Consider the following 57,671-nt stretch of genomic DNA (forward strand, 5'->3'; position numbering starts at 1 on the left):
ATGATGACTTGACGTCGTCCCCACCTTCCTCCGGTTTGTCACCGGCAGTCTCGCCAGAGTGCCCAACTTAATGCTGGCAACTGACAACAAGGGTTGCGCTCGTTGCGGGACTTAACCCAACATCTCACGACACGAGCTGACGACAGCCATGCACCACCTGTCATTTTGTCCCCGAAGGGAAAATCTTATCTCTAAGATGGTCAAAAGATGTCAAGACCTGGTAAGGTTCTTCGCGTTGCTTCGAATTAAACCACATGCTCCACCGCTTGTGCGGGCCCCCGTCAATTCCTTTGAGTTTCAACCTTGCGGTCGTACTCCCCAGGCGGAATGCTTATTGCGTTAGCTGCAGCACTGAAGGGCGGAAACCCTCCAACACTTAGCATTCATCGTTTACGGTGTGGACTACCAGGGTATCTAATCCTGTTTGCTACCCACACTTTCGAACCTCAGCGTCAGTTACAGACCAGAGAGCCGCTTTCGCCACTGGTGTTCTTCCATATATCTACGCATTTCACCGCTACACATGGAGTTCCACTCTCCTCTTCTGCACTCAAGTCCTCCAGTTTCCAATGCAATTCTTCGGTTAAGCCGAAGGCTTTCACATCAGACTTAAAGGACCGCCTGCGTTCCCTTTACGCCCAATAAATCCGGACAACGCTTGCCACCTACGTATTACCGCGGCTGCTGGCACGTAGTTAGCCGTGGCTTTCTGGTTAGATACCGTCAATACAAGAACAGTTACTCTCCTGCATGTTCTTCTCTAACAACAGAGTTTTACGATCCGAAGACCTTCTTCACTCACGCGGCGTTGCTCCATCAGGCTTGCGCCCATTGTGGAAGATTCCCTACTGCTGCCTCCCGTAGGAGTTTGGGCCGTGTCTCAGTCCCAATGTGGCCGATCAACCTCTCAGTTCGGCTACGTATCATTACCTTGGTAGGCCGTTACCCCACCAACAAGTTAATACGCCGCGGGTCCATCCAAAAGTGATAGCCGAAACCATCTTTTACATAATGACCATGCGGTCATCATGGTTATGCGGTATTAGCACCTGTTTCCAAGTGTTATCCCCCTCTTTTGGGCAGGTTACCCACGTGTTACTCACCCGTTCGCCACTCAATTTTCAATCGGTGTAGCAAGCTACGATGATTGAAAAAAGCGTTCGACTTGCATGTATTAGGCACGCCGCCAGCGTTCGTCCTGAGCCAGGATCAAACTCTCATTTTAGAATTTGTGACTCATTTTTATACTAGCGAATTGACTTCGCAAATGTTTTGCAGTTGTTTCCAACTGACCCTACACATTTGGTTTGTCTAAAACTTTGTTCAGTTTTCAAAGATCTACTCATTAATAATTCGTTATCGCAATGACAACTATTATATAATAACAATCATCATTTTGAATGTCAAGGATTAATTTTGAATAAAAATTCAATTCCTTAATCCTTATGACAACTTTTATATCATATCAACAAGAAACAAAGTTGTCAAGAATTATTTTTAATTAACTTATCAATCACATTTCGTAACTGACAACGATATTTATAATACAGGCTTTCAGGCTCTAGGTCAAGCTTTTTTGCCAAAAAAATTAACTTTGTTTACTAAAAAAGATGTAAGAGTTTTAAAACTGAATATTCCTGCATTAATTGCAAAATTATTCGTTTTATGAAGAAAAAAAGCGGTCTAAACACCTCTTTGCTAACAGAAATGTTCGGACCGCTTTTTAACTTAAACGCAACTTGTTAGTTCTTTTTCTTAAATAAGGCACTCGTCCCTCGCTTTATTACCTGGAAGAAAGAAAGCGACCGGTACATCTTCTCCTTACCAATGTGGCTTCGAACTGCCCGCAAAACGGCTTTAACTTCCTTAGCTGCGAAGATAAAACTGCCATCAGACTTGGTTTTGATAGAAAAACGGGGAATCCACTTGCCACCAAATAAGACCGACACAGTCACACTCTCAATTTCTTCCCAGGGAATCTGCACAAAGTTGCTAACCTTCTTATCATCATAAAATTCAAACCCTGCATTCCCAATCATGATTTTGCCATACTGAGCAAAGCCGGCATACGAGGTCCCATCAACAACTATTTCAACTTTGGAATTAAGTGATTCTACCATAAAAAAATCCTCCTTACCCTCAACTATACTAAAAAAAGGGGCGGGAAAAAACACTTTTCCGCGTCCCTTTAAGAAAGTAATGATTAAAGTAAACCAATTACGTGACCAACAACCCCGACAACGAATAATGCCAAGATGATAACGATTGGAGAAACTTTCTTCTTTAATAACCACATGCAAAGCAAAGTAAGGAGTAAAGCAGCTAAACCAGGGATTAATTGGTCTAAGTTGTCTTGTAAAGTAGTTACTTTGTACTTGTCTAGTGATAAACCATTGCTGTATTGAGTGATTGCTTCCTTGATACCAGCAGCACCTTTTGGTAGGTGATCCCAGTCAATGTAAGCACCCTTTTGTTGTTGAATCCTTGAAACAACTGGTGTGAACTTGATTGATACCCACCGTTCAACTAAGGCACCGATAATGAACATCCCGAGCATGGAAGCCCCACGGGTAACCTTTTGCAATAAACCACCGGAAAGGTCATCTGTAATCTTAGTCCCTACACGGTAACCAAATTCTTGGGTGTACCAAATGAAGCCCATCCGAATTAAGTTCCATAATACGAAGAACAAGATTGGTCCTAAGATGCTACCACCTAAAGCTAAAGATGCACCCAAGGCACCTAAGATAGGACGAACAGTAAACCAGAAGACTGGGTCACCAACCCCGGCTAAAGGTCCCATCATACCAACCTTAACCCCAGAAATAGCAACGTCATCGATTTCAGCCCCGTTAGCACGTTCTTCTTCCAAGGCAAGGGTAACCCCAACAACTGGTGAAGCTACGTATGGGTGAGTGTTAAAGAATTCCAAGTGACGCTTTAAGGCTGCTACTCGGTCTTCTTTATTAGGGTACAACTTCTTGATGGCTGGAATCATTGAGTAGCACCAACCACCATTTTGCATACGTTCATAGTTCCATGAACCTTGAAGGAATTGGGAACGCCATGCAACTTGCATACGATCTTTTTTAGTTAATTGAACTTTCTTTTCCATTATCCTATTCCTCCTTAATTTTAGTAGTCATCTAAGATGTCGCCAAGTGGGTCACCGCTACCGCTGTTACCACCGTTGCCACCGTTACCTTTAGCTTTTTCTTCAAGTTCAAGGTACATTAAGGCAAGGGAAACACCTAAAGCCCCGATAGCAATCAATGTTAACTTTGATAAAGCAGCTAACACAAACCCGATGACGAAGAATGGCCAAACTTCACGAGAAGCCATCATGTTGATAACCATAGCGTAACCTACGGCAACAACCATCCCACCACCGATAGCCATACCATCTGTTAACCAAGCAGGCATGGACTCAAGGAAGGCACGCACAGCGCTTGAAGGGATAACTAAAAGTAAAGCAGAAGGAATTGCAATACGTAAACCTTGCATGCAGATAGCTAAAATTTGTAAAGCATCAATTCCGCGCATGTTACCTTTTTCAGCTTGTGCATCCATTAAGTGAATAATAGCAACAGAAAGTGTACGCACAATCATAGTTAAGAACAAACCAGCCACGGCTAGAGGAATCGCAATCGCAATCGCAGTCCCCACACCTTTAACTCCTTGGCCACCTTGAACTAAAATAATAGCAGAAGCAACGGAAGCCAAAGCAGCATCGGGCGCAACCGCAGCCCCAATGTTAGCCCAACCTAAGGCAATCATTTGTAAAGAACCACCTAAGATAACTCCGGCAGTTAGGTTACCTGTTACTAACCCAATTAGCGTACATGCAACTAATGGTTGGTGGAATTGGAATTCATCCAAGATACCTTCCATACCTGCAAGGAACGCTACAATAACAACTAATATCATTGAAATAGCAGACATGTTTATTTCCTCCTTAGAAATTATTTACTTTCGTTCACAAGGTCTTGAGCCTTCTTAAGTAAGCTGTCCATGTTTTCTGGAGAACTTGAAGGAACTTTGCGAACGTCAAATTTAACGCCTAATTCTTTAAGTTCTTTGAATGTATCGATATCTTTTTGATCCATCGCAAGCACTTGGTTAACGTTAACTTTACCGTTACTGTAAGCCATAGAACCAACGTTTAATTCTTTAATATCAACGCCACCCTTGATGGCTGCTAAAGCATCTTGAGGAGTTTCAAAGAGAAGCATTGCTTTAGTATTACCGAAGCGAGGGTCCTTAGCAACTTCAATCATCTTCTTGATTGGAACGGTGTTAGCTTTAACTCCTGATGGAGCGGCTTGAGCAATCATGTTCTTACGCAAGTTATCCTTAGCAACGTTATCAGAAACAACGATAATCCGGTTAGGGTTCATTGCCTTAGTCCAACCTGTTGCAACTTGACCGTGAAGTAAGCGCGTATCAATCCGGGCAAAGACATATTTAATCTTACCGTCACCGATAACTGTTCCTTCTGGGATTGCACCAGTTGGTTGGTTGCCTGCAGCAGCTTGCTTAGGAGCTTCATTTGGTTGAAGTGATTCAGGCATTACCTTAACCCCTTCTTTAGCCGTTTCAATGATATGCGCAGCAATTTCATGCGCTGTGTTCATTGAGAAGCGGGATGCGTAAGCTTCAATTACCATTGGTAAGTTCATACCGGCAACGATTGCCCACTTATCTTTGTGTTGTTCCACTAAGTTGTTGGCCTGGTTGAATGGTGTTCCACCCCAAAGGTCAACTAAGAACAATACTTCTTCATCGTCATCAAAGCTGGCGATTGCTTTTTCCATTTTGGCACGGACATCATCTGGACCTTCATCTGGCTTTAAGATTACGTGTGCGACATTTTCTTGTTTGCCGAAGATCATTTCCCCTGATTGGTAAATCCCATCAGCGAAACCACCGTGACTAGCTAGGATAATTCCTACCATGTTGTATACCTCCCATGTAACAAAATTTGTAGAGTTTGATTTGAGGCGAAGTCATTATTCAACGAGATTGCGTTCGCGTAAGTTTTTCCACAAATCCCGCTTTGAATCGGTCGAAACCTTCCTCGTTTCCAAGAGGATGCCTTGGTTATGAATCCAAGTAAAGGCATCAATATCGGCCTGATTCACGGCGATGGCATCTGTGACCATCTTGCGCCCTACTTCAAAACTAAGCGAACCAATATTTAAGGACTTAACCCTAATTCCACCTTGAATCAACCGTTTAGCATCTTGGGGATTTTCGACTAAAATCATCACCCGCAAGCCATAAAAACGAGGATCATGGTAAATCCTAATCATCTTAGCTAGCGGAATCACGTTAGCCTTAGTTCCCGGAGGCGCTGCTTGCATGATGATGACCTTTCGGAGCTCATCCTTGGCAACGTTATCAGAAACAACCAAAATACGGTCAATCTTAGCGGTCTTGGCCCAGTTAGTTGCCACCTGGCCATGAAGTAAGCGACTGTCAATTCGCATTAAGCGTACGTCCATTGTCACTGACTTCACCTTCCTCGCGCTCTAACAACTTCTAGCTTACTTTAAAACTGATTCACTTTGCGACGCTAACATTTGCAAAAATTAAAATGAGGACGAAATAATTTCTTTAAAGCTTAGCGTTAGCGTTCTCAAAACTTATCAGTTCTAATTAAGCACCTACGCCTTTTATATAGCAAGATACGTGCCAACTTTTGTGTATCAACGTTAAAGCCAATGATATCAACTTTAAACAAATTTAAAAGAAGTGTTGATACACTTATCTTTTGTGTATCAACACTTCTGTATCAGAGATTTGCAGCTTGTGTATCAATCAGTTTTATCAGGTAATAAACTTCTGCCAACGACAACTCAATATTCAAAGCTTCCGTAATAATTCCGTTAGCTTGAACTACCAACTCATACTTACTGTCAGCCTTAGCTGCAGCCTCTTCTTGCTTAGTGATTGTTAAACTACTATTTAAGAGGTTACGTTCAATTGCACCGCCTAGGTGCATAATTAAACTAATTCGCATGGCGTTATTAATTTCAAAGTCGAGCCGGCGGTCTAAGTAATCACAGTAGTCCCATAGGACTTTGACCACTTTCACTGGATTTAAGAAAGTATAGTACTGTTCTAGGTACTGACTTGCCATCTCTTCCGTTAGTGTATCTGATTCTTCTAGTGAGGCCGTTTTTTCAAAGAGTGGTTCGTCTATATTTTCAATCACCTTAATAAATTGCTCGCCTCCACCTTGAAGCAAGTTTTCCAGGGAAACAAAAGGCACATCCAACTTAGGTTGGATAATCCCGGTGGCCGCAATCACCCGATACTTTTGCTGGAGTTGGGCAATTTTTTCCTCCATGCCCACAACCGAGATTGGTTCAACCAAGATATCATCGACTAAGTTATCAATCAAAATGCGGTCTAACATTTCCTTAATGCGTTTGGCGGTCCCTTCCCCGGTCGAACAAATGGCCACAATTACTTTAGGTCGCTTATCTCCTAAAACTAGGTGATGGGCTTTTTCAGTCAGCTCTTTTTTCGGCGGTTCAATCTGACGCGAATAGCCGTTAAATTCCCGCAGCTCCTTGTAAATTGCATCCAAATCCCGGTCAATTAAGGTGGTCTTGCGAGCAGCCTCCAGGACCATCGCGGTTGTCACCATATCTAGCGACCTCACCTGGACCCCGGTTTCCTTAGTCAACCGTTCACTAAAGGTTGATAGTGACCCCATATCTACTAGCAACAAGACGCCATTACCCCGGTCTAATTCTCTAACTTCCTGGGCAATTCCCGCCAAAGCTGTTTGGGGACTCATCTCTAGTGACATGTCAAAGGCCCGTAAGTTATCGGCGGACAGGAGTTGTTCGACCACCTGTACCATCGACGAGGCCGTACTTTTACCGTGAGCCGCCACGATAATTCCCACTTGCCCACTGGCGGGACTAGATTTCAAGGAAACCAACAGAATCGCTAAGTAGTAAACCTCCGACTCTGGCACCGGAAAATGGTAGTGTTCCTCTAGTAATTCCTTAACCCGGCCAGCCATCTTTTGTTCCAGAGGATAAGCCTTGACCATCTCAACAATATCGGACGAAACTGCTCTTAGGGGCCGGCCTAGCTGCACCCGCTTAATAAATGAACTAATGTGCAGACTCATCGCATATAAAAAGTTACTACTCAAGGCGTAATCATAGTTAGTGGTTAGCTCCTTCATGATTGCCTTAGTAATATCAATAATTTCCTGGTCGACAATTTCGTTTAAGTTATCTTCCGCCTGGGCTATCTTCGCCCCCCGGTAGAAAGTTTTTAAGTGGACGTTAATGTCGGTGAGGATGAAATTATTAATCGCCTCTTGGTCAAGTCCCTCATTTTTTAAAACGGCTGCCTTATCCCCAATAATTTCATAGAGGTTGTAAGGTAACTCGTAACCTCCAGTTGAATCAATCACCTTCGTATCGTTATCAGGGTAGATTGTCATCGTTGGCTCTAATAATTGGGTCAACTCGCCCAATTCCTTCCTATTATTAGCCAACAAAGTTAAGCCGTCCTTGATATTAGGTGGGAGCTGATCAAAGGTAATCTGAATTTCCGTTTGATTCTGCATGTTATTCAAGAATCCTTGCGCACAGACTAACTGGATATTAGATTTTAATTGGCCCACGTTTCCATAGGTAACACTCCCCAGGAGGGCTTGCACTACATTTTCGTTGAGGGTGATATTTTTTTGAATCCGGTTGGCTTCGATAATTAAGAGGTGGCGCAAGAGTCCTAAGCGTTCCCGCATCGTCCGTTGCTTAAAGCTTGGCATCTGAATCGTAATCGGAATCCGGCGCACAAAGGTCGATAGTAAAGAACTCTCTGGGTCTTCGGTGGTTGCACACACAATTCTCACGTCCGCATGGTGGGTTTTTGCTGTTTCCCCCAAACGGTTGTAAGTCCCATGATCCATAAAGTAAAAAATCATTTCCTGCCCTTCAGGGGGTAAACGGTGAACTTCATCTAAGAAGAGCATCCCCCCGTCGGCCTCTTGAATCAAGCCATCCTTATCTTCATTGGCCCCTGTAAATGAACCTTTGACGTAACCAAACAGATGCGACATCAGCAGCTGCGGATTATGGGCATAATCGGCACAGTTAAAGGTGGTAAATGGCTGCTTGGCCTTAATAATTCCGTTACTGCAAGCAAAATGATACATTGCGTTAGCAAAGTAGGTCTTCCCCGACCCGGTCGGACCGGTAATTAAAACATTTAGTCCATGAGGAGGATACAGGAGTGCCGCCTTAGCCTGTTCAACCTGGGTTTTTAGACTCCCCTTGCGCCCGATGATTTTTTCAAACACATCATCACTTGGGGCTACATCTTGACCCCCAACCTGTTTTTCGGCCTGTTTAGGGGTTACCACTTGCTTCGGGCTTTTTCCCTGTCCTTGTAGCTGGTAGCGAACGGGCCGCCCTTTACTTTTGACTAACAACCCTTCGCGCACCAACACGTTTAGTTCCTTGCTAACATTTGACCTCACCAAGTCTAAGGCTACAACTAGCTCCGCAGTTGTAAAGCCTTGGCTTACCTGACTACTATGTTCCTTAATGTAGGTTAAAATCCGTTCCCGTCTCGTTTGCACACTAAATCACCCCATGAAATCCCTTACTTGATAGAGCTAGTGTATCACCTAGATTAGTGTATCGTCAACTTTTCGACTAACCAACTAAAAATGCGCCCCACACTGCTTGAGGCGCAACACTTTTATTACAAATGGACGTAAAACCTGCAACTTTAGTCGTGGCTCGTTTGTAATAACCTTCTGCTTGCTCCTGGCTTAGATTCATCTTATTCATCAAGATTTTGATGACAGCCTGGCGGTCGTTACTTAGGGCAAATAAGTCCGGGATTAACTTGATAATGGCTTCGTCGATTCCTTGTTTTTTACCACGACGTTCACCAATCTTAATACTTGCTTTTTTTCTTCCTTGCGTCCTTCATTTCGCCCTTCGTTTCTAGCGTCCTGCCAGAATGCTCCTGTTAATTCCATATACTTTTGCCCTCCTGTCTTACTGTGCTTAATTTCATCAATCTTGGGCTTTTATCTCAATATCATTTACTCTTGCTCCATGGCCTGCTTGTAGTAGCTTTCTGCTTGCTCCTGGCTTAGATTCATCTTATTCATCAAAATTTTGATGACAGCTTGACGGTCATTAGTCAAAGCAACTAAATCTGGAATTAACTTAATGATCGTTTCGTCGGTCCCTTCTTTTCTACCTTCATTTCGCCCTTCGTTTCTGGCGTCCTGCCAAAATGCTCCTGTTAGTTCCATATACTTGCGCCCTCCTGTCTTACTGTGCTTAATTTCATCAATCTTATCCATAATTTGCGCTCCTAACTGGCCAAATGACGCCGGCTGCCTCAATACTAACTGAAAAATTCCTTTGAGTTCATCACTGACGCCTTCCCAATCACCACTGGCGTTTAAAATCAAGGTGTGGGTCCCATCATTTAAGTAGTCTCCTTCTTCAGAAATCATCTGATAGTGCCCAACCGCTCGTTGTTGCTCAGTAATAAGGGGGTTAGAAGATAACGTAGGTCTCCTTTAAATTTTGGTAGTCCTCACCGGCTGTTAACATGTGGTTGGTCATCAAGGCGTGATAATACTTAGCCCGTTGAGCGACGTTGTGCTCGTTAGTCATCTGCAGCTCGATATCGAATTGGTTGCCATAAGCGTTGGTACAGTGGATGTCTAAGCGGCCCGCCTTAGACAGATAGTCGGTTTTGAGGTGGCTTTGATTGACGACCTTAATCTTAGTAAAGTCTAACTGCGGTAAGACCGCCTTTAAGAACTTGCGACAGATTTCTAACTGAGACATGACCAGCTCAAACATGACATCGTCAGTGAAGTCGGCCTGGGCCAGTTTGCGCTGGATTTTTTGCTTACTTACCATTTGCTTCTCCTTTAATTATATAAAATTTGAAAGGTAAAGAGAATAATTTACCCCCCATTATAGATATACGCAAAATGACCGCCGATTAATTCAAAAAAGTTGCAACTTTTTTAGCAGGCCGCAATCAGGCAAGTAAAATTAAGCAATAAAAAACTACAAGCTAGCATCAAAGTACACTAGCTTGTAGTTCAATCGTTATGTTAAAGAGTTGCTAACGCCCCTTACTTATTAGCAATGTAGGCGTCCTTAAATGACCAGGTTACCCCGGCAGTGTTTTGGATAACACCCTTAACTGATGGGTTAAGCATGTAAGCCACGTTTAATTGGTAAAGAGGTGCTACCCCTTGATCTTCACTCAAGATCTTAGAAGCTTTCACCATGTCATCCCAACGCTTGTCAACATTACCAGCATCAGTTGTCTTAGAAGCTGTAATTAACTTGTCGTATTCAGCGTTCTTCCACTTCCCGTTGTTGTAGGAGTTGTCAGAAGTGAAGAGGTCTAAGAAGGAGATTGGGTCAGCAAAGTCAGCTCCCCAAGCAGAAACAACTACGTCAAAGTCGCCGTCTTCTGACCGTTGTAAACGAGTCTTAAATGGAACGTTAGATACAGACACATCCACGTCTGGTAAGGTTTGTTGAATTTGACTTTGAAGTGATTCTGTTACTTGCTTAGAAACATCAGTATCATCACCTAATAAAGTGAAGCTTAACTTAGATTGACCTACTTCAGCTAAACCTTCCTTAAGTAACTTTTGGGCCTTAGCCTTGTTGTAAGTTACCCCGGCAGTTGTTTTAGCTGCCACTGCGAAGTCTTTACCCTTGTTAAAGGCTAAATCACGCGAAACAATTCCGAGTGATGGTAATGTCCCTGCCCCTAACACCTTGTCAGCTAAGACTTGGCGGTTAACTGCGTAAGAGAGCGCTTGACGAATCTTCTTGTTAGCGAAGACCTTGTTAGTTTCATTGAATTCTAAGTAGTTTGTCCGCGCTTCCTTCAAGACTTGATAACCATCTTTACCCTTCAATTGCTTAGCTTGTTCCGTACTCAAAGGAGTGTAGTCAAGTTTCTTAGATTGGTAGAGGTTGTATGAAGTTGTCGTTGACTTGTTAACGCTAAAGTTGATTTGAGATAACTTAACGTCTTTTTTATCCCAGTAGTTCTTGTTCTTAACTAACTTCCAGCTAAGGTTAGAGCCACTCCAGCCTTCCATCTTGAAAGGTCCGTTGTAAACAAGGTACTTAGCAGCTGTCCCGTACTTCTTACCATATTTTTCAACCACATTTTGGTTTTGTGGGAAGAAGACAGGGAAGCCCATCAACAACTTGAAGTATGGTAACTTCTTTTCTAAAGTTACAACTAACTTGTACTTACCTTCAGCCTTGATTCCTAAAGTATCAACGGCCTTCTTACCAGCGATGATGTCATTGGCATTGGCAATGCCATCAAAGAGGTAGGCGTATTGTGAACCCGTCTTAGGATCAACTGTCCGCCGCCAGGAATAAACGAAATCTTGTGCGGTTACAGGGTCACCGTTTGACCACTTGTCATTCTTACGCAAAGTAAATGTGTAAGTTAAACCATCCTTAGATACTTCTGTCTTAGTTGCCAGACCTGGTTCAACCTTACTATTCTTACCAATTCGATAAATCCCTTCCATTGTGGAATTTAATTGGTCAAAACTGATGGTATCAGTCGCAGTTGACAAGTCCATTGATGGTAGTTCTGAAGCATAACTCCAGTTAAGGACTTGTTTGTCAGCGAGGCCTGACTTGCTACTGTTAGAGCCACAAGCTGTTAGCGCGAGCCCTAAAGCAACAAGTGATGCCCCGGTTGCAATCACCTTTTTAAATTTCATAGCTATTTCCTCCCTAAATCTTAGAAAACATTAACTAACGATGAGTAAATTATAATTTATTTCCTGGATAAAAGCAAGAATTTAATGAGAATAAATTAATTTCAATCCAAGCGATTTATTATTTAGCAACAGTTCTAGCTAGACGTGGTAGAATAACAATAGCATTTAACGAAAGGTGGTTTTCTTATGACCAGGCCTGATTCTTCTAATAACTTAACCCGTGGCAGTCGCCGGACCCGGCTCTTAGAGATTGTCCGGGTAATGCGCAACCATAATGTAATTACTAACTTTATCAACCAACGCAACCCCCGGGAAGTACGCTTGGCCTTTCAAGAGTTAGGCCCAACATTCATCAAGGCCGGTCAGTTACTTTCGACTCGGCCCGACTTAATCTCGCCTGCCTTTATCGCCGAAATGCGTCAACTGCAAGATAACGTTGAAGTCGATGATTTTGCCAGCGTTAAAGCCACCTTTGAAGAACAAACTGGTAAAAAACTCAGTGAGGTCTTTAGCTTTTTTGATGAAACTCCCTTTGCCTCCGCCTCAATCGGCCAAACCCACCGAGCCATTTTAAAAGACGGTACCAAAGTCGTGGTTAAAATCCAACATCCCGAGGTTGCCCGCCTAATTGCCACCGACTTGGCCTTATTCCGCCTGGCATTACGAATGACTAAGTTCACCCCCGACATCGGTGCCGTCAATCCCCGGGAGATTTTTAATGAAATTAGGACCTCGCTTCTAAATGAAATTAATACCGAAATCGAAATAGCAAACGGTCAGGAATTTTATCACTATAACAATAATGACGGTATCATCCGGGTACCTAAGGTCTACAAGCAATACTCCGCCCAAAAGGTCTTGGTGAACAGCTCCATGCCAGGTAAAAGTATTAAAAATTACCTGGCCCAACCAATCAGCAAGGACCTTGCAGTGGCTGAGAGTCAAAAGGCCGAGCGCAAATACCTAGCCCAGGTATTGGTCAATAACTTTTTAAAACAAGTCTTTGAAGATAACTTCTTTCACGCTGACCCCCACCCAGGTAACATCTTATTCTACCGGCTCAAGGAAGGCGATCCTAATTACCAGGAAAATCAAGCCAAGGAGGCTTTTAGTTACGAGTTTCACGGGAATAAAGTGGTGTGGGCTAAAAGGCAGCCCCTTCCGCCTTACCGCCTAGTCTACCTTGACTTTGGAATGATGGGGCGATTAACTCCGAGCATGATTGATGGCATTGCCCAGATTGTCCTTGCCTTAAACACCAAGGACATCCGCCAAATCGGCCAGGCCATCCTGGCAGTCTGCAATCAAACCGGGCCGGTCGATAGCGAAGACTTCTACGAGGAACTCGGTTTATTCTTAACCCCCTTCATGAACATGGGCTTAGATCAAATCGACTTTCCGGCTATGCTCTATAGTGTGATTGGTCTCTGCCGGAAAAATAACTTACAAATGAAAGCCGAGGTAACCCTCCTAGTCAAGGCCTTCGGTTCACTAGAGGGCTTAGTCTCCCAGCTAGACCCCGACCTTTCGATGATGGACGTTGCTCGCCCCTTAGGCAAGGCCTACCTCAAGCGCAAGTTCAACCTCAAAACTAGCTTAGAAGACTTGAGCTTCGATACCCTCCAGTCACTTAAGGCTACTAGCCAACTGCCCACCAAGGCCAGCAAATTTTTTGACGTCGTTAGTTCCGGGCAAACCCGCTTTTCGGTTCGCTACAAGGGCCAAGATAAGCTCCTTGACCGCATCGACCACCTTGCCAACCGGATTATCATCGCCCTCGTCTTAGCGGCGATTATCTTAGCCTCCTCCCTCTTAGTAGAAGGCAGTGCCAACCACCCTGCCATCTATAATTTAGGGGTGACCGGCTACATTGTCGCCATTGTCTTAGTTGCCCTCCTTATTTTGGACGACCTTCACAAACGCTTTAAGAAGCGTAAACGCAAATAAAAGAGGCCAGGATTTTTAGTCCTGGCCTCTTTTTGCACCGTATAATAGAAACCTAAGCATAACATCATTTCCCACTTCTGTCAAGTCAGCTTACGTTTTAAGTCCCTTAATCTCCGTGTTGCCACCGGGCAAGCAATGGCTTGTTCTTCGTCAAAGTACACCATTTTTTCAACAGGATCAAGCGCAACTACCCTGGCTAAATTAATTAGGTAACCCCGATGACAGCGGTAGAAATTAGCGTCTAATTGCTCTTCGATTTGACTCAAACTGCGGCGGATATTTAGGCGCTTATTGTTCGCATAAAGACTGATTAGGTGGGGGCTACCTGGCATCGCCTCAAAGTAATAGATATCTGTGGTGGCAATCCGGTAATGGCGCCCCCGCTTAACGTAGGTAAAGTAACTTTTATTAACCTTACTTTCTTGCCCAATCAATTCTAAAGTCCGCTGCAAATCAATTTTGACGGCCTTCATTACCTTCGTAAAGTCAGACTGCTTTACAATATAGTCTAGTGGTAACACCCGGTGTTCCAAAACAATTAGGGACAACTCTTCGTGCGAAGTTAAAAAAACAATCGCTTCGTAGGGCAATAACTTCCGTAATTCACTAGCCAAGTCAATCCCCGTATAACTTTCAGTCGCTAAGTCAATATCCAAGAAAAACAGGTACTTATCGTTAGGATTTTCCCTGACGTAGGCTAACACCGCCTGCGGGTCACCAGTCGCTAGCGCCAAATTCACATCTAGATTTTCAAACTTTACGTAGGCTTCAATTCCCGATGCTACTTGTTCTAAAATTTCAGTCTGATCATCAACTACAATTACCTTTAACATCTTACACCCCGATTCCAAGAATAAAGCACACTACCCCGCGCTTATATTCCACTTCCAAGTCAATCAAATTTTTATCACATAACTGGTTTACAATCGTAAGCCCCCGGCCGCGGTTGCTCCCCTTGGTGGTGTAACCACGCTCAAACCAGGCCGTTAAGTTAGGGGCTTTGTCGCCTACAAACTTATTTTCAATTAAAATATCAACCCCATCTTCACCGTAAGAATCAAGTCCAATCCCCAACCATTTTTGGTCCTGCTTGCTACTAGCCTCGATGGCATTATCTAATAAAATTGCCACGATACGGGCCAGTTCTAACTCATTGACCCGTCCACCTTGCACCCAACTAGTGACGTTTAACTGGGTTTCAATTCCCAGTTGGTTAGCCTTAGTCAACTTAGCCAGGATAACACTCCGCAATGATTGGAGTTCGATTTGCTCTAACTGGGCCAAATTCCTAGGCTTAATCACCCCACGTATCTGTTGGTCAGAATAAGTCACCATCTGTTGGTAGTAAGACTGCAAATCAGCATCCCCGCTTTTAGCAATCCGGTTTCCCAATGTCAGTAGTAAGTTTTTATAGTCATGACGGAAATTAGCAATTTCTTGGTAGTAGTCATTAATTTCTTGTAAATAGAGCTGGAAGGCCTTCATTTGGCGCGCCTGTTCCGCCACTAAGGCCGTATTTTCTAACTTGGTCACCGTATCTTGATAAAAATAGAACACAATTACTAAGAGGGCAATTGTAAAGATTGCAATTATTGCAGACACAATCACTAGCATCCACTTATCTGTCAACGTTATCAAGACGACTTCTATACTGTGGACAAAAATATAAAAAATAAATAGTCTCAATGCCAGCTTGAAGGCCGTATCAGTGTGAACCGCTAATGTCTTTAATAACTGCTTCTTTTTTAATTGCCAAATTACCACTAAAAAAGCAAGTAATTGCGCAGGGACTCCAATTATTGCGACTTCTAGCTGGGAAAGGTTGGCAATTTTACCTATTAGAAAAAAAGTAAAGGTAGTGACATCCCCGATTGCGTCGAATAAAATAATTACCACAATTAAAGCTAGTCTTCTTAGCAAAGCTTGAGCCTTATTTACCCGTCGATAGTACCAGCGCTGACCTAAAACTAGCACTATAAAGCCTAAGTCAACAAAAGCTGACAGGAATAATAAAACTGAAACCAAAGAGCTAGCTACTATCTTCAGAACCTTATTTAGCCTAAGTTCACCTAAAAGATAGAAATATGCCCCAAAAACAGCGATATAACCAGCTAGCCCCGCCAACATTACTGTTCCTACTTCAATCCACACAGTCGCCATTAACTTTAACCACACTTCTCTTTAACTTTTTAGCATTAGCCTTATTTAAGTTTAAGCTAACTGCTTGAAAATTTCATCTAAACTTGGAGCTGATTGCTCAAAAACAGGAACATAATCTCTATTTTTAACTACATCTTGAAAAATTAGTCTACCTAAATCTTCGTTAGCCAGTTTCATCTTAAAGGTCTGCTGTCCAACCCTTCGTAGCTCCGTCACCCCGTGATACTTACTGAAAAATCCTTCTGCTTCAATTCCTTCAACCGTAAGATTTAACCGGGGATAAGTTTGTTTTATCTCGGCTAAAGTTCCCGCCAAAACTGTTTGCCCGTGCTTTAACATCAACAACTTATCTGAAATTTTAGCCACGTTATCCATGTTATGAGTTGAGAAGATAATCGCCGTCCCCTCATTCTTAGCCCGGATGATTTCATCCAAAAGCAACTGAGCGTTAACGGGATCTAATCCTGAAAAAGGCTCGTCCAAAATTAAAATTTCAGGGTGAAAAATCATCGTGGCAATTAGTTGCACCTTTTGGGCATTGCCTTTAGACAAACATTCTACTTTATCAGTTAGTTTTCCCACCACATTTAGGCGTTCCATCCACTTCACCAGCTCTAAGCGCATATCAAACCGATTGCGCCTATGTAAATCGGCAAAATAATTTAGCTGGTCGATGATACTTTCCTTTTGGTATAAACCTCGTTCTTCCGGCATAAAACCAATTTGGTGCTTAGTCCTGTCAAACTGCTTTCCCTGCCATAAGATTTGCCCCTTCGTTGGCTGAATAAAATCCATTATCATCCGAAAAGTAGTCGATTTACCCGCACCATTTTGCCCAATTAACCCTAAAATCTCCCCAGGCTTAACGGTAAAACTTAAATCACTAACTGCTTGTTTAGTACCAAAATTCTTGGTTACATTGTCTAATGTTAACATCCTATTTCCCCCTTACTTACCAAATATCGCTTTTATAATTGGATGTCGTTGTTTAGTAGCTAACAAGCCTCGTTGATACTTAGGCAGGACTTTTTTAAACATGATCACTAAAATAATCACTTGCACTACTAAACTGAAGTAGCCCCAAAAATAAGAAAGCCCTTGGGTTGAAACTGCTACTGGGAGTAAACAGGTTCCTAGCGCCGGAACCCATCCATTCACCACTAAAAATACTTTGAACCAAACCATACCCGCAAACATGTTTGGAGTACAGGCGTACACAGTCGCTAGGATTTCTCCCGTCATCACTAAAATAACTGGTGTGAGCATCGCCAAAGCCATCTGTTCTCTTTCTTGAATATATATTCCAAATTCCACCGTCCAAATTAGGGATGAGCCTAAAAGTAATAGCATTGAAAGTAATGAAAATACCAGGTATTTGACGTCAACCATCGCTAATCGTAGCTTAAATATGACTACTGTAGCTAGCAGAACTAAAAAATAACTTAGACAATGAAGGACTAACAATATAACCGTCCCTAAAATCTTGCCCACCAACTGTGTCTTAGCATCCACGATTGCTAACAGAAACTCCGTTAACTTTGCTTCCCGGTCTGCTACTACCTCCGTTGCTAAGACGCCTGTATAAACGGCGCACAAAAAGGCCGCCACCCCAGGCATGAGTTGATACAACCCTAGACTTAATTGTTTAGCCGTCAGTGCCTGCAAAAATTCTTGATTCCTATAAACAGCGGCTTCACCCACTATTACTGGTAAAAATACCATGCTTAGATAAGAAAAGGACTTAAGCTGCTTACTTACAATTCTTTTAGCAATCGCCATTAATTGAGATTTACTCACTTACTCCACCCACTTTCCGTGCATAATTTAAAATATTGTGATGGTAATAGTTAAAGCCAACCTGCAATCCACCTACTAATAAAGCAAGGTTAACTCCCCAAATAACCAGTTGCTCCCACCATACGGTTAAGGAAAGCTGCCCCAGTAAGTTAACAACCGGAATTAGTAACCAGGTGCTACTATGCCCCATTAACCCAACTACACTACCACCACAAACAGCCAGTACAAATAATAAGTAACCAAGTGCAATCACCTGTCCCTTGTCCTCATCATTAACATACACCGCCAAGATGCTGAGCAAGATATTTCCAAATATGGTTACCACTAGCATCACCACCCCAGCGTTTAGTAATTCAAACCTAGACCAAGTACTTAGTTGTAAGAAACCTTCCATTTGCCCTAAATAAATAAGAAAGCCACCAGTTGCCGCTAGATTTAGTAAATATATCCAGCTAGCCGCCAACAACTTGCCATAATACTGGACCTTGTAACCACTCATCCCTATTACTAGTTCCCCTACCCGGGTTGACTTACTGTTGATGAACATGTTAACAACGCTCAGCGCATTAATCGCAGTAAAACTTAGCAAAGTTATTACCACTAACGTTAGCAACTGCTCGGGACTAAGGTTGAGCTTTGCAGGTAGTAGTAATGACAATGCTCCTTCCATTGATAACGGCCAGACAAAAGTCGTCCAAAATAAGGCTCGTTTCATAAGGTGGTTAATTTCAAACCGTGCAACTTTAAAATACTTTTTCATCTTCATCCATCTCCCTTTATTAGGTTAGCACCACTCATCAAATAAAAGGTCACTTTGTCCTAAAAGGATACTTTATCGTCCTAAACGCAATTAGGACAAAAAAAATAACCCCCACTAGAATGGGAGTCATCTTCAGTAAGCGCAAATGTTTAGGAAAATAAACTGTTATTTCATTGCCCACTTAATACACTCAGACACTAAGCTTAAGTCTTTTGTTAAACCTAACCGTCAAACATTCAGATAATACACTATTAATCCGAGCACCATGTAAAATAAAGTCCACGTCACCAAATTAGCCCCGAGATAATGGCGATATTTCACCAAATACTCGGCGCCAACTGTCCGATAATAGTGCCAAAACGTCCTTACCCTACGAAATAATAACAAACTAAAGATTAGCCCTATTATTATTTCGCAAATCGCCAAAATACTGATAGCATTTAAATCTAAATATACTGTAGCAGTTAGCATTAATAGTCCCAGTGGTAATAGATTACAGAGACATACATAGTCTGTTAATCGCAAAATAAGTGGCTGTTGTTCTATCTTCTTTAGTCCTGGTGAATATTGAGGAAGTTTTTGTAAAGATATCGTAGCTGGTATTAAGTATAAAGGTTGCTGTAAAGAAAATAACACTAAAATCAAGTAACCCCAAAATGGTAGCGTAGAAAAATACCAAAATGCCCAGCTTATTATTACTAAAAATACCAAGTAAAAACCAGTAAGCAACCAACTATAACTTTTTCTAGTAACCAACCACTTTCTAACACTAGCTTGGACCTTAGCCTTATATAATAATTCTTCCTCTGTTTGTTTCCGAACTCTTTTTTGAACCAATCTTTTAACAAGTAAAGCTACTCTTGTCAAAAGTTCACTACCGATAAAAATAATCGCCATCAAACCAGCAATAAGCAAAATCTTTTCAGCTAAAAGAAATGTCATTAAACCACCTCAATTCTTCTTATAATGGTACGTAGGTAAGAAATATCAGTAACATTATATATAATAATCCCCAATTTATAACTCGTGCTACTAAATATCTACGCCAATAAATTACATATTTGGGGTTTTCTTTGTTCAAAGCGTTAACCAGCAATCGAAGTCTATGTAGAAAGGAAAGACTAAAATACAAGCCTAAGAACAACTCGGCCAAACCTATAGCAAGATAAACTATTAGTTCAAATAAATTAAATGGATGAACTTGCAAAGTAGCTTGAACGGTTGCATATATTAAGGTTGCACCAATAATCACACCATTGCATAAAAAACAATAATTATAATAACCAAAAACAAAGGGTTGTTTTCTTACATTCCAAATAATTTTTACGTAATTAGGCAATTTATGAAATGCCACTTTAGCCGGAGTCAAATGAAAATTAGTTTGAATTATAAAAAATAACAAAAATACATACACCCAAGCAGGAGGAGCCGCAGTCTGACATAAAATCAGTCCCAATAAAGTCATGGCTACTGTGGTTACAATTAACCAGCGCCAGCTGTACTTCTTTTTATTAGCATAACCTACTGCTAGTTGCTTGATACTTTCTTCCTCACTTCTCGGAAGAATTTTCATTGAAAAACGTTGAATACCAATAAGGATACGACCAACTAGTACATCCCCCAATAAAATTACTATTGATAGAACTAAGCTAGCCCAAAATAAATTGCTATTACTTATATACGCCAAAATTTCACCCTCTTTACATAAATAAAATTATCCCCAATATCACGTAAACTATCATATAGTCGCTAGCTTTAAGCAAAATCGATTTTTTAAAACTCATTTCTGCCTGTTTTCCTAGCAACGATAATCTTTTTAAGATAGCTTTTAGCCTTTTAACCTGCAATAATACTCCTATTAATCCTAAAAGAATAGCAGCTATTCCTAGAAACATGTCTGTTATACCAACATCAAAACCGGCCACCATCAGAGTTTCTGCTTGCAAATTGCTAATTAATAAACCAGCCCCTACCCACAATAAATTAATCATTAAAAGTAGCGGTAGCCCTGGAACTAAAAAAAAGCTTCCTTTGTCTATTAGATAGCTTCCAAGGTTTGCCCTAATTTTCATAACCTTATAATCAATTAAACTTCCTACCACTACATATACCAAGGGTAAAAATATCCCTGCTAATAACTGATTTTGTAGCTCTATTAAACCAGAGCTAAAACTGAAACCAACAATTAAATGACCCGTAATATCTAATAAATATAATTTTCTTAATCGATTTTGCGTCACCATCTCTTTTTTGGATACTAGCTGAGAATTATACAACTGTATATTTTTCACAAATTTAATCAGCCAAGCAGTTATTTTAGCCCTCAAAAAGCCCTTATCACCATTTAAAGTTTTTGCTAATTCTTCATTACTATCATCCAGTATAGAAAATTCTACCGGCGTTTTCTTAGCATTATTCATCAAAACTCTAACTATAACACAGAAAAAGAAATAACCAATTAGGGTAATTCCGATAAATTTTAAAAACATTTTACTAAGTAGATAAATCTCTACTGCTTGTTCAAGCCTCATAATATCCCCCCAGAAATTTATTTATCTAAGTAAGCATAACACCGCCATTAATCAATATCAAAAAACACCAACCCGGTCATACGACCACTGTTGGTGTCAGTTAACTACACTTCTTTATTGGCGAAAACCCACATGCCTAAGGCTAAGAAGACGGTAGTATAGGCCAGGCTGCCCCAAAGTAGTTGGTTAGTTGTCAGGTGAGTAATGTTGGCAAAAGTCGGAGCAACTAATTGGTTGCCGTAATTGGTGAAATTAAGCGGGTTCCACTTGAGAAACTCCCACTTTCTAAGCAAGATTTCCATGACATTTCCAATTAAGGTTACGGCCAAGTAGGTTAAAGTCCCCACCATAATAGCTGCACTACTCTTTTTCATCAAAGCGGCAATCAGAAACTCAGGTTACTGTGAACCTGTATACTATGGAGCTAATGGATATTCTTGTAGATATAGTAACGGCAAGTGGGATTATAAAGTTACTAAAACAGCTGCGCAGGCTGTAGGTGGTGTCATGGCTAAAGGGTGGATTGGTTCTCTCGGAGGTTCTTACTACCAACCTGGTTATAGGGGGTAATTAGATGACCAAGGTAACGAAAACAGAGATTATGAACGAAGTGTACGACTTGATTTTGAATGCCAATGTGACTCAAGACGAACGGGCCATTTTGGTGAACTTTTAAAATAGGGTTACTGACAAGAATTTTGCTAATGAATTGATGGGCTTGGCGGCTGGGCTAAGGCAGCTAGGCATCAAGAATTTAGCGTGCAAAAGAAAATGAGTCTGGAAACTAGTGCTTTTTATAAAAAGATTGCAGATTATGGGCAACGAGAGTTAAATTGGGCGCGCGGCTTGGCCATGACTGGCGTAATATTTTAAGTTAATCATGCTAGCCAAAAACTTTTAAGGCGGCTAAAAATAATAGGGCTTTTTGTTAGCATTTTGGTGTAAATGGGACTAAGATATAGTTGTAAGGATAAAGAAAGGAAGTCTTTGATATGGCAAATGAATTAAATAACCGTTTTAACGAGTTGATGAAGGGCGGCGATGACTTCTTCAGTAATCTCGGTCGTTCATTCTTTAATGGCTTTGATGATTCATTTAAGGAAATGAAGACTGATATTTCAGAGAGCGATACTGCTTATACGGTCGCAGTTGATCTTCCTGGGGTAGATAAAAAGGACATTGACATTGACTTCAAGGACAATGCTTTGACAATCTCTGCAAAGCGGGACTCCTTCAGTGATGAAAGTGATGCAAAGGGCAATCTCCTTTCAAGTGAACGGTCATACGGTCGCTTTACCCGCCAATATCAATTCCCTAACGTAGATAAGGACAAGATTTCTGCTAAGTATGAAGCCGGGGTCTTAACCGTTACCTTACCTAAGACGGCTGAAGAAATTTCTAATAGCCACAAGATTGAGATTGAGTAATTGATGAATCCCTCCTAAACGAGTTGGACTAGCTTGCTAGTCTTCCCTAAAATAACCGGTATGCTAATAGCAATGCCGGTTATTTTTTTGACCAAATCTAATGTGTTTCATGTGAAACAGTCTTTGATTGTTTTCTAATTTAAATAACGGTATAATGCAATTAAAATTTAATTTAAAATTAATCAAGGTGGAATTCATATGTACAAAGATAAGCGGATTATCCAGCGTCCTTACTTCACTTCCCGTTCTTGGGCGGCCCTTATTTTTGCCGCCCTCTTGCTTATTCGGATTACCAGTATCAGTTTAACCGCCCTTTATAACACCCAGGCCGACTTTGTTTACCAGCTTACCTTCCAAAGCTTGTGGTACCTTAGCTCGCTTGGCTTAACCTTGGGGCTTAGTTTCTTATTTGTTTACCTCTTTGATATTCAACTGCGCTTTGCTAGCCTCTTTCGCCTTTACTTTGTTTCACGTAGCCCCTACCTTGGCGCCTGCCTGCTAGAATTGCTGGCCCTTTTAATAAAGAAGCAAGCTTTGACAGCGGCGACTAACCTATCTATTGGGGCGGGCGGCATCGTGCTTAGTTGTTGCTACTTGGCTTGGTTAAACAGGCGGGAAGCCTACCTAACTACTAACCAAAATTTCAAATTAGTGATTGCCACGGGTACCTTTCAGCTCTTCAGTCTCCTGCCCGAGTTTTTACAAGTCTTCAGTTAAAAAATTCTAGCAGAAAATAGATTGCGTCAGATCCATTTCTGTGTTAAGCTTTGTTTATCGAATGATTATAGTTTAACTAACTAATAACGTTCGTGTTTTAAAAGAGAGAAGAAAGTTTTTTAGCAGAAGGGACGTAGTTTAACTTGAAAAAGACGAATCGTTATGTTGTTGCTACCGCTGGGGTTGTGTTACACCTAATGATTGGCTCGGTTTATGCTTGGAGTGTCTATAGCAACCCCATCGTAGCCGAAACTGGCTGGTCAGAATCAGCGGTCTCATTTGCCTTTAGTATTGCCATCCTCTTTTTAGGGATGTCAGCTGCCTTTATGGGACGCTTAGTTGAGAAATTAGGCCCCCGTGTAACTGGAACCATTTCCGCTATCTGTTACGGAACAGGTACTATCTTAACTGGACTTGCGATCCACTCCCACCAATTATGGTTACTCTACCTTGCTTACGGAGTAATCGGTGGGCTTGGCTTGGGATCTGGATACGTAACTCCCGTTTCAACCATTATTAAGTGGTTCCCAGACAAGCGCGGTTTGGCAACTGGTTTAGCCATCATGGGCTTTGGTTTTGCTGCCATGCTTACTAGTCCAATTGCCCAAAGATTAATCGCTGGCGTTGGTATTTCCAACACCTTCTATATCCTCGGGTTAGTCTACTTTACTGTCATGATTATTTCGGCACAATTTATCAAGAAGCCCCAAGCAGGGGAATTACCTGCCGCTGCAGTGGCTAAAACCAACGCTACTAGTTTGACTGGCGGCCAACAACTAACAGCTAACCAAGCACTTAAGACTAAGTCATTTTACTTCTTATGGTTCATGTTCTTCATCAACATCACTTGCGGTATCGGATTGGTATCAGCAGCTTCACCAATGGCCCAATCCATGACTGCCATGACCGCCGGGGCTGCCGCTGTCATGGTCGGAGTTATCGGGCTCTTCAACGGGTTTGGACGCCTAATTTGGGCTACCCTTTCCGATTTTATCGGCCGGCCGCTAACTTTTAGCTTAATTTTCTTGGTGGATATCATGATGTTAGCAGCTATGCTCTTCTTCCACGTTCCATTCGTCTTTGTCGTGGCACTCTGCCTCCTTCTTTCTTGCTACGGGGCTGGTTTCTCAGTTATTCCAGCTTACCTAAGCGATGTTTTTGGGACTAAGGAACTCGGAGCTATCCACGGTTACATCCTTACAGCTTGGGGCGTAGCCGGGATGGTGGGTCCAGTCTTACTTTCCTTTACCCATGAATTACTAGGGACATACACGGTAACCTTGATTACCTTCATCTTGATTGATTTAATTGCCTTTATCATCTCCTTTGTCATCCAAAAGGATTTCGTTAAAGTAAGTCAAGGTGCCACTGAAAAATAATTATCAATTCGGACTTAACTGTTAGCGCAGTTAAGTCTTTTTTATAATCAACGAGGACCTCTCCCCTGTTATGACAACTGATATTTTAGCCGGTCATTTTTACGATGCCAACTACAAAAGGAGTAAATAATTCCCCTTTTTCGGTGTATAATTAACCCTAAGAATTAATAAAGGAAGGGTACTTATGCCACAAAAAAGAATTCTCCCCTACGTTATCCTCGGCATTCTTGAAAAAGGCGATGCTACTGGTAAACAGATTACAGATGAGTTCAAATACGAAATTGGGGAATTTTGGAAATCATCCCACAGTCAGATTTATCCCGAACTAAAGCACATGCTAACGGACGGCTGGATTGACAGTTACCAAAAGGAAGATAATGATAAGGAAATTTACTATCGGCCCACTAATTTAGGTAAGGAAATCATAGCCGACTGGTTAGCTACCCCCGTTGCCAAACTACCAGTCTCAAAGGACCTCTTTTCTTTGAAGGTGTTCTTTATTAAGCGCGCGGACGATCCCCGGCTCAAAACCTTGATTGCTAACCAAAAAAAGCTTGTCAGCCAAAACCTAGCCCACTTGAAGAAGCGGGAGGCTGAGCTGTTTGATACCGCGGAGAAAATCAACCATAACTACGGCCACTATCTAATCTTACAACGAGCCATCTCGCGCCAAGAAAACCAGCTGGCCTGGTTAGACCAACTAACAGTTTGCTAAGCAAGCAGGTTGGGAGTTTTGAAAGAAAACGCTTGCAATTTAATTAAAATTATGTTATAAAATAAGTGTAAGGAGTCCAAGGATTCCCGCAATTAGGTGTCGTAACTGTAGTCACTCGGTTAATGTATAGTCGATTAGAGGTTGTCCGTAACAACTAGCTACAGTGTAACAAGACGTAGCATCTGGTGAACTAACGTTAAGTGTAGTGGCATAGAAGCTTCGCTAATTGTAGAACCTAGGATAATAAGCATAAAGGATGTGGGACCAATTACAACTCCTTATTATAAGTTGAATACCCTTTGCCCTTAGGTGAACGCTGTGGAGTCGACACTGGAACCTCCAAGTAGATATGTATGAATGAGATGGGCAAAGGGTTTTTTTGTGCCCAAAAAAGGCCTCCCAACAGTGCTTGGAAGACCTAGCTAATTTACTTAGCGCGCTTATATTCGACCACTAAGGCCTGATCGTTACCGGCGTTGCCAAATTGTTGTAATTCGTTATCCTTAAGGTTAGTCCAGTCCACAAAATCAGCCTCTGCTTCCCAGACATTAATCATCAAGAATTCAAAGTTCTTCTTTTCGGACTGCAAGATAACCGTTTCGTTTAACCCAAATGGGCGGCCATCCTTGCGGACCCATTTATCCATGATTGCCCGAAAGACCTTTTGTTCATCTTCATCTAAGGTTAGGTAGCGAAATTCAAAGAAGCCATCCCAATCTTTGTCAAACTCCACTTGCCGTACGACTTGGTAGGATAAGCCCCCACTAAAGATGGTTTCTTTTCCAGAATAGTCAAACAACATGTAGCGTTCCTTATCCGTTACCGCTTGAAATAATAGCAACTTACGGTCTGGATGCGCTTGAATAAGCTTTTTTAAAGCTTCTTTAGGGCCAAAGGTAAAATGAATTTCTCTTGGTGCCATAATATCACCTTCTAATTATAGTATCCGTTTCCAACTTCATTATAACACAATTTTTAAATATAACCTAAAAACCCCTGCTCGGTCCAACTTTGAACCAAGCAAGGGGTAAAATTTTATTCAGAAGCGCCCGTGACGCTATCAATACCTTCATCTAAGCGGGGACCGAGGTCTTCACTAGAACTCTCATCTACTGATGCACTGGTAGTGCTATCAACCGCTGGGGCTTGGTTTTCGTTTCCGGAGGCACCAGACACTACGTCTGGAGCAGCTTCGTCTTTGACAAGCTTTTGCCCCGTTTGTTTTAGGTAGGACTCAACGATTGGCCACAGATCTAGGACCCACTCGTTAACTCCCCGGTAATTACCTTCACTATCACGCATAGCCTTATAGTAGTGCATAATGTGGCGTTCGTTTAGTTTGTTTCCTGGAACAGGCATTTCAACTAAATCATTTCCATTACGTAAGGAGGAGATAACGTGTTTAACCCCCTTGATTGCCCGGGGTGGGTGGACAGCATCCATAGGGTCCCCTACTTGCTTAGGATCCCTTGGCGCTAACATCTCCTTACCAGGAAGAGTATGGTTGTAGTAGATGAATTGGTTATTATCATCTGCGTAGGTTAATTCCATCGGCATGGTATTTAAGAACCAGTTAAGCTGGTCGACCGTTAACACCCCGCGGTCTAACTTAACGTAGTCCTTACCGCTAGCAGCCTTGGTTTTGGCAGCCGCCTGTTCCACCCAATCGTCTGCACGCATATCAACGCCTTTAATCGTGGTATCCGTTCCCTTGGAAGCAGACAAGTCCTCATCTTGCCAACTGGTTTGCTTATTCTTTTCGCTTAAGACCTCTAAGACTTGAACCCATTCACAGAATTTGGCTAGTACTGACCCTAAGAAGTCAACAGTCCCTTGGTCCTTCAAATCACCTTGGGCGTCAAAGGCCTCCTTAACGTTGCCTAATAAGAATTCATTTCCTGGCATCACTAAGGCGTTAACCCCTGGTGAGTCAAGGATTTGGCGTAAACTTAGCTGCGCCCTTGAAGAACCTTGGCTGAAATAGGATGCTCCCACGATTAACACCGGCTTATCTTGGAAAGGGTGCACCTTAAATGACAACCATTCCAAGACGTTTTTCATCGCAGCTGTGGTGGTGTGGTTATGTTCTGGCGTCGCCAAAATTACCCCATCAGCTGCCTTAATCTTCTTAACCAAGTTTTGAATCACTGGGGTTTCAGTTTGATCATCGCTTTCGTTGAAAATTGGCACATCTTTAATGTCTAAAATTTCGATTTCAGCTAGTTCTTGATAGTGTTTAGCAATATAGGCTAACAACATTTTGTTATATGATTGTTCTGCGATCGAACCTACAATTCCGACAAATTTCATTTACTTAGCCCCCTCTTCGTCTTCCCAAGTGTAGTTAGCTGCTAATTGCTTATTGGCAGCTAAACTAGCATTTAGGTGTTTAGAAATTTCTACAAAGGTTTCAAAATCCGTAAATAATTGTTCCAACCGCTCTACCTTTTCAGAATCAGTCAGATTGCCTGCTTCATCAAAGGCTTGGAGGGAGTGATCCACTAAAAATTCTGAGCTTGGCATAATTCGAGCCTGCATTTCTGGTGAATCTAAAATTTGTCTAAGGTGGGCTTGGGCTCTAGAAGCACCTAAAGTGCCATAAGAAGCCCCTACAATCATTACCGGTTTACCAACAAAAGGATGGGTACCTCCATAAGACATCCATTCTAAGGCGTTCATCAACACCGCGGGAACAGAGTGGTCATACTCAGGGGTGGCGATAATCACTCCGTCAGCCTCATCCACTAGCTTATCCATTTCTTCCACCCGGGGTGGTAATACCCGCCCAGGGACCTTGTAGAAAACGGGTAAGTCTGCGATTGACATCAGTTCAATCTCTGCTTGACCGGCAAAGTGACTTTGGATATATTCCATTAACTTTTTATTCGTTGACCGTGGCGAATTAGTGCCGGCAATTCCAATATACTTGTTCATTTAGTCACAATCCTTTCTGTTTCTCAGTTACTTGCTCGTTTTTATCTTATCATTAATGACTTGCTAAATAAATAAAGAAATCGCTTTAATAGGCACAAAAAGTCGCACAATGCCTCAGTTGGCATCATGCGACTCCGTGTATAATTATTTTATATACCTAACATCCTATTATTTTCACTAATCACCAGTGCTTAAGTCCGAACTATTATTAATTTTTAAAATCACTACCTAATCCTAGCCAGTGACTTAACCAAATTGGCATAATGAAATTACGCACAAGGGGCTTATTTTTCCCTAAATTCCCCTTCGATTACCGTTTCGTCATCATGATTTGCGGCTGGTCGTTCTGGCATGATAATGGCTGCGATAAAGTACATAAAAATCCCTGGAATCACCGAGCCGGGGAAGATAATCAGGAAAATTCCTGCTAACCTTACCCAGGTTTTATCCCAATCGAAATATTCTGCAATGCCACCAAAAACCCCTGAAACAACCTTGTCTTGTGATTTATATAACTTCTTTTTCATTTTGCTAATCCTTTCTAGCGAATATTAAGATCGCCGTCCGTTGTTGTTACCTTTAAAATGTTACCACTGTTTGCCCCTTGCGTTAAGTGGCTACCGCTTTGGTTAAAGAGGTGGTTATCCCCATCGGTTGTGGTTGTCTCATAACCATCTGCTTTAGCCCCGGTAATTGAAATGTCACCGTCGGCTAAGTTGAATTGATAGCCGGCCGTTACCTCTAAGCTTGCACCGTTGACGTCACTATCCTGCCCCTTATAGCTACCCCCAGCTACCTTGAGGCGGTTAAAACTTACGTCCCCATCATGATTTTCGATCTGCACGTTATTTAGGCTAGTGTCAACCAAACTTAAATCACCGTCAAAGATTTCCATCTTCGTCCCGTTGTTAAATGCCACCCGGTTAAGGTATAGGTCACCATCTAACAACTTAACCTTACTACTATTTGCCACTTGGGTGTTAGTCAAATGAAGATCTCCATCTAAGACATCTAGTGCTAAGCTATTTAGCTTTAAATCGCTAAGTGTAACGTCGCTATTACCACTGGTAGTTAGGCTGATTTGGTCTAAGTCCTTAGGCACCGTGACCGTAACCGTATTGGTAAAGGAAGTGTGCCGGTCAGACTTAATCGTCACCCCATCAAAGATAAAGCCCGTCCGTAAATGAGCTTTTTGCTTAATAACTAAGGTCTTGCCCTCGACACTAATCTTAGGCGCTAAACTTTTGCGGCCCTTGTAATCAACGTGATAACCGTTCCCCTGAATAATTTTAACCCCTACGTTATCAGTGTTGACCTTGACGTTTTCAAATTCACTAACCGTTTGCTTTTTTAAAGTCATTTCTTTTTTGACAATTCGCGGTGTCCAACCAACGTATTCGACTGATTGTACGCCGCCCCCCATAATTGACAAAATTAAGAGGACAATGCCAACAACAGTTATTAAAACCCCTGCCTTTAACATTTTCTTCATTTGACTTGAACCCCTTTCTTCTTAGCGAACTTTCCGTATAAGAAACGGGCTAGGTTCGCAATCCCCTGGATAATTTGACTGAAGAACCAAAAAACGATTGGGAAGATGATACCAAGTAACCCCAAACTAAGTAAGGCTACGGCAATATAGAATAATCCCACCATCAAACTAGTGAATAAAAGCCTAATCCCCGTGTACAGTGCTACTGCAAAGGTGAGGATAAAGGCGGCTAAAAAACCAAAGGCTAAAGCCCCGACCGTGATAACCACCGCCAAAAAGATTGCCAAGATTACCCCTAAAATAGCAATCGTAATTGGTGAGGTGATTAAAACTAAGAGGATCAACCAAATCATTCTTAAGTTGGAGTGGGTCTTAGCCACTTGTCCCTCTGCTTGCCCACCAGTTTCATCATCAAAGTCTTTAATCGAATAGTCGGCTAAAATTTTCCGGGCCAGTTGTCTTGGCGTCCCCAATTTGCCTTCAATTTCCGCCCGACTCTTTAAGCCTGCTTCATCCACGTATTCGGAATAAAACTCAATTACATCTGTCCGTTCTTCCGCCGTCAAAGCAGTTAAAAAGCCTTCTAGCTCAACAAAGTAATGTGCCTTATCCACTGATTTCCTCCTCCTTTTTTCCAAAGAAAATTTCGTCTAAACTCCCTTTATAATCAACCCACATTTTGCGCACACGGTTTAAGTGTTCCCGACCAGCATCGGTAATTTGATAATAACGACGGTTCCTACCTTGATAAGGTTTATCATAGGTTGTTAAAAATTCATTTTTCTTCAACCGCCGTAATACTGGATACATGGTCGATTCTGAAATTGAAATAGCCTGCTGCATATCCTGGGTTAGCGAGTAACCATAATAATCTTTGCAATCCAGTAAGGCTAATACCAAACCATCCAACAGGTCAGCTGTGATTTGAATCTTCACCGGCTTTTTCCTCCTTTTTTCTTTCTTCAACAATATTATATGACGTATAATATTAATAATCAAGTAATATTGTGTAAATTCATAAAAATTATTTCTGACCATAAAAAAAGAGCCCCTTTAAGAGCCCTACTTAACTTATTCGTGAATTTCTAGCGGCTGCCCATCCGGGTCAAAGAAAAAAGCCATCTTCTTACCATTGTAGTCATCATAGCGCAAGGGCTCGTGCTTAATCTTTAAGCGGTCAAACTCGGCCAAACAAGCCGCGACGTCGCTCACCTTAAAGGCCAGGTGTCTTAGCCCCTGGTTTTCTGGTTGGGGCAGTTGTGGGCGTTTAGGTGCTGTTGGTTTAACAAATAGCTCGAGCACTAAGTCACCTTGACCCACATTTAAAATAATATCGCCCCGCTCTGGTCGGTCGTGTTGACTTAAAAGCTCAAAGCCTAATTTATCTATATAAAATTCCTTAGCCGCGTAATAATCACTGACGATTAAAGCGATATGGTCAGTCTTAGTTAGTTTCATCTGCGTTCACTTCCCTTGTTTCCATCCGGTAACCATTCTCATCAATCACTCCGTAAACCTTCTTGGTGGGTTCATTGGCTAAATAACCGTAATCAATTTCGCCATAGCCTTTGTCTTCATCCGTTACCTTAATATCCTTTAACATCCCGTTTTCAAAGTGGCGGACAATCGCAACTTGATTTTTAACCTGCTCCGTTTTGGCCACCGCCTTAGCTAAGGTGTAGCCTTCATCTAAGAAAGCCCGGATGGTGGCGGCCCGATAGCAAGTTCCAATGCTAAACTTGCGGGTGCTGCCCTCTTCTCCAGCTAGGGATTTGATATAACCCTTTGATTCCCAGTAACGTAACTGCCGGGTCGAAACGCCAATCATCTGACTCAAGTCACCAATCCCTACCCGAAAATCCTTATTAACATGTAATTTAAACATCGTCATTCGTCATGCTTCCCCCTTTTTCAAGCATCAAAAAATTACTTAACACACAATTTATTGTAACTTTTTTGACTATCTTGTCAACTTACTTGACAAATTGTAAGCATAGGAGTATAGTTTTCAAAGTTGACAAAATATAAGCAAAAAATGAAAAAATTAAAGAAAGAAGGGATCTGCTTGCAAAGCGAAAAACAAGCACTAGATATTAATGGCAAGCCTTATAACCGGGGTTTGCTGGTCTTAGTTTTAATGATTGGTTCTTTTTGTACCGTCTTAAACGGGACGATTTTAGCTACCGCCTTACCAGCCATCATGAAAACATTCGATATTAATACCTCGACTGTCCAATGGTTAACCACTGGTTTCATGTTAATCAATGGGGTTATGATCCCTGTTAGTGCCTGGATGATTAATAAATTTAGCACCCGGGTCATGTATATTGGGGCCATGACTACCTTCCTTTTAGGAACTGTCTTAGCCTATATTTCCACTAACTTCGGCATGCTCCTTGCTGGTCGGATTATCCAAGGGCTAGGTGTCGGGGTCACAATGCCCCTCTTACAAACCATCATGCTCTCCATCTTCCCACCAGAAAAGCGGGGAGCTGCCATGGGGACGGTTGGTTTAGTTATCGGCCTAGCGCCTGCAATTGGGCCAACCCTCTCTGGTTGGGTGGTTGATAATTACACTTGGCGGGACTTATTTGGAATGATTATTCCAATTGTCTGCTTCGTCTTGATTCTGTCATTCTTCTTGATGAGAAATGTTATTCCTAACCAAGATCAAAAGTTGGACTTTATTTCCGCAGTTACTTCTACCATTGGGTTTGGTAGTTTACTTTATGGTTTCTCAAACGCCGGTAACGACGGTTGGACGGACAAGTTTGTCCTCTTAGAATTAGTCATCGGCTTGATCTTCGTTGCCCTCTTTATTAGACGGCAGCTCCACATGGAAGAACCCTTCCTGGATGTCCGCGTCTTTAAGTACGGTGAATTTACCCTCGCCGCCCTTTTAAGTGGGGTAGCTAACCTAGCCATGTTTGGGATTGAAATGCTTTTGCCCCTCTACATTCAAAATGTCCGGGGGGAATCGGCCTTCCACTCTGGTTTAATGCTCTTGCCAGGGGCGATTGCAATGGGGGTTATGTCTCCAATCACCGGACGTATCTTCGACCGTTTTGGGGCACGTTACATGGCGATTACCGGGATGACGCTTTTAACCTTGGGCACAATTCCCTTCCTCTTCATCACCGAGAATACTTCCGTTGCCTATATCGTCATTTTCTACGCAGTCCGGATGTTTGGGATTGCCATGACCATGATGCCGGTAACTACTTCCGGGATGAATGCTTTGCCATTTAACTCCATTTCTCACGGAACTGCGGTTAACAACACCTTCCGCCAAGTTATGAGTTCAATTGGGACCGCCATTTTAACCTCAGTTTTGACTAACGTTACTACTAACTCCTTACCCGCAAAGTCAATGCTCAAGCAAACCCCACTTAAGTACCGGTCGGAAGCGATTGATGCCGTCTTAGCCGGTTATCACTCCGCTTTCTTTGTGGCTGCTTGCTTTGCCTTGGTAGCCTTAATCCTCACTTTCTTCTTAAAGAAAGGTAACAATGCACGCCAAGTTAACTTAAATAAGAAGGGGGCAACTAAATAATGATTATCTTAATTTTAATTGCTTTTGCAGTCTTATTTTTCATGTTTAATGTCCTGCCTATAACGAAAGGTAACCACCTGTGGTCGCTTCTGTTTTTGGCCGGCTTTATCCTGAGCGGCGCTGCGATTATTGCTAATGACGTCAATCATTTTGGGATGCAGGTTCAAAGTCAAACTAAAACCTATCATTTGGCATCCGATTCCGACAAAATGGGCGTCCTACTATATAAGGCCCTTGGCAATGGTCAAGAAAAGATTTACGTCTATAAAACTAGTGCTAAACAGGCCAAACCTAAGCCAACTAAAACTAGTGATTTTTCCGCTAAGGTTACTCGCACTAAGGAGGATTCCTACCTTAAAGTAACTACGAAGCGCTACGTTTACACTAACAAGTGGTCTAAGTTACTCTTTGGTGTCTTTGGCAACAACCGCGAAGTTAAACACCGCTACTACCACTTCTACGTCAATAAAGATTGGTACGTTTTAAGCACTGACCAAGCCGCCCGTTTAAGCAAGTTACTCAAAACTAAGCAAACTGAAATGAAGACTAAGATTGCAAGCCTAGTTAAAGCCAAGGTTACCCAAGAGATTATGGCTAACCCGAGCTTGGCAGCTGATTCAAGTAAGCAACAAACTCTAACCGAGGCTGCTACGAAGGCCGCTACTAAACAGGTCTTGGATCAATATGTTGCCCAGGTAAAATAAAAAAAGCGCAGCCTTTTTAAATCGGTTTCAAAATAGTAACAGATTCTTCACATTTAGCTGTTATATTAAGACTTGTAAGCTAGTCAAACAGGAAATGAGTGTGATATTATGACAAATACTAGCGCAACCGATATTGTCCCCGCCCAAATCATCGGGCTAGGAACAAATTCAATAACTCTTAGAACAGAAAATAACGAGATTGTTAAGGTTAAACAACCAGCCACCGCTAAAAAAGATAAGGTCTTTATGCAAACCATGAAAGACATTCTTAAGAGTGGTTTATGGATTCCAGTTAATAAAAAGCTCAACCAATTGCTTCATTACGATTGGTTCGACGCTCCAATTGAAAGTTACAGTTTCTAAAGCATAGTTAAAGAGGCGTACACGAACAACTATTAGTTGCTTGTGTACGCCTCTTTTAGGCACTTAGAAGTTTTCCTTTTCCAAACGGTTATTGTTTTTTTCCAAAGTTTGCGCGATTTCCTTTAGGCGCGTAACATCTTCGACATACTCTTCCTTGGTCATATCCATATTATAGAAGCAAGATTGGACCGTTTGCTTAACTGGCTGTTCATTTTCTAACGCCTTAGCTGTCAAGGAAATGTAGACCCGGCGACCGTCTTCGTTGGTCTTTTCCCTTTTAACCCAGTCATCTTTTTCCATCCGCTTCAACAAGGGAGTCAAAGTCCCTGTATCTAGACCTAAGCGCTTGCCTAGTTCTTTAATCATTAGCGGCTTTTTTTCTTCCCATAAAACCAAGAGGGTAATATATTGTGAATAGGTCAGCTTAAATTTACGCAAAGCCTCTGAATAAAACTTATTATAGTTCTTTTGGGCTGAATAAATCGCAAAACATAATTCATCTTCTAATCTTTCAGGGGTATGTTCAATCATTAATTTACCTACTTTCTTCATTAAACTGGTTCAATTACAACGTACCGTTTAGGTTCACTACCTTTTGAATAAGTTTGCACCCGTTGATCTTGGGCCAGGGCCGCGTGGATAATCTTGCGCTCATAGGCAGGCATGGGGTCAAGGGTCATGACACTCCTTGCCAACACTGCTTCTCGGGCCACATTTTGTGCCAAATGCGTTAGGGTTTCTTGCCGTTGCTTCCGGTAGTCACTTACATCTAACATGACCCGCACATGTTGATGAACTTGCTTATCCAAATAATCCTGGGCCAACAGTTGTAACGCATTTAGCGTTCGCCCCCGCTTACCAATCAATAGTCCTTCTTGATTGGTTTCAAACTTATAATAGGCTGTATGCCGGCTAGGAGTTAGGTCGATAGTGGCCTTAATCCCCATTTTCTGAGTGACAGCAGCTAAGTAGTCACCTACCGCCAGTAACGCCTTTTCAAGTTCTGCCTGCCGTTTTTCACGCTTGGCTTCGTCGCTTTCAGTAACTGGGGCTGTCTTTACAGGTTCACTTACAGGCGCTTTCTTTGCAACTGGAACTTTTTTAGCGCTAACTTCCACCAAGGCTAATTTCTTACCTAAACCTAAAAAGCCTTTCTTTGCTTGTCTCAACACAGTTATGTCAGCCTGCTCCTCCGTTAAAGCCAAGGTAGTTAAGCCTAAGGTAATTGCTTGCTGCACTGTTTTTCCTTCAAATTTCGTCATCTTCGCCTCCCTACCGGTTATCGTTTTCAATCCCCTTAATTATAGCACAGGAAATTAATCGCCGACAATATTGTTAGCTTTTTCACCCTCGGCTTTCAAGCTTATCTTTTTGGTTTCCAAGCCTTTACTGATATAATGTAAGTGAATAAATTTTGATAAAGTGAGGTTTTGCAAATGAGTCTCGTTGATACTTACGAATTAAGCAATGGGGTTAAGATTCCTGTGGTTGGCTTTGGAACTTGGCAAACTCCTAGTGGGGCCGTCGCTAATTTTGCCACCAAAGCAGCCCTAACCTCGGGTTACCGCCACATTGATACGGCCGAAATGTATGGTAACGAAGCTAGCATCGGCCAAGCAATTAAGGAAGCTGGTATTAGCCGTAAATCATTGTTCATCACTAGCAAGTTAAACAACCATGCCCATAGTTATGACAAGGCTAGTGCAGCCATTGAACAGTCGCTTAAGGATCTACAAACTGACTACCTTGATTTATTCTTAATCCACTGGCCTAACCCTAAGCCAAGTCGGGATGAAAACTGGCAAGCCCACCTCCAAGATACTTGGCGGGCCTTAGAAGATGCCTATAAGGCCGGCAAGTTACGGGCGATTGGGGTTTCTAATTTCAAACCCCACCACTTTGAAATTCTCGCCCAAACTCAAACGGTCGCACCGATGGTCAACCAAATCCGGATTTGTCCTGGCGATCACGACGAAGAAACCATCAAGTATTGCCGTGACCACAATATTTTACTAGAAGCTTATAGTCCCCTAGGAACCGGTAAGATTTTCAGCGAACCCACCATGCAAAAGATTGCCCAAGAGCTAAACCGCTCCGTAGCTCAAGTTTGCATCCGCTGGTCACTTCAACACGGCTTCTTGCCCCTACCTAAGTCAGTTCATGAAGACCGGATTGAAGATAATACCCACGTCTTCGACTTTGAACTAAGTCAAGCTCAAATGGACGAAATTGACGCTTTAGATGGGGTTGTTGGTTACGCCACTGACCCTGACACCGCTTCGTTCTAAGTTTACTCATTATTAATTGCGCTGAAGTTGACGGTCGTTATCCCCGTCAGACCTCAGCGCTTTTTATTAAGAAATATTCCCCGTAAACACTTGAATGCGTTACAATAGTCTTAAATTAAGGAAGGTGATTTTTGTGACACAATATCCTGTTAATACTGCCCAAATCAAAGATGATCTTTACCTAGCCGTTAACGGTGCTTGGCTAAAGACAGCCAAGATTCCGGCTGATAAGCCCGCAACCGGTGGGTTCTTTGACTTGGCTGATAACATCGAAAAAACGCTGATGGCCGACTTCGAGGATTTTCTCAATGGTAAAACCCATACTGATGACCCCTACCTCAGAGAGTTCCTCAAGTATTACCGCCTCGCCTCTGACTTCGACCAACGTGAAAAGCTTGGATTTAAGCCGGCTAAACCATTTTTAAAACGAATTGAAGACTTAAAGAACCTAGCAGATTGGGAAGAAAAGCTCCCTAGCTTGACCTTAGCCGGTTACCCCAGTCCGTTTCCACTAAGTGTCGAAGCCGATATGAAAAATACCAAGGCCTACGCGCTTTATGCCGACGTCGCTAGTTTAATCTTGCCGGATAAGACTTATTACACCAAAGATAATCCGCAGGCCCCTGCACTCTTGGCTATTTTCCAAAAGATGATGACCAAACTCTTCCAACTAGCCGGTTACAACGATGACTTTGCTAGCCAAACGATTGCGCAGGCCTTAGAGTTTGATAGAAGCCTCGCCCCTCACCAAAAGGATAGCACCGAGCGGGCAGATTACACCAAGCAGTACAACCCTTACTCTTTGGCTGACTTTGCTTCTTTCTCTAGCCACCTTGACCTGGCCGCCTATGCTAAAACCTTGGTTAAGACTGATGACTTAGATAAGGTAATTGTCACCGAACCAAACTACTACCAAGCCCTCGATGAAATCTTAAATGAGGACACCTTCCCGCAATTTAAGAGCTGGCTATTAGTCAGAAGCTTACGGGCCGTAGCTCATTATTTGACCAACGAAGCGCGAATTGTAGCAGGCCAATACCAACGGGCACTTTCTGGTTCAAAGGAAGCCATGAAGGCCCAAAAAGCCGCTTACTACCTGGCCGCTGACCAGTTTGATCAAGTCGTTGGACTCTACTATGCCCACAAGTACTTCGGACCTGAAGCTAAGGCAGACGTTCACCGCATGGTTGAACAAATGATTAGCGTCTATCAAAAACGCCTCAAGGCAAATACTTGGCTTAGTCAAGCCACTAAAGATAAGGCTGTCCTCAAATTGAGTACCCTGGGTATCAATGTTGGTTATCCAGATGAACTCCACTACCTCTACAAAAAGTTTGTGGTCGATGAAAACCAAGACTTACTTACAAATGACTTAAACTTCACCAAGATTACATTAAGTGACCACTACGGCCGCTTAAAAAAGGAAGTTGACCGGACCAGGTGGGCAATGCCAGCTCATATGGTTAACGCCTACTACAATCCGTCCTTTAACGTGATTGTCTTTCCGGCCGCCATTTTGCAAGCCCCATTTTATTCACTTAAGCAAAAGGCCAGTGAAAACTTTGGGGGGATTGGAGCGGTCATTGCTCACGAAATTTCACATGCCTTCGATAACAACGGAGCAAAATTCGATGAATTTGGTAACCTTAAAAACTGGTGGACTGACTCTGACCTAAAGGCCTTTGAAGACTTAGCCCAGGCCATGATTAGCCAGTTTGACGGCCTAGAAACAGAGGCGGGTAAAGTCAACGGTAGGTTAGTCGTATCCGAAAACATCGCTGACGCCGGTGGTCTTAGCTGTGCCTTAGAAGCAGCTAAGGAAGACCCTCAGGCCGATATCAGCGCCTTCTTCATTAACTGGGCCCGGATTTGGGGAGTCAAGGCTTCGCTAGAACGTCAAAAACTACTACTAGCAATTGACGTACACGCTCCCCACGTTTTGCGGGCCAACATGCAACCTAAAAACTTAGCTGACTTCTACACCACCTTCAACATCCAACCAGGAGATAAGATGTGGCTCGCCCCCGCCGACCGCGTTAACATTTGGTAATTAAAAAAGCATTGCTCACTACTTTCGTTGTAGTAAGCAATGCTTTTTTTAACCTAGGTTTTGGACCACCTGTGCTAAGGGCCCGATATCCTTAACAGTGGTTGTACAACAGCCACCTATCAAGCGTGCACCAGCTTGATACCAGCCTGAAGCAGCCTTAGCCAAGGTCAAGTCCCCAGTAGGATTGGTCCAAGTTTTGGTGTGGGGATCATACTTAGCCCCCGAATTAGGATAGATTACTAGCGGTAGGTCAGTGGCTGGCTGCATCACCTCTAAGGCCGCTTGGGCTTGTTCAAGCGGAATACAGTTAGCCCCCACCGCCACCACGTTTGGATAGGCACTCACTTTTTTCACAGCTTCTACTAAGCTTGTTCCCTCGCTAATGGTTGCCGGGTCTTTAAGACTGAAGGTAACGTAAGCTATTTGTTCAGGTGCCCGTACCTTGAGCCACTCCAACAGCGCACACACTTCGCTTAACTTAGGTTGGGTTTCGATTCCAATTACATCAACTCCAGCTTTAATCACTGCCTCTAAGCGGGGCTGGTGAAAGTCTTGGTAGGCTTCTAGGCTAAGTTCATAGTCGCCCCGATACTCACTACCATCTGCTAGATAAGCACCATAAGGGCCAATGCCGGCAATAACATAGTTATGCCGGCCCGTCTGTGCTTCAAAATCATCCCGGGCTTTGCGAGCTAACTTAACCGCCTTGGCAATAATTTCCCGGGAAATAGTTTCATCGTAGCCCTTCTTCATAAAGGCTTGAACATTAGCTTGGTATGTATCCGTAATAGTTGCCCGCGCTCCCGCCTTAAAGTAGTCATAATGAACCCGGTAAACCTTTTGGGGATCCGTAATCAGCGCTTTAGCCGTCCACAAATCAGTGTTAGTATCAAAGCCCTGTAGCTCTAAGGCCGTCCCCATCGCCCCATCTAAGGTTAGCGGTCCCTTTGTAATTTCTGTTTTAAAATCCATGACCAATCCCCCCAAACATGTTATTATTAATTTATTATTTTTCTCATAATATACTAATTTAAATTCCAATGCAAGAAAGGATGATTGCATGTCACAGCAAAATGAACACCTAGCTAGAAAGATGGAAGCCCGCCACATTCGGATGATTTCTTTAGGAGGGGTAATTGGCACCGGCCTCTTTCTCAGCTCGGGCTACACCATTCATGAAGCCGGTCCCCTAGGGACAATTCTTGCCTACCTAGTCGGGGCAATCCTAGTTTATGCAGTCATGCTTTGCTTAGGCGAATTATCTGTTGCCATGCCTTATACCGGTGCCTTCCACGTCTACGCTAAACAATTTATTGGGCCGGCCACCGGCTTTACCGTTGCCGTCTTATATTGGTTAACCTGGACGATTGCGCTTGGTTCGGAATTTACAGCCGCTGGCCTAATTATGCAGACCTGGTTTCCCCACTCCCCAGTTTGGCTGTGGAGCTTGCTTTTTATTATCCTCATTTTCCTAGTTAACGCTTTTTCCGTCCGCCTCTTTGCCGAAAGTGAATTTTGGTTTGCGGCCATTAAGGTATTTGCCATCGTTGGTTTTATTCTTCTAGGCGGGTTGGCCGTTTTGGGCATTCTCCCCATTAAGGGCTATTCTCACGCACCACTTTTTACCAACATCTTCAAAGACGGGCTCTTTCCCAATGGCATTGGTGGCGTCTTTACTACCATGTTAACCGTTAACTTTGCCTTTTCCGGTACCGAATTAATCGGTATTACTGCCGGTGAAGCTAAAAATCCTGATAAAACTATCCCTAAGGCCATCCATACCACCCTATGGCGCCTGGTTATCTTCTTTATCGGAAGTATTGTCATCATGTCTTGCTTGATTCCCTACCAACAGGCTGGTGTCACCCAAAGCCCCTTTGTGCACATTTTTAAGTTAATGGGGATTCCATTTGCGGCCGACCTGATGAACTTCGTTGTCCTTACCGCCATCGTGTCTGCAGCCAACTCCGGCCTGTACGCTTCTACTAGAATGTTATGGTCACTTGGAAACGAAGGAACTTTGCCTAAGTACTTTGCTAAAACGACTCGCGCTGGCTCCCCCTTAGTCGCCCTGTGTTTTAGCATGCTCGGAGGTATTTTGGCCCTCTTATCCAGCGTATTTGCCGCCGACTCCGTCTACCTCATCTTAGTTTCGATTTCAGGTTTAGCGGTCGTCTTAGTCTGGATGGCGATTGCCCTAGCCGAAATTAATTTCCGTAAGCAGTTCTTAGCTAAGGGGCACTCACTAGCTGAACTGAAATTTAAGACCCCTTACTTTCCTATTTTGCCTTACTTTGCCTTTGGGGCTAGCTTATTATCCTGCCTCTTGATTTACTTCGACAAAAATCAACGCCTAGCCCTCTACTGTACCGTCCCCTTCGTTTTGCTTTGTTATTTAGGCTATTACCTCTGCAAGCCTAAGTCACGTTGAGTTGCTAAGCGGTTTCTTTTAAGAGATAATAGGTTTATAAGGAAGTGATGCTCATGAGAAAACTTGGCCAATTAATCCTATTGCTTTTCTCCTGCTGCCTATTTTTAGGTTGGAATAATGTTAAGGCCGCCGACTTTAGTATCGATAGTTACCATGTTAACATTGATATTTTAGCGGATGGATCTGCCAACGTTAACCGCACCCTGACATACGATTTCGATGGTGAAGCCCACGGCTTACTCTACCAACAAGCGGTTAGAGACCAAGCTCAAAGCCTCACTGATTCCAAGGTTTTTATTAATAATCAACCCGTAACTCTAAATGCCAGCCAGGCTAATAATACCTACACCCTAACTAGGGAAGGAAACCTCTATAAGTTCAAAGTCTACCATCCAGTAGATGGCGACCAACTAAAAATCACTTATAAATACCATTTAAACCAGGTGGTCAAAAACTACGCGGATACGGCTGAACTCAACTGGAAAATCATTGGCAGTAATTGGGACCAGGATTTAGCGAACGTAAAAATTACTATTAACTTACCAAAAAGAAATGTTAAGTCTCTGCAAGCCTGGAGTCACGGCGACCTATCCGGCTACACTAAGGTCGATAAGCAACGGGGACAAGTAACACTTTCCCTAGCCTCTAACCCTGCCAATAGCTTTGTCGAAGCCCACCTGCTCTTTGATCCTAAGGTGACTTTCGCTAACACTTACCGCAGTTCAGAGCGGGTTAAGGCCAAAATTCAAGCTCAAGAGGCAGCCTTAGCCAAAAAAGCTAACGCAGCCCGCAAAAAACAGCGGCTCATGCACCAAATCGGCGCCCTCTTCTTACTGATAGTGGGCTTTGGTCTCAATGTCTTTGCCGTCTTAAGACTTAGCCGCCGGCCTAAAAATACCCTGTTTCCTGCCAGCTTGAAGTCAGCCCCCCATAACTTTGAAATTCCAGACCTACCCGTAGCAACTGCGCAGGCCCTCTGCTTTTTTACCCAGCCAAATAGTCACGCCTTTAGTGCCCACCTGTTGGAATTAGAAGCTCAGGGCCAAATCGCGATTGAACCTTTGGACGTTAAAAAAGGGCTACTTAAAGACCAACCTAACTACTTAATTACGTTGGTCAATGCTCGGCTAATGCACGCGCCAGAAGAAAAGCTCCTCCAATACCTCTTTAAACTTAATTCTAAACCGGCCTTTAGCCTCAAAGACTTACAGAACCTAAGCTCAAAGAAAAAAAAGCGCCTCGCAAAACTCTTTGAGGCCTGGAGTAAGCAAGCTTTTGAACAAGCCGACATTAAAAAATATCAAGGTTTTGCCCACCCTGCTGTTAGTCTAAGTTCGGCCTGGGTCGCAACTAACCTCTGCTTTTTTATCGCCATGATGTTTGCTAACCACTGGGAATTACTGAGTTTACTTGGGCTAGTCAGCCTTGGTTTAGCTGGGCTTGATTTTTATTGCTATAAGAATCATTCACCTTATCTCAAAGAAGATGTTGCTAAAATCAACCAAGTGCGCGGCTTTTATACCATGCTTGACGATATTGGTCGCTTTGACCTCCGCGAATTGGGGGAACGAATCCTTTGGAGTGAGATTATGCCTTACGCCGTTGCTTTTAAACTGGCTCCCAAGGTGGCTAAGGCCCTCTACGCTAACTTTAGCGAAGCAGAATTAGCCACCGTCCTTGGTAGCTATTATCCCCTGTTTTACCACCAATCATTTGCCTTTGCTACCTCCTTTAACAATAGCTTTGCCGCTGCCATCGTTACTTACTCCTCCAGTAGCACTGGTTCTTCCGGGGGTTTTTCTGGCGGTTCTTCCGGCGGTTTCGGTGGCTCTTCTGGTGGTGGCGCCTTCTAACTAAAAAATGTGGCTAACAAGCTGTTTGCTTGCTAGCCACATTTTTATTCTGAAGAAATAACCGCTCGCGGTAGGTAGACTAAAGCCTGGTAGGCAGACCGCTGGGTCCGTTTGTTAGTTGAAATGTATTGCACATAAATCTGATACAAAACATTATTTCTATGAAAGGCCAAATACTCAATCTTGCCACTAAGGTAAGCCCGTTCAAACAGGTCCGTAAAGGCCTGCTTATCGGCTGGCTCAATCGAAAGATTTTTATCATCCCCATCGTAACCAATTAACTTCAAAAAGTACCTAAAGCCCGTATTTTCAGTTAGAAAATACATCCGTGACTTATCTTCTACCTCGATAATTGCTGTCGGGGTCGCTTTGAAAAAGTTCCGCAAGCGCATATTGGCCATTAAATTAGGACTAATATTGGCTACATTCCGCCTACAAATTTCATCGTAATAATCTAAGTCGGCAGGCGTTTCTAAGTTATCTAACTGACCAATATAGTCAGTCAGCGCTTGAGGCTTGCCGGTATAGTAACCCTGAATAAAATCACAGCCACTTTCTGCTAAGAACTTATACTGTTCCTTGCTGGAGACCCCTTCGGCTACAACCTGCATGTTCATGCTCTTAGCCAGTTCTAGCGTAGACGCTAAGATGAGCTGGGCCTTATGATTTTCTTCAAATGATTTCAAGAAACCCATATCAATCTTAATGCCATCAAAGGAGTAATCCTTTAAGACACTTAAAGAAGAATATCCACTGCCATAATCATCCATCCAGACCCGGTAACCCGCTTTTTGGAAGTTATCGAGCGTTTGGTGTAACTTAAGTGAATCATAAATCAAAGAGGATTCCGTAATTTCAATCCGGGCCATTTCTTTTGGAACTTGGTACAGCCTAAAGAGACGGTCAACCTCGGCAAAAATATCGCATAATTGAAAATCTAAACGCGACAGGTTAATTGAAAATGGTAAGCCAAATAAGCCCTTTTCCCTAGTCAAGTATTGATAATCCTGTAAGGTTCCTTCCAACATATAGAGGTCAAACTTATGAATTAACCTGACATTCTCTAGGGTCGGGATAAATTCATCTGGACTGATGGTTCCAACCTTATCGTCATGCCACCGGGCCAAAACCTCTAGGCCATAGACCTTTTTGGTCATTGTCCGAATGATTGGCTGGTAGTAACGCTTGATTTCGCCGTCCTCTAGCGCCTTGGCCAAATTATCGACGATATACTTACGCCGCAACAACTCCCGTTCAATACTTTGGTCATACAGACGGTAGATAGCATTAAACTTATACTTAATGCTGTTGCAAGCCAGTTTAGCCTTATCAAAATAGGTGCTGACCTGGCCAACTTCTTCATCGGGAGCTAGGTAGTAAATCCCCGCCTTAATTTCGATGATTTCCTTTTGGCTGTAAGTCCCAATCTCTTCGTGGAGCTTTTTAATCTTATCCTTAACCTCGGTCAGGGGCAAAGTCGAGATAACCACAAAGTGATCCGCGCTGGCCCGGCCAATAAAGTCCTGCATGAAGGCATCCTTAATAACGTCGGCCGCAAACCGCAGTAATTTATCCCCAGCCTTAAACCCGTGCTTTTCATTAATCAACTTGAAATTGTCTAAATCTAAGAAGACAAAGCTCAGACCCTTTTGGCGGTAATTTTGATCAATCAAAATTTTTTCGCCAACCTGCCGGAGGTTGTAGATATCCATTAAGTTTGTTAACTCGTCGTAATGCAGTTTAGTTTTATTCGAGCGAATCTCCTTTAGGTAGGCATTACCATTAATCATGTTCTTACCTTGTCGTTTAGCTTCATACAAGCATTTATCTGCTTCCTTAATGAAATCGCGCAAGTCGCCAGGGGTTTTGGCGGTACCGTAAACATAACCACCACTGCAAGTTATCGGTACCTTTAAGTTATCGAATTGCAGACGGCCAACCGCCGCTTGGAAGGATTGGGTTAGGCGTTCGAATTCCTCTTCTTGATAGTTAGGGTAAAGCACGACGAACTCATCGCCCCCATAACGGTAGACGTGTTCGGCTCCAAAGTAATCAACCAAACACTTAGCAAAGTTAATTAAAATTTTATCGCCAACACTATGGCCTTCCATATCATTATAAAATTTAAAGTCATCAATATCGGTAATCATGACCGCAATTTTGCCCTGCTGACAATAACTAGGAAAATCCATCCGCATTGCGTAGCGATTCTTAACGTTAGTCAGTTCATCGTTGGTCGACAACACCTGCAGGTGGGCCATTTTTTCTTGATCATTGCGGTTCATCTCCGTAATGTTTAGCATCTCTAAGTAACGAATCCAGTTGACAAATAGGATGGCAAAAGCTAATAGTCCCACGTCGATAAACCTAATACTTGCGAGAAAATCTTGGTTAAAGCCGATAAATAACAAGAAGGAAGCTACTACGTAGGTAAAAGATAATACCGGGGGAATGTAGAAGGCACAGGCACAAACAATCGTCAAGATAATATACATCTCAGCAAAAAAGCCCTGCCCATGGTAGGTAGCAGCCCCATAACAACCATACAAGAAGCTAGCTAAGGCGTAAAGAAACCACACCCAGTTAAATTTCAGCCAACACCTAACGTTCTTGCTTAGGCGGTAGTTGCTGTAAGCAAGTAAAATCACACTAGTTAAGATTAAAAAGCAGTCGACTAGGACGTTTACTACAAAGGAGTGAACACTTGCGTGATTATTAATGTTATAGATAATCCCAACAAAGCCCACCCCAATGGTCAGTGGCCCTAAAATTTGGCCAACGCGGGCATTAATTTCCTATAAATTGCCCTTAATACTGGCTTCGGTTGGCTTTAGCAATTTCATAAATTCTCTAAACATAAAACATCCCCCCTGACTGGATGACCTTACCTTTATTTTAGTCTATTTTTTCCAAATTTACGATAACAATACAAACAATTTCCTTAAATTTTTAATGGGTATTAGCAAAAAAAACAACTATTTTCTGAGCAATATTTCCCAGGAAATAGTTGTTTTTGTTTAAGCTTGCGTTTTAGCAATCCGACCTTGTTCAATGTAAACGGCTAAAATTGAGATGTCGGCTGGGTTAACCCCACTAATCCGACTTGCTTGGGCCAAAGTTTCTGGCTGAATCTTCGTTAACTTCTGCCGGGCTTCAGTTGCTAAGCCTTCAATCGCGTTATAGTTAATCCGGGCTGGAATCTTCTTAGCTTCCATCCGCTTCAACTTTTCAACTTTGGCATCTTCTTTTTTGATGTAGCCCTCGTACTTATATTGAATTTCAACTTGTTCAATTACCCGGCGATCCAATGGCTTAGCAGGAGCTGGAATAAATTGGAGTAAGTCTTCATAGCTAACATATGGTCGCCGCAAGAATTCACTCGCTAAGACCCCATCCTTTAGTGGCCGGTCACCGTGGGCCTCAATATAAGCATCAATTGCTTCATTAGGCTTGATTCTGATTTGAGCTAAACGTTCCTTTTCCGCCGCAATCTCAGCTTTTTTAGCCAAGAACTTAGCATAGCGTTCATCAGAAATTAGGCCAATTTCATGACCTAATTCTGTTAAACGTAAGTCAGCGTTGTCGTGCCGTAAAAGCAAGCGGTATTCTGCCCGTGATGTCAATAAACGGTAAGGTTCGTTCGTACCCTTAGTAACTAGGTCATCAACCATTACCCCAATGTAAGCATCTGACCGCTTCAAAGTAATTTCGGACTTGCCTAACGCCCGGCGGCCGGCGTTAATCCCAGCCAAGATTCCTTGGCCTGCCGCTTCTTCATAACCAGACGTCCCGTTCGTTTGGCCAGCGGTATACAAGTTCTTGATTAGCTTAGTTTCTAAAGTTGGGCGTAGTTGGTATGGTGATACCACATCATATTCAATCGCATAACCAGGCCGCATAATCCGTGCATTTTCCAAACCAGGAACGGAGTGGACCATTTCTTGTTGCACTTCTTCTGGCATTGAGGTAGAAAAGCCTTGGATATAGTATTCATCGGTATTTCTCCCTTCTGGTTCGATGAAGAGTTGGTGGCGGTCCTTATCGGCAAAGCGCACAATCTTATCTTCGATTGACGGACAATAACGGGGACCAACCCCCTTAATTACCCCAGAAAACATTGGCGCCCGTTCTAAGTTTTCCCGAATAATTTCGTGGGTCTTTTCCTTGGTATACGTTAACCAGCAAGAAAGTTGGTCCTTAACTGGTAAATAATCCTCGTCCTTGGATTCAAAGCTAAAGTGGTTAGGGTCTTTATCACCAGGTTGTTCTTCCGTTACCGAGTAATCGATGGTATTGCCATCCACCCGGGGTGGGGTCCCAGTCTTAAAGCGTTCGAGCACGAAGCCCAACTTTTCCAAGTTACCAGATAACTTCATTGATGGTTGCGAATTGTTAGGACCGGATGAATACATCAATTCACCGATGATAATTTTACCACGCGCAGCCGTACCCGTGGTTAAGACTACCGTTTTGGCTCCATAACGTGCCCCGGTATTGGTAACTACCCCCACAACCGTTTGATTTTCAATGATTAAATCATCTACAATCCCTTGACGTAAAGTTAAGTTAGGCTCCCGTTCGATTGTATGCTTCATCTCGGCAGAATAAGCATGCTTGTCTGCTTGAGCCCGCAAAGCCCGCACTGCTGGCCCTTTCCCGGTATTAAGCATCCGCATTTGCACGTAAGTCTTGTCAATGTTGCGTCCCATTTCGCCACCCAGGGCATCAAGTTCACGCACAACGATTCCCTTAGCCGGGCCACCAACCGAAGGGTTACATGGCATGAAGGCCACCATATCTAAATTAATAGTCATCAATAAAGTTTTGTTTCCCATCCGTGCGGCGGCCAAAGCAGCTTCACAGCCCGCATGGCCGGCTCCGACTACAATTACATCGTAGTCTTCAGCTTGGTAATGCTTTACTTTCATCTCAATTTTCTTCCTTCCTATTTTCCTAAACAGAATTGACTAAAGAGTTGGTTTAATAATTCATCTTGGTAACTGTCACCGGTAATTTCTCCCAGTAAGTCCCAGGCGTTGGTCATGTCAATCTGAACTAAGTCAACCGGCATCCCTTGTTCAATACCTGCCAGCACCGCTGCAAGCGCATCTTCCGCTTGACTTAACAACCCGATATGGCGCGCATTAGTAACCATCACCGTTGTCTGTGAGTTCTCAATTCCCCCAAAGAATAATTCTGCGATTCGTTCCTCAAGCTTATCTACCCCCTCGTTAGTCAAAACAGAGGTGGTCAAAATTTCTGCGGCATCAACGTGTTGCTTGAGTACTTCCACATCTAACTTAGGTTCCAGGTCCATTTTGTTAAGAATCACAATTCGCTTCTTGCCATTAGTAGCCGCTACTAACTCTAAGTCTTCTGCAGTTAATTCTTCACTAGAGTTGAGGACCAACATGACTAAATCGGCTTGTTCAATCGCCTTCCGCGAGCGTTCTACCCCAATCGCTTCAACCTTATCAGTGGTTTCCCTAATCCCGGCGGTATCAATCAATTTTAAAGGCACGCCCCGAACGTTGACGTATTCTTCAATTACATCCCGGGTTGTCCCCGCAATATCCGTTACAATCGCCTTATCTTCATGCAGTAAGTAATTTAACAAACTGGATTTACCCACGTTAGGCCGGCCAACAATTGCAGTTGCTAACCCTTCACGTAGGACCTTGCCTTGTTGGGCAGTTTCCAATAACTGGTGAATCCGGGCTTTAACTTCTAAAGCCTTTTCCTTCAAAAGTTTAGTCGTCATGGTCTCAACATCATCATACTCAGGGTAGTCGATATTAACTTCTACCTGGGCTAACACATCCAAAATATCTTGACGTAAGTTCCTAATTAAATGGGAGAGGTTGCCGTCTAATTGGTTTAACGCTACTTTCATTGACCGGTCAGTTTTGGCCCGAATTAAATCCATGACTGATTCGGCTTGGGTCAAATCAATGCGCCCGTGTAAGAAGGCCCGCTTGGTAAATTCACCGGGTTCCGCCAACCGGGCCCCGTTAGCCAGGAGTAGTTGCAAAATTTTATTAGTCGCAACAATCCCTCCGTGGCAGTTAATCTCAATTACATCTTCACGCGTAAACGTCTTAGGGGCCCGCATCACAGACACCATTACTTCATCAATTTCTGCTTGAGTCTTAGGATCAATAATATGCCCGTAATTAATAGTGTGTGAAGGCACTTGACTTAAATCTTTACCCTTAAAGATTTTTTGCGCAAGGGCCACCGCCTCTTCACCACTCAACCGCACAATCGAAATCGCACCCTCGCCAGGGGGAGTCGAGATTGCAGCAATCGTATCGTATTCCGTCACCGTCATCGTAGCCATCAAAAAACCTCCTTTAACACTAAAAAAAGCGCCACTCCACGCCTTTCCTCTTAAAACTAAGAGTACTTACAGTCGTGGATAAAGCACTTTGACTACTTTATCTTTCCAGATAAGAATGATTAACCTTAATATACTTTCAAATCAAAAAAATGTCAAACAAAAAACTTAATTAACATTTCCACTATTAATACCTGCACTAGCTTGTTCAAGCGGCAACCAATCTAATGCCCGCTTTAGATGCCGGTCCCAAAAATCCCACTCATGGCTTCCGGGAGCCACCTTAAAGACATGGGCCACTTGTTTTTGATCTAAAAATTCATGGAAGTCGACGTTAGCAGCGAGTAACTTATCGTCATCACCAATCGCGAGGTAAATTGCCGGCAATGCTACTTGCTGAGCTAGTAAGTTGTTAATTAATACTTTGAGATTGCATTCGCTTTGACCAGCTGCCTTTAGGTCGGGACCAAACACTCCTTGCCAAAAGGCTTTGGTAGCACCAAACCACTCTGCTTGCTCTGGCAGGTCTGCCAAGCTTTCATCAACCATTAGCGCCGCCGACAAGGCAACAATCGCACCAAAGGTGTCATGATACTTAAGTCCGTTGTACAAGGCACCGTAGCCCCCCATAGATAAGCCCCCAATAAAGGTATCTTCCTTTTTAGGCGAAAGTGGGAAACTCTTGCGGGTAAACTCAACCAACTCTTGGGCAATAAAGCGACTATAGGCCCGGCCGGTAAAGGCGTTATCAACGTAAAATGAGTTTTCCCCAGCTGGCATCACCACTGCTAAGTCATTAGCCTCCGCCCAGCGTTGAATCCTTGTCCCGGTTAGCCAATCCTCTTCGTTGCCTAAAACTCCGTGTAAGAGGTATAAAGTCTTGTAGGGCTTATCGACCGGCCGCTTTGGTTGATTGGCCTTATAAATTTTATCGGTTGGTAAAATTACCACCAACGGCACCGCGCGGTGTAAGGTTTCTGAAACAAAACTAACTTTTAGTAAAGCCATAAAATTTCCTCCCTATTAGCTATCTTTTTCCTTAATTATACCAAAAACCTCTCACCGCAGCTGATAGTGAGAGGTCTTTTTACTATTGGTGTAGATATCATAATTGTGGAGAAAACCTTAGAATTCGGAGTTCTCAAGGCTTAAAAATGAGTTTCGATACTAATGGTCTAGTACCTAACCTAAGTATAAAGCGTTAAATCATTAAAAACAAGTTTTGTAAGTGCTTAATTCAAGGATTTTTTATAATGCTGCCTGCTAGCGACTGTAAAGTTCCCGCACCTTCGTCACATCAGCCGGTTGAATCGAGTAATTAGAACCAGTTGGTTGCATCACTGAAATCTCATTGGTGTGTCTTAGTCCAATTGCATGTCCCAATTCATGCTCAGCCGTATTGATGATACGCTGCCAAGAATAACTGTAACTAGGATTGAAGAGATAATATTTGTTTAGGTAAACCGTCGCATGGGTTAGCTGCTTTTGGGGTAAAGCCAAGTCCGTTTCCGTTTCCCCAGCCGCCCCGTTAGTCGAATCGGAAATAGCCCGACAGATAATCTGTGCTTTATCCTTGTCTGTAGTCTGCACAAACTTAAAGGCACCCGTGTCGTTCCAAGCACTCATCGCCACTAGGCAGGCCCGCTTTAACTTCGGATCTGTTAGCTCAAGGTAAACTCGGGCTTGGTTTTGGGGCCAGCGAGCTCCTTGAGCCTGGTTATCGTCCGTATCAGCCTGGCTAGCCTTTCTTTCTGTCATAGCTAGCTTAGGTAAAACTCCTGCTTTGCTTAGCCAAGCTTCCACTTGCACTAACCCTTGGTTGAGCGCTAATGCTAGCTTATTGTCTGCCTTTAACCAATTCGAACTTGCTAAAAAATACGCGACTAACATCAGTAAAATCCCGGTTAAAATCAGTTTTAAGGTCCACCTAATTAAAGTCACTACTGCCTTAATAAGCTTCATTTTTCCACCTACTCAAACGCCATTTGGTTACGGTACAAATCATAATAAAAACCTTGTTTAGCCAATAACTCCTGGTGACTGCCACTTTCGATAACGGTCCCAGCCTTTAACACCACAATCTTATCAGCATTGATAATCGTCTTCAAGCGGTGGGCAATTACAAAGCTCGTCCGCCCGGCAATTACGTTATCCATTGCTTTTTGAAGCTTAGCCTCCGTAACGGTATCAACGTTAGAGGTGGCTTCATCCAATATCAGAAAATCAGGGTCACTTAACAGCGTCCGGGCAATACTTACCAACTGTTTTTGCCCGGTGGAAAATAGGTTATTTTCCTCGGTAATTTCTGTTTCGTACCCCTTGGGCAAGCTCATAATAAAGTCATGAATGTTGGCTTTTTTAGCGGCCGCTATCATCTCTTGGTCGCTGGCATTTGACTTACCAAACTTAATATTGGTTGCGATTGTGCCCGTAAATAGGACCGAATCTTGCAATACGATTCCTACCTGTTTCCGCAGCGTTGTTAGGTCTAGCTGGCGCACGTCTATCCCATCGAACTTGACCGCCCCACTAGTCACATCATAGAAACGGTTAAGCAGATTCATAACCGTGGTTTTACCCGAACCGGTTGGACCGACTAAGGCAACCGCTTGGCCCTTTTTGACCTCAATGTTGATGCCATGCAAAATTTCTCTCTCAGGTTGGTAACCAAAGTGGACATCCTCTAAAGTCACCTTATCCTGCAGCTTAGTCAGCTTAATGCCGGCTTCAACCCGGTCTTCTTCAACTTCAGCTTCAACCTTAGCTAGTCTGTTAGCGCCAGTAATTGCCAGTTGTAAGAGGGAGTAGATGGCCGTAATCTGGGTCAGAGGTTGAAAGTATTGTTGGGAGTATTGTACAAACATCACAATCAAACCCAAGCCAGCCGCGGTTTCAACCTGACCACTCAAAACCAGCAAGGACCCGGCTGCAATTACGATTGCCAGGTTTAGGATTGATAGTCCGTTCATTAAGGGAAAGAGTAAGCCAGAGTATAACTGCCCTTTAAACATCGTTTTTCTGACCCGGTCATTATATTTTTGGAACTGGGCAACCGATTGGCGCTGGAGCCCGTTGGTTATAATGACCTGTTCGCCATTAATCTGTTCATTGACATACCCGTTCAAACTAGCAATTTCTTCTTGCTGTAAGTCAAGGTATTTTTTGGCCTTGCGCATGATTAGCCAACCTAGCCCTAAAACTAAGGGTGTTGACGCCATCGTGATTAGAGCCATCGTCTTATTAATGCTCATCATCATCCAAATTGTGCCAATAAATAAGGCGCTTTGCGAGATAATCTCAAAAATAGCCTCATTCATTGCGTTAAAAATATTATCTAAGTCGGAATTAAAGAGCGCCAACATCTTCCCGTCTTGATGGGTATCAAAGTACTTCACGGTTAACCGTTGTAACTTACCGTAAAGGCCCTTGCGCATCTGATTGTTTGACAGGGAATTAAAGCGCGAAGTAACCATCCAGGCCACGCAGATACTAAGGGCATTTAAGCAATAATAAAGCACCATTAGCCCAAACGCCTGGTAAAAAGTTGCCCACGCTTGACTAGCGGCCACCTTACCTGTGACTAACTTAGTTAAGGCCGTAATGCTTTTTCCCATGTAAACCGGCGCCAGTACTTGGAAGTAGGTCGCAGCCAAAGTCAAACCAATCACCACTAAAATGCCCTTCCAAAAAGGCTTCAGATAGCGGCTAAAGTAAGCCACCGCCGCTTTTAGCTTAGTCATCTACTGCCACCATCCTTTCCTTAGCCTTTTGACTGGCGTAAATTTCTTGGTACAAAGGTGAGCTAGCTAATAGTTCCTGGTGAGTCCCCTTAGCCACTAAGCGCCCCTGATCTAAGACTAAAATTTGGTCGGCCTTCAAAACCGAAACAATTTTTTCGGCAATAATGAAGGTCGTCGTATTTTGCAGGTGCTTAGCTAATGCCTCCTGCACCAACTTTTCGGACTTAGCATCCAAGGCCGAAGTCGAGTCATCCAAGATTAAAATTGGTGGTTGCCCTACTACCCCCCGGGCGATTGATAGGCGTTGCTTTTGGCCCCCGGACAAGTTAGCGGACCGCTCTTCAATTTCGTGACCAAGCCCTTCCTGGTAGCGATTGACAAATTCGGCTGCCTGCGCAATCCCAATGGCGCGTTCCAACTCCTCACTGGTGGCATCATATTTACCTTGCTTGAGGTTGCTTTCAATCGTCCCCGAAAATAAGAGCGCCTTTTGCAAAACAAACGACACCGTTTGGCGTAGGGTTTCTTCACTAAGCGTTTTTAAGTCGTGTCCGTCAATTTCAATCGTCCCGGTCGTCGGATCATACAGGCGGGCAATTAGTTGAGCTAAGGTTGATTTACCAGCACCAGTTGCCCCCACAATTCCAACCATTTGACCGGCTTGCACTTGAAAAGAAATGTCTGCTAGGCTCAAATCACCTTCCTTAGCGTCCGGGTAAGCAAAGCTAACCTCCTTGAAGGTAACATTGCCTTGCAGTTTGCCCTTAAAGCCGCTTTGCTCAAACTCAACATCCGGTTTGGTCACTAGGACTTCCTTGATGCGTCCTAAAGACACAAGCCCCCGTGAGAAAGCCATTGAGGTCATCCCCCCAATGATAATTGCCATCGTTAAAATGGTCAGGTAGGTAATATAGGCGCTTAAAGCCGCAATCTCCTGGGGATGAATGGTAACTGTTTGAGCTACTAGGTAGATTGCTAAGGCCACCCCGAGATAGGACACCAAGGTGAAGGCTGGAAAAGAAGCCGAAAAGAGGTAACCAATTACAAGGTCAACTTGGTTAAGCTGCTCTGAGGTTTGGTTAAAGTCTGCTTGTTGCTTTCCTTCTTGATTGAAGGACTTAACCACCCTAATTCCCTGCAATTCTTCCTTAACCTGAAGGTTCACTTTATCCATGTAAGTTTGAACCCGCTCAAATAAGGCGCCCATCCGCTTAAAGATAAAGTAAGCGACCAAGATAATTATGGTAATTAGGCTAACCTCGACCCACCACAGTCTAGGAATAGTCACCACGCCTAAGATGAAGGAGCCCACAAATAAAACCGGTACCCGAATCAGTTGCATTACCAAGGTCATCACAAAATTGGTAATTTGATTCATATCGTTAATTAACCGGACCACCAAGCTCCCACTCGAAAAGTGCTCAATATTTCCAAAGGAGAAGGTTTGAATTTTACGGTAGGTTTCTTCCCGTAAATCACTAGTGACCCCTTGAGCCAAGCGGGCTGCAAAAAAGACATTGGCCACGCCCGCCAAAATTCCAATTAGTGCAACCACAATTAACTCTATTCCGTAGCGCTTAACTAGCACACTATCGTTAGTTAAAATTGCATTTAGGACTGCCTGCAATAAGTGAGGTTGCCACAAAGCCGTAACAGCTGCAACTATCACCGCCAGCACTGCTCCCACAATTTCTTGCCAGTAACGTTGCAAGTGTGGTTTTAAAATTTCCATCTTTCCACCGCCCTTGTTTCTTCTTACCTACTATTACTAAGGAAAAGCCGCCGAATTGTCAAGTTTTCTACCCGCTACAAAAAAAGTGGCTACGCTAACTCTCGTTAACATAACCACTATATTTCTCAGGAAATAATCCTTACTTTACTTATCTGAATCATTAGTGAAATTTTGCGTAGCTAATTTTTTTCTCAACGCCCTTAGCTTCCTAATGGATACAGGACATTTAACTAAGTGTTTTTCATCTAGGAATACTTCACCTAAATGTTCAACAAACAAATTAACATTATTTATGTTTATAATATAACTTTTATGACATCGAAATAAAAATGGTTTTTCTAAATCTTCAATTTGTTTTAAAGAACAGCCAATTTCCACTATATTACTTCGTGCATATATCTTAATAGTATTCTTTTTACTGGCAACAAAATACAGGATATCATCATAATTTATTCTATAATGATAATCATCTATAGCATAATAATAATACCTATCATTCCTATTATGCGATTTTTCTATTTCCTTAAGCGTAGTTTGAATATTCTGCCTAATTCCTTCCATAACTTCGTCTTGTCCACTACTTTTTAGGATATAGTCTAATGGCCTAAGGTGATTACGAACAATAACCAATGAATATTCAATATGAGCGGTTAAAAAAACTATATTACAAAATGGCAATTTTTTCCTAACGTTATTAGCAATTTCAATTCCTGAAAGTTGATCCCCTAAATCAATATCAATAAAAAATAAATATGGATCGTTAGGATGACTTAATATATCATTATTTATTTCCATGAAATTTATTGTACTTAAAACTAGGGCAGCGTCTAATCCCTCAAACTCCAAATATTTTTTAATATTTTGCCCAGTTTGTTGTCTTTGCACCTTACTATCTTCAACTAAAATTATTCGTAACATTGTTATTAATTACCTCTAAAATAAATTGCACTCTACCATCAAGAATGCTTGTTTGCAACGAAAAATTACTATCATTATCAACTAACTTTCTGACTATAAATAATCCCCTTCCAGAATGATTCTCCTTAGTTGAAAAACCTTCATTAAACCATTCAACAACATTAACATCATTTAATTCAGCAATAGTATTTTCAATTACTATCGAGGTTTTGCAATCCCCTACTTTTCTAAAACCAATATTTATTTCACGATGGTTATTAAATTGCTCGTATTCTATTGCATTATCTAATAAAATAGATAGTATCCTAATCAATGTATTTAATGTATTGGATGTTAAATTATCCAAGTTAGGAACTTCCTCAATAACAATATTAACGACAATTCTCTTTTCCCTAGCTTTGATAATTTTCATCTGTAAAATACTCCTAATACCTAAATCATGTATTTTACTAAGTGTTATTAAGTCAGCTTGTGATACGATGTTCTCTAATCTTTGATTAGAATAATCAATAATTTTGTGAAAATGAGACAGTAACTCTTTATTGTCAGTCTTTTCAATTTCAATCTCTAGGGAAGATAGTAGATTCCTATAGTCATGTCTAAAGTTACTTATGCTCGTATAATATTCAGAAACTTGTTCTACCAAACTCTTAAACATCTGATTTTGTCTAATCTGCTCATCTAAAATAATATTTTGCCGTATACTTTCCATTTTATTAAAGAAAAGAATACCCACTATAGAACATAACAAAAGGGAAGCTAAGCTAAAAAAGCCAGCTAAGTTATCTGCAATTCCTATAAAAGTAAATATTACGTGAATTGCTACAATAACAAATAAAAGTATCAATAAAAAAGACTTAAAATAACGATATATCGCATCATCTGTATATATTATAAATTTCAAACGTAACCTATACTTATTAATAAGAAAAATTATTACTATATCCAAAAATAATGAAATGACTATTTCTGCTACAATCATTTCATTACCTGTTAATTTTATAAAATTAGATAATGTTTCAACTAAAAAAATGGTCAAATCATCATTAATAATAACTACACATATACACGAAATAATCAAAAAAAAAGAAGTGTAACTACTTTTAGTCCATTTATTATATATTAATACAACTAGTATATATGCTATTGCCTCAATTCCTAAAGCAACAAATCCCATTGCAAAAAAAATAGCGCACACAGCATACTCACAAATTTTTCTTACATTTAAACTTCGTGTAAAATTTCCATACAGTATCCAAACCATAAAATAATTAATAAAGTATACAAGAAATATTAATCCAAATGATGATGTACTAAGCACTTTTTCCTCCTAATGATTGTGTATATAGCCATAAAGAAATGACTTTGTCCAAACACTAAATACAGTAAACATTGTTACTCCCTCCATTCAAATAAAAGTTGCTCATTTTTAATTATTCTTATTTATTTCAAATTCATATCCCTTGATAAATTTCAAAATTTCACTTGCCTTATTTTTAAAAATAAAATTAAGTATCTTTATCAAGTAAAAGTGACGACAATGATATTTACCAGCATGATAGTCTTCCTTCGCTTGTTTCCTTCCAAGCTCGAAGTCGTCTATGCTCTCCCTTTCTCCTGAACCACTAGCATGATAGTAATTTCTACTATACTTTCCCATAACATAATTTTTCTTTACATAATCATGTATGAAACGAATCATATTTTATACCACTCCCATCTACATCATAATAGAATAACCCGTGAAGGATTCGAACCTCCAATTCTGCTCCTAGAAAGCAGCGTCTTAGCCAATTTGACCAACGGGCAATAACAAAAGACAGTGAAATAGTAGCACATTCTCTTAAGAAAATCAAAAACTCTTTATTTATCCTTAACAATTTGTTAATACCTCGAAAGCACACATATATCAACAATTTATAGAAATTTTATTTTAATTATTAACATTTACTAACGAAAAAACCTCTATATGCTACGAATAAACTTAAAATGCTTTTTTCTTTAACCAAGAGTTATAATTCAACCTTGGAAGATATTTTCTTCACAAAAAAGATGGGAGGT

General features: G+C 42.3%; 54 protein-coding genes and 1 rRNA gene (1 of these 55 only partly in view). 13 read left to right on the forward strand and 42 right to left on the reverse strand.

Annotated elements, in window-relative coordinates:
* The 11 genes from N4597_RS10285 to N4597_RS10335 form a co-directional block, all read right to left on the reverse strand.
* Nucleotides 1–1,225, reverse strand: a 16S ribosomal RNA gene (locus N4597_RS10285); it reaches 338 nt to the left of the window's first position.
* 517 nt (nt 1,226–1,742) lie between these two features.
* Nucleotides 1,743–2,120: a DUF956 family protein gene (locus N4597_RS10290; protein ID WP_056977479.1), complete on the reverse strand. Its 378-nt coding sequence runs from the start codon at nt 2,118–2,120 to the stop codon at nt 1,743–1,745.
* A gap of 83 nt (nt 2,121–2,203) precedes the next feature.
* The gene (locus N4597_RS10295) at nt 2,204–3,115 is read right to left on the reverse strand and encodes a PTS system mannose/fructose/sorbose family transporter subunit IID (RefSeq protein ID WP_167589540.1); all 912 of its coding nucleotides are present in this window, start codon (nt 3,113–3,115) and stop codon (nt 2,204–2,206) included.
* A 20-nt stretch (nt 3,116–3,135) separates the two neighbouring features.
* Nucleotides 3,136–3,942 (reverse strand): PTS mannose/fructose/sorbose transporter subunit IIC, encoded by an 807-nt coding sequence (locus N4597_RS10300; protein ID WP_050611541.1) that lies wholly within the window; start codon nt 3,940–3,942, stop codon nt 3,136–3,138.
* Nucleotides 3,943–3,962: 20 nt separating this feature from the next.
* Nucleotides 3,963–4,955 carry a PTS sugar transporter subunit IIB gene (locus tag N4597_RS10305; RefSeq protein ID WP_260903840.1) on the reverse strand — a complete coding sequence of 331 codons (993 nt, stop codon included), beginning with the start codon at nt 4,953–4,955 and terminating at the stop codon, nt 3,963–3,965.
* 54 nt (nt 4,956–5,009) lie between these two features.
* Nucleotides 5,010–5,504 (reverse strand): PTS system mannose/fructose/N-acetylgalactosamine-transporter subunit IIB, encoded by a 495-nt coding sequence (locus N4597_RS10310; RefSeq protein WP_260905317.1) that lies wholly within the window; start codon nt 5,502–5,504, stop codon nt 5,010–5,012.
* Between the two features lie 290 nt (nt 5,505–5,794).
* A complete protein-coding gene (locus N4597_RS10315; protein ID WP_167589542.1) occupies nt 5,795–8,614 on the reverse strand; it encodes a sigma-54-dependent transcriptional regulator in 2,820 nt (939 codons plus the stop codon).
* Between the two features lie 267 nt (nt 8,615–8,881).
* Complete coding sequence (locus N4597_RS10320; RefSeq protein ID WP_260903843.1) at nt 8,882–9,022, reverse strand: hypothetical protein; 141 nt, start codon at nt 9,020–9,022, stop codon at nt 8,882–8,884.
* Nucleotides 9,023–9,088: 66 nt separating this feature from the next.
* Nucleotides 9,089–9,511 (reverse strand): hypothetical protein, encoded by a 423-nt coding sequence (locus N4597_RS10325; protein ID WP_260903846.1) that lies wholly within the window; start codon nt 9,509–9,511, stop codon nt 9,089–9,091.
* Between the two features lie 43 nt (nt 9,512–9,554).
* Nucleotides 9,555–9,926, reverse strand: a complete 372-nt coding sequence (locus tag N4597_RS10330; RefSeq protein ID WP_260903848.1) for an Rpn family recombination-promoting nuclease/putative transposase — start codon at nt 9,924–9,926, stop codon at nt 9,555–9,557.
* A gap of 221 nt (nt 9,927–10,147) precedes the next feature.
* On the reverse strand, nt 10,148–11,782 hold the full coding sequence (locus N4597_RS10335) for a peptide ABC transporter substrate-binding protein (protein WP_089144048.1): 1,635 nt from the start codon (nt 11,780–11,782) through the stop codon (nt 10,148–10,150).
* 186 nt (nt 11,783–11,968) lie between these two features.
* Here N4597_RS10335 and N4597_RS10340 point away from each other — a divergent pair, with 186 nt between their 5' ends.
* On the forward strand, nt 11,969–13,729 hold the full coding sequence (locus N4597_RS10340) for an ABC1 kinase family protein (RefSeq protein ID WP_260903851.1): 1,761 nt from the start codon (nt 11,969–11,971) through the stop codon (nt 13,727–13,729).
* A gap of 80 nt (nt 13,730–13,809) precedes the next feature.
* Here the strand turns inward: N4597_RS10340 and N4597_RS10345 are convergent, their stop codons facing one another.
* The 9 genes from N4597_RS10345 to N4597_RS10385 form a co-directional block, all read right to left on the reverse strand.
* Nucleotides 13,810–14,562 carry a LytR/AlgR family response regulator transcription factor gene (locus N4597_RS10345; protein ID WP_260903853.1) on the reverse strand — a complete coding sequence of 251 codons (753 nt, stop codon included), beginning with the start codon at nt 14,560–14,562 and terminating at the stop codon, nt 13,810–13,812.
* 1 nt (nt 14,563) lies between these two features.
* Nucleotides 14,564–15,889 (reverse strand): sensor histidine kinase, encoded by a 1,326-nt coding sequence (locus tag N4597_RS10350; protein ID WP_260903854.1) that lies wholly within the window; start codon nt 15,887–15,889, stop codon nt 14,564–14,566.
* Nucleotides 15,890–15,940: 51 nt separating this feature from the next.
* Nucleotides 15,941–16,825 (reverse strand): ABC transporter ATP-binding protein, encoded by an 885-nt coding sequence (locus tag N4597_RS10355; RefSeq protein WP_260903856.1) that lies wholly within the window; start codon nt 16,823–16,825, stop codon nt 15,941–15,943.
* A 12-nt stretch (nt 16,826–16,837) separates the two neighbouring features.
* Complete coding sequence (locus tag N4597_RS10360) at nt 16,838–17,686, reverse strand: hypothetical protein (protein ID WP_170092031.1); 849 nt, start codon at nt 17,684–17,686, stop codon at nt 16,838–16,840.
* Nucleotides 17,679–18,446 (reverse strand): hypothetical protein, encoded by a 768-nt coding sequence (locus tag N4597_RS10365; protein ID WP_167589550.1) that lies wholly within the window; start codon nt 18,444–18,446, stop codon nt 17,679–17,681. The genes N4597_RS10360 and N4597_RS10365 overlap by 8 nt, the downstream gene beginning before the upstream one ends.
* Before the next feature lie 228 nt (nt 18,447–18,674).
* Nucleotides 18,675–19,388, reverse strand: coding sequence for a hypothetical protein (locus N4597_RS10370; protein WP_094130864.1), 714 nt, complete (start codon nt 19,386–19,388; stop codon nt 18,675–18,677).
* Between the two features lie 19 nt (nt 19,389–19,407).
* A complete protein-coding gene (locus tag N4597_RS10375; RefSeq protein ID WP_167589551.1) occupies nt 19,408–20,133 on the reverse strand; it encodes a hypothetical protein in 726 nt (241 codons plus the stop codon).
* Nucleotides 20,134–20,146: 13 nt separating this feature from the next.
* Nucleotides 20,147–20,977, reverse strand: coding sequence for a hypothetical protein (locus tag N4597_RS10380; protein ID WP_167589552.1), 831 nt, complete (start codon nt 20,975–20,977; stop codon nt 20,147–20,149).
* A gap of 104 nt (nt 20,978–21,081) precedes the next feature.
* Nucleotides 21,082–21,351 carry a hypothetical protein gene (locus N4597_RS10385; protein WP_167589553.1) on the reverse strand — a complete coding sequence of 90 codons (270 nt, stop codon included), beginning with the start codon at nt 21,349–21,351 and terminating at the stop codon, nt 21,082–21,084.
* A 10-nt stretch (nt 21,352–21,361) separates the two neighbouring features.
* Here N4597_RS10385 and N4597_RS10390 point away from each other — a divergent pair, with 10 nt between their 5' ends.
* From N4597_RS10390 to N4597_RS10410, 5 genes are all read left to right on the forward strand, one after another.
* Complete coding sequence (locus tag N4597_RS10390) at nt 21,362–21,547, forward strand: garvicin Q family class II bacteriocin (protein WP_390892663.1); 186 nt, start codon at nt 21,362–21,364, stop codon at nt 21,545–21,547.
* 422 nt (nt 21,548–21,969) lie between these two features.
* Entirely contained in the window at nt 21,970–22,404 is a 435-nt protein-coding gene (locus N4597_RS10395; RefSeq protein ID WP_050611521.1) for an Hsp20/alpha crystallin family protein, read from the forward strand.
* Between the two features lie 198 nt (nt 22,405–22,602).
* Entirely contained in the window at nt 22,603–23,121 is a 519-nt protein-coding gene (locus tag N4597_RS10400) for a hypothetical protein (RefSeq protein WP_260903861.1), read from the forward strand.
* 197 nt (nt 23,122–23,318) lie between these two features.
* A complete protein-coding gene (locus tag N4597_RS10405; protein ID WP_089144056.1) occupies nt 23,319–24,500 on the forward strand; it encodes an L-lactate MFS transporter in 1,182 nt (393 codons plus the stop codon).
* Between the two features lie 184 nt (nt 24,501–24,684).
* On the forward strand, nt 24,685–25,215 hold the full coding sequence (locus tag N4597_RS10410) for a PadR family transcriptional regulator (protein ID WP_056977454.1): 531 nt from the start codon (nt 24,685–24,687) through the stop codon (nt 25,213–25,215).
* Nucleotides 25,216–25,642: 427 nt separating this feature from the next.
* Here N4597_RS10410 and N4597_RS10415 read toward each other — a convergent pair whose 3' ends face one another.
* The 9 genes from N4597_RS10415 to N4597_RS10455 all read right to left on the reverse strand — a co-directional run bounded on the left by N4597_RS10415 (nt 25,643) and on the right by N4597_RS10455 (nt 31,532).
* Nucleotides 25,643–26,137, reverse strand: a complete 495-nt coding sequence (locus N4597_RS10415) for a hypothetical protein (protein ID WP_056977452.1) — start codon at nt 26,135–26,137, stop codon at nt 25,643–25,645.
* Between the two features lie 113 nt (nt 26,138–26,250).
* Nucleotides 26,251–27,525, reverse strand: a complete 1,275-nt coding sequence (locus N4597_RS10420) for an NADPH-dependent oxidoreductase (RefSeq protein ID WP_094130876.1) — start codon at nt 27,523–27,525, stop codon at nt 26,251–26,253.
* Nucleotides 27,526–28,149 carry an NADPH-dependent FMN reductase gene (locus tag N4597_RS10425; protein WP_050611515.1) on the reverse strand — a complete coding sequence of 208 codons (624 nt, stop codon included), beginning with the start codon at nt 28,147–28,149 and terminating at the stop codon, nt 27,526–27,528.
* A 284-nt stretch (nt 28,150–28,433) separates the two neighbouring features.
* A complete protein-coding gene (locus tag N4597_RS10430) occupies nt 28,434–28,676 on the reverse strand; it encodes a PspC domain-containing protein (protein WP_050611514.1) in 243 nt (80 codons plus the stop codon).
* A 14-nt stretch (nt 28,677–28,690) separates the two neighbouring features.
* Complete coding sequence (locus N4597_RS10435; RefSeq protein WP_260903866.1) at nt 28,691–29,641, reverse strand: DUF4097 domain-containing protein; 951 nt, start codon at nt 29,639–29,641, stop codon at nt 28,691–28,693.
* Entirely contained in the window at nt 29,638–30,255 is a 618-nt protein-coding gene (locus N4597_RS10440) for a DUF1700 domain-containing protein (RefSeq protein ID WP_089144029.1), read from the reverse strand. Before N4597_RS10440 ends, N4597_RS10435 begins: the two co-directional genes overlap by 4 nt.
* Nucleotides 30,248–30,577: a PadR family transcriptional regulator gene (locus N4597_RS10445; protein ID WP_094051144.1), complete on the reverse strand. Its 330-nt coding sequence runs from the start codon at nt 30,575–30,577 to the stop codon at nt 30,248–30,250. The genes N4597_RS10440 and N4597_RS10445 overlap by 8 nt, the downstream gene beginning before the upstream one ends.
* A gap of 135 nt (nt 30,578–30,712) precedes the next feature.
* Nucleotides 30,713–31,099, reverse strand: coding sequence for an SMU1112c/YaeR family gloxylase I-like metalloprotein (gloA2, locus tag N4597_RS10450; RefSeq protein ID WP_050611510.1), 387 nt, complete (start codon nt 31,097–31,099; stop codon nt 30,713–30,715).
* Nucleotides 31,086–31,532, reverse strand: coding sequence for a MerR family transcriptional regulator (locus N4597_RS10455; RefSeq protein WP_089144028.1), 447 nt, complete (start codon nt 31,530–31,532; stop codon nt 31,086–31,088). The genes gloA2 and N4597_RS10455 overlap by 14 nt, the downstream gene beginning before the upstream one ends.
* A gap of 144 nt (nt 31,533–31,676) precedes the next feature.
* Between N4597_RS10455 and N4597_RS10460 the strand changes: the two genes are divergently transcribed.
* The 3 genes from N4597_RS10460 (at nt 31,677) to N4597_RS10470 (ending at nt 34,261) form a co-directional block, all read left to right on the forward strand.
* The gene (locus tag N4597_RS10460) at nt 31,677–33,194 is read left to right on the forward strand and encodes an MDR family MFS transporter (RefSeq protein WP_089144055.1); all 1,518 of its coding nucleotides are present in this window, start codon (nt 31,677–31,679) and stop codon (nt 33,192–33,194) included.
* Entirely contained in the window at nt 33,194–33,898 is a 705-nt protein-coding gene (locus N4597_RS10465; protein WP_260903874.1) for a DUF4811 domain-containing protein, read from the forward strand. The genes N4597_RS10460 and N4597_RS10465 overlap by 1 nt, the downstream gene beginning before the upstream one ends.
* Before the next feature lie 108 nt (nt 33,899–34,006).
* Nucleotides 34,007–34,261, forward strand: coding sequence for a hypothetical protein (locus N4597_RS10470; protein WP_050611505.1), 255 nt, complete (start codon nt 34,007–34,009; stop codon nt 34,259–34,261).
* A gap of 63 nt (nt 34,262–34,324) precedes the next feature.
* Here the strand turns inward: N4597_RS10470 and N4597_RS10475 are convergent, their stop codons facing one another.
* Nucleotides 34,325–34,792, reverse strand: coding sequence for a MarR family winged helix-turn-helix transcriptional regulator (locus N4597_RS10475; protein WP_101811631.1), 468 nt, complete (start codon nt 34,790–34,792; stop codon nt 34,325–34,327).
* A gap of 20 nt (nt 34,793–34,812) precedes the next feature.
* Complete coding sequence (gene jag, locus N4597_RS10480) at nt 34,813–35,523, reverse strand: RNA-binding cell elongation regulator Jag/EloR (RefSeq protein ID WP_056977433.1); 711 nt, start codon at nt 35,521–35,523, stop codon at nt 34,813–34,815.
* A 174-nt stretch (nt 35,524–35,697) separates the two neighbouring features.
* Here jag and N4597_RS10485 point away from each other — a divergent pair, with 174 nt between their 5' ends.
* Together N4597_RS10485 and N4597_RS10490 are read left to right on the forward strand one after the other, a co-directional pair.
* Nucleotides 35,698–36,549, forward strand: a complete 852-nt coding sequence (locus N4597_RS10485) for an aldo/keto reductase (RefSeq protein WP_089144025.1) — start codon at nt 35,698–35,700, stop codon at nt 36,547–36,549.
* 94 nt (nt 36,550–36,643) lie between these two features.
* Complete coding sequence (locus tag N4597_RS10490) at nt 36,644–38,599, forward strand: M13 family metallopeptidase (RefSeq protein ID WP_260903877.1); 1,956 nt, start codon at nt 36,644–36,646, stop codon at nt 38,597–38,599.
* A gap of 48 nt (nt 38,600–38,647) precedes the next feature.
* On the opposite strand, the gene mmuM is transcribed toward N4597_RS10490, so the two are convergent.
* A complete protein-coding gene (gene mmuM / locus N4597_RS10495) occupies nt 38,648–39,571 on the reverse strand; it encodes a homocysteine S-methyltransferase (protein ID WP_260903880.1) in 924 nt (307 codons plus the stop codon).
* An 88-nt stretch (nt 39,572–39,659) separates the two neighbouring features.
* On the opposite strand from mmuM, the gene N4597_RS10500 reads away from it, so the two are divergent.
* Both N4597_RS10500 and N4597_RS10505 read left to right on the forward strand, forming a co-directional pair.
* Nucleotides 39,660–41,030 carry an amino acid permease gene (locus N4597_RS10500; RefSeq protein WP_056977425.1) on the forward strand — a complete coding sequence of 457 codons (1,371 nt, stop codon included), beginning with the start codon at nt 39,660–39,662 and terminating at the stop codon, nt 41,028–41,030.
* Nucleotides 41,031–41,083: 53 nt separating this feature from the next.
* Nucleotides 41,084–42,883 carry a DUF2207 domain-containing protein gene (locus tag N4597_RS10505; RefSeq protein WP_260903882.1) on the forward strand — a complete coding sequence of 600 codons (1,800 nt, stop codon included), beginning with the start codon at nt 41,084–41,086 and terminating at the stop codon, nt 42,881–42,883.
* Nucleotides 42,884–42,927: 44 nt separating this feature from the next.
* On the opposite strand, the gene N4597_RS10510 is transcribed toward N4597_RS10505, so the two are convergent.
* From N4597_RS10510 to N4597_RS10555, 10 genes are all read right to left on the reverse strand, one after another.
* Complete coding sequence (locus tag N4597_RS10510; protein ID WP_260903883.1) at nt 42,928–45,630, reverse strand: bifunctional diguanylate cyclase/phosphodiesterase; 2,703 nt, start codon at nt 45,628–45,630, stop codon at nt 42,928–42,930.
* 270 nt (nt 45,631–45,900) lie between these two features.
* Entirely contained in the window at nt 45,901–47,811 is a 1,911-nt protein-coding gene (gene mnmG / locus N4597_RS10515; protein WP_260903884.1) for a tRNA uridine-5-carboxymethylaminomethyl(34) synthesis enzyme MnmG, read from the reverse strand.
* Between the two features lie 17 nt (nt 47,812–47,828).
* Nucleotides 47,829–49,223 (reverse strand): tRNA uridine-5-carboxymethylaminomethyl(34) synthesis GTPase MnmE, encoded by a 1,395-nt coding sequence (mnmE, locus tag N4597_RS10520; protein WP_056975624.1) that lies wholly within the window; start codon nt 49,221–49,223, stop codon nt 47,829–47,831.
* A 165-nt stretch (nt 49,224–49,388) separates the two neighbouring features.
* Nucleotides 49,389–50,228 (reverse strand): alpha/beta hydrolase, encoded by an 840-nt coding sequence (locus N4597_RS10525; RefSeq protein WP_260903887.1) that lies wholly within the window; start codon nt 50,226–50,228, stop codon nt 49,389–49,391.
* A gap of 255 nt (nt 50,229–50,483) precedes the next feature.
* Nucleotides 50,484–51,182 carry a M57 family metalloprotease gene (locus N4597_RS10530; protein WP_056975620.1) on the reverse strand — a complete coding sequence of 233 codons (699 nt, stop codon included), beginning with the start codon at nt 51,180–51,182 and terminating at the stop codon, nt 50,484–50,486.
* An 8-nt stretch (nt 51,183–51,190) separates the two neighbouring features.
* The gene (locus N4597_RS10535; protein ID WP_260903890.1) at nt 51,191–52,960 is read right to left on the reverse strand and encodes an ABC transporter ATP-binding protein; all 1,770 of its coding nucleotides are present in this window, start codon (nt 52,958–52,960) and stop codon (nt 51,191–51,193) included.
* Nucleotides 52,953–54,692 carry an ABC transporter ATP-binding protein gene (locus N4597_RS10540; protein ID WP_260903891.1) on the reverse strand — a complete coding sequence of 580 codons (1,740 nt, stop codon included), beginning with the start codon at nt 54,690–54,692 and terminating at the stop codon, nt 52,953–52,955. The genes N4597_RS10535 and N4597_RS10540 overlap by 8 nt, the downstream gene beginning before the upstream one ends.
* 144 nt (nt 54,693–54,836) lie before the next feature.
* Complete coding sequence (locus tag N4597_RS10545) at nt 54,837–55,577, reverse strand: LytR/AlgR family response regulator transcription factor (RefSeq protein WP_260903893.1); 741 nt, start codon at nt 55,575–55,577, stop codon at nt 54,837–54,839.
* Nucleotides 55,578–55,587: 10 nt separating this feature from the next.
* On the reverse strand, nt 55,588–56,931 hold the full coding sequence (locus tag N4597_RS10550) for an ATP-binding protein (protein ID WP_260903894.1): 1,344 nt from the start codon (nt 56,929–56,931) through the stop codon (nt 55,588–55,590).
* Between the two features lie 108 nt (nt 56,932–57,039).
* The gene (locus N4597_RS10555; RefSeq protein ID WP_260903897.1) at nt 57,040–57,312 is read right to left on the reverse strand and encodes a hypothetical protein; all 273 of its coding nucleotides are present in this window, start codon (nt 57,310–57,312) and stop codon (nt 57,040–57,042) included.
* Between the last annotated feature and the right edge of the window lie 359 nt (nt 57,313–57,671).

It is taken from the genome of Ligilactobacillus agilis, from assembly GCF_025311475.1.
In the GTDB taxonomy this organism is placed as follows: Bacteria; Bacillota; Bacilli; order Lactobacillales; family Lactobacillaceae; genus Ligilactobacillus; species Ligilactobacillus agilis.

Excerpts from the sequence above, each read along its gene's own strand:
- N4597_RS10290 (WP_056977479.1), bottom strand. The coding sequence starts at position 2,120 with ATGGTAGAATCACTTAATTCCAAAGTTGAAATAGTTGTTGATGGGACC.
- N4597_RS10295 (WP_167589540.1), bottom strand. The coding sequence starts at position 3,115 with ATGGAAAAGAAAGTTCAATTAACTAAAAAAGATCGTATGCAAGTTGCA.
- N4597_RS10300 (WP_050611541.1), bottom strand. The coding sequence starts at position 3,942 with ATGTCTGCTATTTCAATGATATTAGTTGTTATTGTAGCGTTCCTTGCA.
- N4597_RS10305 (WP_260903840.1), bottom strand. The coding sequence starts at position 4,955 with ATGGTAGGAATTATCCTAGCTAGTCACGGTGGTTTCGCTGATGGGATT.
- N4597_RS10310 (WP_260905317.1), bottom strand. The coding sequence starts at position 5,504 with ATGGACGTACGCTTAATGCGAATTGACAGTCGCTTACTTCATGGCCAG.
- N4597_RS10320 (WP_260903843.1), bottom strand. The coding sequence starts at position 9,022 with ATGGAATTAACAGGAGCATTCTGGCAGGACGCTAGAAACGAAGGGCGA.
- N4597_RS10325 (WP_260903846.1), bottom strand. The coding sequence starts at position 9,511 with ATGATTTCTGAAGAAGGAGACTACTTAAATGATGGGACCCACACCTTG.
- N4597_RS10330 (WP_260903848.1), bottom strand. The coding sequence starts at position 9,926 with ATGGTAAGTAAGCAAAAAATCCAGCGCAAACTGGCCCAGGCCGACTTC.
- N4597_RS10335 (WP_089144048.1), bottom strand. The coding sequence starts at position 11,782 with ATGAAATTTAAAAAGGTGATTGCAACCGGGGCATCACTTGTTGCTTTA.
- N4597_RS10340 (WP_260903851.1), top strand. The coding sequence starts at position 11,969 with ATGACCAGGCCTGATTCTTCTAATAACTTAACCCGTGGCAGTCGCCGG.
- N4597_RS10345 (WP_260903853.1), bottom strand. The coding sequence starts at position 14,562 with ATGTTAAAGGTAATTGTAGTTGATGATCAGACTGAAATTTTAGAACAA.
- N4597_RS10350 (WP_260903854.1), bottom strand. The coding sequence starts at position 15,889 with ATGGCGACTGTGTGGATTGAAGTAGGAACAGTAATGTTGGCGGGGCTA.
- N4597_RS10355 (WP_260903856.1), bottom strand. The coding sequence starts at position 16,825 with ATGTTAACATTAGACAATGTAACCAAGAATTTTGGTACTAAACAAGCA.
- N4597_RS10365 (WP_167589550.1), bottom strand. The coding sequence starts at position 18,446 with ATGAAAAAGTATTTTAAAGTTGCACGGTTTGAAATTAACCACCTTATG.
- N4597_RS10370 (WP_094130864.1), bottom strand. The coding sequence starts at position 19,388 with ATGACATTTCTTTTAGCTGAAAAGATTTTGCTTATTGCTGGTTTGATG.
- N4597_RS10380 (WP_167589552.1), bottom strand. The coding sequence starts at position 20,977 with ATGAGGCTTGAACAAGCAGTAGAGATTTATCTACTTAGTAAAATGTTT.
- N4597_RS10385 (WP_167589553.1), bottom strand. The coding sequence starts at position 21,351 with ATGAAAAAGAGTAGTGCAGCTATTATGGTGGGGACTTTAACCTACTTG.
- N4597_RS10395 (WP_050611521.1), top strand. The coding sequence starts at position 21,970 with ATGGCAAATGAATTAAATAACCGTTTTAACGAGTTGATGAAGGGCGGC.
- N4597_RS10400 (WP_260903861.1), top strand. The coding sequence starts at position 22,603 with ATGTACAAAGATAAGCGGATTATCCAGCGTCCTTACTTCACTTCCCGT.
- N4597_RS10405 (WP_089144056.1), top strand. The coding sequence starts at position 23,319 with ATGATTGGCTCGGTTTATGCTTGGAGTGTCTATAGCAACCCCATCGTA.
- N4597_RS10410 (WP_056977454.1), top strand. The coding sequence starts at position 24,685 with ATGCCACAAAAAAGAATTCTCCCCTACGTTATCCTCGGCATTCTTGAA.
- N4597_RS10415 (WP_056977452.1), bottom strand. The coding sequence starts at position 26,137 with ATGGCACCAAGAGAAATTCATTTTACCTTTGGCCCTAAAGAAGCTTTA.
- N4597_RS10420 (WP_094130876.1), bottom strand. The coding sequence starts at position 27,525 with ATGAAATTTGTCGGAATTGTAGGTTCGATCGCAGAACAATCATATAAC.
- N4597_RS10425 (WP_050611515.1), bottom strand. The coding sequence starts at position 28,149 with ATGAACAAGTATATTGGAATTGCCGGCACTAATTCGCCACGGTCAACG.
- N4597_RS10430 (WP_050611514.1), bottom strand. The coding sequence starts at position 28,676 with ATGAAAAAGAAGTTATATAAATCACAAGACAAGGTTGTTTCAGGGGTT.
- N4597_RS10435 (WP_260903866.1), bottom strand. The coding sequence starts at position 29,641 with ATGAAGAAAATGTTAAAGGCAGGGGTTTTAATAACTGTTGTTGGCATT.
- gloA2 (WP_050611510.1), bottom strand. The coding sequence starts at position 31,099 with ATGAAACTAACTAAGACTGACCATATCGCTTTAATCGTCAGTGATTAT.
- N4597_RS10455 (WP_089144028.1), bottom strand. The coding sequence starts at position 31,532 with ATGACGATGTTTAAATTACATGTTAATAAGGATTTTCGGGTAGGGATT.
- N4597_RS10460 (WP_089144055.1), top strand. The coding sequence starts at position 31,677 with ATGAAAAAATTAAAGAAAGAAGGGATCTGCTTGCAAAGCGAAAAACAA.
- N4597_RS10465 (WP_260903874.1), top strand. The coding sequence starts at position 33,194 with ATGATTATCTTAATTTTAATTGCTTTTGCAGTCTTATTTTTCATGTTT.
- N4597_RS10470 (WP_050611505.1), top strand. The coding sequence starts at position 34,007 with ATGACAAATACTAGCGCAACCGATATTGTCCCCGCCCAAATCATCGGG.
- N4597_RS10475 (WP_101811631.1), bottom strand. The coding sequence starts at position 34,792 with ATGATTGAACATACCCCTGAAAGATTAGAAGATGAATTATGTTTTGCG.
- jag (WP_056977433.1), bottom strand. The coding sequence starts at position 35,523 with ATGACGAAATTTGAAGGAAAAACAGTGCAGCAAGCAATTACCTTAGGC.
- N4597_RS10485 (WP_089144025.1), top strand. The coding sequence starts at position 35,698 with ATGAGTCTCGTTGATACTTACGAATTAAGCAATGGGGTTAAGATTCCT.
- N4597_RS10490 (WP_260903877.1), top strand. The coding sequence starts at position 36,644 with ATGCGTTACAATAGTCTTAAATTAAGGAAGGTGATTTTTGTGACACAA.
- mmuM (WP_260903880.1), bottom strand. The coding sequence starts at position 39,571 with ATGGATTTTAAAACAGAAATTACAAAGGGACCGCTAACCTTAGATGGG.
- N4597_RS10500 (WP_056977425.1), top strand. The coding sequence starts at position 39,660 with ATGTCACAGCAAAATGAACACCTAGCTAGAAAGATGGAAGCCCGCCAC.
- N4597_RS10505 (WP_260903882.1), top strand. The coding sequence starts at position 41,084 with ATGAGAAAACTTGGCCAATTAATCCTATTGCTTTTCTCCTGCTGCCTA.
- mnmG (WP_260903884.1), bottom strand. The coding sequence starts at position 47,811 with ATGAAAGTAAAGCATTACCAAGCTGAAGACTACGATGTAATTGTAGTC.
- mnmE (WP_056975624.1), bottom strand. The coding sequence starts at position 49,223 with ATGGCTACGATGACGGTGACGGAATACGATACGATTGCTGCAATCTCG.
- N4597_RS10525 (WP_260903887.1), bottom strand. The coding sequence starts at position 50,228 with ATGGCTTTACTAAAAGTTAGTTTTGTTTCAGAAACCTTACACCGCGCG.
- N4597_RS10530 (WP_056975620.1), bottom strand. The coding sequence starts at position 51,182 with ATGAAGCTTATTAAGGCAGTAGTGACTTTAATTAGGTGGACCTTAAAA.
- N4597_RS10535 (WP_260903890.1), bottom strand. The coding sequence starts at position 52,960 with ATGACTAAGCTAAAAGCGGCGGTGGCTTACTTTAGCCGCTATCTGAAG.
- N4597_RS10540 (WP_260903891.1), bottom strand. The coding sequence starts at position 54,692 with ATGGAAATTTTAAAACCACACTTGCAACGTTACTGGCAAGAAATTGTG.
- N4597_RS10555 (WP_260903897.1), bottom strand. The coding sequence starts at position 57,312 with ATGATTCGTTTCATACATGATTATGTAAAGAAAAATTATGTTATGGGA.